The 57,671-nt window shown below is 42.7% G+C and carries 46 protein-coding genes and 1 other annotated feature (1 of these 47 running past the window's edge); of the genes, 13 read left to right on the top strand and 33 right to left on the bottom strand.

All coding sequences use genetic code 11. The features are described 5' to 3' along the window. Positions 1-864, bottom strand: the 5' portion of a protein-coding gene (sppA, locus tag BSG1_RS06410; RefSeq protein ID WP_006836140.1) for a signal peptide peptidase SppA. Its footprint begins 201 nt before the window's first position; only the first 864 of its 1,065 coding nucleotides appear in the window; the start codon lies at positions 862-864; the stop codon falls past the left edge of the window. Between the two features lie 182 nt (positions 865-1,046). Between sppA and BSG1_RS06405 the strand changes: the two genes are divergently transcribed. After that, complete coding sequence (locus tag BSG1_RS06405; protein WP_006836139.1) at positions 1,047-1,847, top strand: NAD kinase; 801 nt, start codon at positions 1,047-1,049, stop codon at positions 1,845-1,847. A gap of 90 nt (positions 1,848-1,937) precedes the next feature. On the opposite strand, the gene BSG1_RS06400 is transcribed toward BSG1_RS06405, so the two are convergent. The 7 genes from BSG1_RS06400 to BSG1_RS06370 all read right to left on the bottom strand — a co-directional run bounded on the left by BSG1_RS06400 (position 1,938) and on the right by BSG1_RS06370 (position 10,968). Further along, entirely contained in the window at positions 1,938-2,375 is a 438-nt protein-coding gene (locus BSG1_RS06400; protein WP_044022512.1) for a DUF4181 domain-containing protein, read from the bottom strand. A gap of 144 nt (positions 2,376-2,519) precedes the next feature. Continuing rightward, positions 2,520-3,455 carry an EamA family transporter RarD gene (gene rarD / locus BSG1_RS06395; protein ID WP_006836137.1) on the bottom strand — a complete coding sequence of 312 codons (936 nt, stop codon included), beginning with the start codon at positions 3,453-3,455 and terminating at the stop codon, positions 2,520-2,522. Between the two features lie 114 nt (positions 3,456-3,569). Next, positions 3,570-5,168 (bottom strand): amidohydrolase, encoded by a 1,599-nt coding sequence (locus tag BSG1_RS06390; RefSeq protein ID WP_006836136.1) that lies wholly within the window; start codon positions 5,166-5,168, stop codon positions 3,570-3,572. Between the two features lie 1,156 nt (positions 5,169-6,324). Continuing rightward, positions 6,325-7,908 (bottom strand): acyl-CoA synthetase MbcS, encoded by a 1,584-nt coding sequence (gene mbcS / locus BSG1_RS06385; protein ID WP_006836135.1) that lies wholly within the window; start codon positions 7,906-7,908, stop codon positions 6,325-6,327. Positions 7,909-8,315: 407 nt separating this feature from the next. Then, complete coding sequence (locus tag BSG1_RS06380) at positions 8,316-8,522, bottom strand: alpha/beta-type small acid-soluble spore protein (RefSeq protein ID WP_006836134.1); 207 nt, start codon at positions 8,520-8,522, stop codon at positions 8,316-8,318. An 86-nt stretch (positions 8,523-8,608) separates the two neighbouring features. Beyond that, a complete protein-coding gene (thiI, locus tag BSG1_RS06375; protein WP_006836133.1) occupies positions 8,609-9,820 on the bottom strand; it encodes a tRNA uracil 4-sulfurtransferase ThiI in 1,212 nt (403 codons plus the stop codon). Then, positions 9,817-10,968 (bottom strand): cysteine desulfurase family protein, encoded by a 1,152-nt coding sequence (locus tag BSG1_RS06370; protein WP_006836132.1) that lies wholly within the window; start codon positions 10,966-10,968, stop codon positions 9,817-9,819. The genes thiI and BSG1_RS06370 overlap by 4 nt, the downstream gene beginning before the upstream one ends. A gap of 1,348 nt (positions 10,969-12,316) precedes the next feature. On the opposite strand from BSG1_RS06370, the gene brnQ reads away from it, so the two are divergent. Then, complete coding sequence (brnQ, locus tag BSG1_RS06360) at positions 12,317-13,639, top strand: branched-chain amino acid transport system II carrier protein (protein WP_006836131.1); 1,323 nt, start codon at positions 12,317-12,319, stop codon at positions 13,637-13,639. Positions 13,640-13,682: 43 nt separating this feature from the next. Here the strand turns inward: brnQ and ezrA are convergent, their stop codons facing one another. Continuing rightward, positions 13,683-15,380, bottom strand: coding sequence for a septation ring formation regulator EzrA (gene ezrA / locus BSG1_RS06355; protein ID WP_006836130.1), 1,698 nt, complete (start codon positions 15,378-15,380; stop codon positions 13,683-13,685). Positions 15,381-15,605: 225 nt separating this feature from the next. Here ezrA and hisJ point away from each other — a divergent pair, with 225 nt between their 5' ends. Beyond that, on the top strand, positions 15,606-16,400 hold the full coding sequence (gene hisJ / locus BSG1_RS06350; protein ID WP_006836129.1) for a histidinol-phosphatase HisJ: 795 nt from the start codon (positions 15,606-15,608) through the stop codon (positions 16,398-16,400). A 1-nt stretch (position 16,401) separates the two neighbouring features. On the opposite strand, the gene refZ is transcribed toward hisJ, so the two are convergent. Then, positions 16,402-17,040 carry a forespore capture DNA-binding protein RefZ gene (gene refZ, locus BSG1_RS06345; protein WP_006836128.1) on the bottom strand — a complete coding sequence of 213 codons (639 nt, stop codon included), beginning with the start codon at positions 17,038-17,040 and terminating at the stop codon, positions 16,402-16,404. Between the two features lie 260 nt (positions 17,041-17,300). Between refZ and BSG1_RS06340 the strand changes: the two genes are divergently transcribed. Then, positions 17,301-17,780, top strand: coding sequence for a GAF domain-containing protein (locus BSG1_RS06340; protein WP_044022510.1), 480 nt, complete (start codon positions 17,301-17,303; stop codon positions 17,778-17,780). 283 nt (positions 17,781-18,063) lie between these two features. Next, the gene (locus BSG1_RS06335; protein ID WP_006836125.1) at positions 18,064-18,573 is read left to right on the top strand and encodes a cupin domain-containing protein; all 510 of its coding nucleotides are present in this window, start codon (positions 18,064-18,066) and stop codon (positions 18,571-18,573) included. A 182-nt stretch (positions 18,574-18,755) separates the two neighbouring features. Here BSG1_RS06335 and BSG1_RS06330 read toward each other — a convergent pair whose 3' ends face one another. From BSG1_RS06330 to BSG1_RS06320, 3 genes are all read right to left on the bottom strand, one after another. Next, positions 18,756-20,291 (bottom strand): FAD-dependent oxidoreductase, encoded by a 1,536-nt coding sequence (locus BSG1_RS06330; protein WP_006836124.1) that lies wholly within the window; start codon positions 20,289-20,291, stop codon positions 18,756-18,758. 408 nt (positions 20,292-20,699) lie between these two features. Further along, entirely contained in the window at positions 20,700-21,887 is a 1,188-nt protein-coding gene (gene megL, locus BSG1_RS06325; RefSeq protein WP_006836123.1) for a methionine gamma-lyase, read from the bottom strand. Between the two features lie 256 nt (positions 21,888-22,143). Next, on the bottom strand, positions 22,144-24,024 hold the full coding sequence (locus tag BSG1_RS06320; protein WP_006836122.1) for a sensor domain-containing diguanylate cyclase: 1,881 nt from the start codon (positions 24,022-24,024) through the stop codon (positions 22,144-22,146). A 479-nt stretch (positions 24,025-24,503) separates the two neighbouring features. Between BSG1_RS06320 and rpsD the strand changes: the two genes are divergently transcribed. Further along, positions 24,504-25,106 (top strand): 30S ribosomal protein S4, encoded by a 603-nt coding sequence (rpsD, locus tag BSG1_RS06315; RefSeq protein WP_006836121.1) that lies wholly within the window; start codon positions 24,504-24,506, stop codon positions 25,104-25,106. Between the two features lie 297 nt (positions 25,107-25,403). Here the strand turns inward: rpsD and tyrS are convergent, their stop codons facing one another. Beyond that, the gene (gene tyrS, locus BSG1_RS06310; protein WP_006836120.1) at positions 25,404-26,666 is read right to left on the bottom strand and encodes a tyrosine--tRNA ligase; all 1,263 of its coding nucleotides are present in this window, start codon (positions 26,664-26,666) and stop codon (positions 25,404-25,406) included. Between the two features lie 63 nt (positions 26,667-26,729). Next, positions 26,730-26,946 (bottom strand) — a binding site (T-box leader). 990 nt (positions 26,947-27,936) lie between these two features. On the opposite strand from tyrS, the gene BSG1_RS06305 reads away from it, so the two are divergent. After that, positions 27,937-30,942 carry a transglycosylase domain-containing protein gene (locus tag BSG1_RS06305; RefSeq protein ID WP_156791421.1) on the top strand — a complete coding sequence of 1,002 codons (3,006 nt, stop codon included), beginning with the start codon at positions 27,937-27,939 and terminating at the stop codon, positions 30,940-30,942. Between the two features lie 250 nt (positions 30,943-31,192). Here BSG1_RS06305 and acsA read toward each other — a convergent pair whose 3' ends face one another. Further along, entirely contained in the window at positions 31,193-32,911 is a 1,719-nt protein-coding gene (gene acsA, locus BSG1_RS06300) for an acetate--CoA ligase (protein WP_006836117.1), read from the bottom strand. 237 nt (positions 32,912-33,148) lie between these two features. Here acsA and BSG1_RS06295 point away from each other — a divergent pair, with 237 nt between their 5' ends. Genes BSG1_RS06295 through BSG1_RS06285 form a run of 3 tightly spaced genes read left to right on the top strand, consistent with a single transcriptional unit; the run spans position 33,149 to position 35,626 of the window. Continuing rightward, complete coding sequence (locus BSG1_RS06295; protein WP_006836116.1) at positions 33,149-33,781, top strand: GNAT family N-acetyltransferase; 633 nt, start codon at positions 33,149-33,151, stop codon at positions 33,779-33,781. 25 nt (positions 33,782-33,806) lie between these two features. Beyond that, complete coding sequence (locus BSG1_RS06290; protein WP_006836115.1) at positions 33,807-34,454, top strand: acetoin utilization AcuB family protein; 648 nt, start codon at positions 33,807-33,809, stop codon at positions 34,452-34,454. Beyond that, positions 34,451-35,626 (top strand): acetoin utilization protein AcuC, encoded by a 1,176-nt coding sequence (locus tag BSG1_RS06285; RefSeq protein ID WP_006836114.1) that lies wholly within the window; start codon positions 34,451-34,453, stop codon positions 35,624-35,626. The genes BSG1_RS06290 and BSG1_RS06285 overlap by 4 nt, the downstream gene beginning before the upstream one ends. Positions 35,627-35,748: 122 nt before the next feature. On the opposite strand, the gene BSG1_RS06280 is transcribed toward BSG1_RS06285, so the two are convergent. Then, positions 35,749-36,309, bottom strand: coding sequence for a cysteine dioxygenase (locus tag BSG1_RS06280; RefSeq protein WP_006836113.1), 561 nt, complete (start codon positions 36,307-36,309; stop codon positions 35,749-35,751). 189 nt (positions 36,310-36,498) lie between these two features. Between BSG1_RS06280 and BSG1_RS06275 the strand changes: the two genes are divergently transcribed. Beyond that, on the top strand, positions 36,499-37,278 hold the full coding sequence (locus tag BSG1_RS06275; protein WP_006836111.1) for a nitroreductase family protein: 780 nt from the start codon (positions 36,499-36,501) through the stop codon (positions 37,276-37,278). A 217-nt stretch (positions 37,279-37,495) separates the two neighbouring features. On the opposite strand, the gene BSG1_RS06270 is transcribed toward BSG1_RS06275, so the two are convergent. The 7 genes from BSG1_RS06270 to BSG1_RS06245 all read right to left on the bottom strand — a co-directional run bounded on the left by BSG1_RS06270 (position 37,496) and on the right by BSG1_RS06245 (position 43,342). Beyond that, a complete protein-coding gene (locus BSG1_RS06270) occupies positions 37,496-38,410 on the bottom strand; it encodes a S66 peptidase family protein (RefSeq protein WP_006836109.1) in 915 nt (304 codons plus the stop codon). A 172-nt stretch (positions 38,411-38,582) separates the two neighbouring features. After that, positions 38,583-38,837: a hypothetical protein gene (locus tag BSG1_RS06265; RefSeq protein WP_006836108.1), complete on the bottom strand. Its 255-nt coding sequence runs from the start codon at positions 38,835-38,837 to the stop codon at positions 38,583-38,585. 435 nt (positions 38,838-39,272) lie between these two features. After that, positions 39,273-39,710: an SDR family oxidoreductase gene (locus BSG1_RS21725; RefSeq protein WP_198008201.1), complete on the bottom strand. Its 438-nt coding sequence runs from the start codon at positions 39,708-39,710 to the stop codon at positions 39,273-39,275. Beyond that, complete coding sequence (locus BSG1_RS21720; protein ID WP_006836106.1) at positions 39,710-40,078, bottom strand: SDR family NAD(P)-dependent oxidoreductase; 369 nt, start codon at positions 40,076-40,078, stop codon at positions 39,710-39,712. Before BSG1_RS21720 ends, BSG1_RS21725 begins: the two co-directional genes overlap by 1 nt. A 145-nt stretch (positions 40,079-40,223) precedes the next feature. Beyond that, the gene (locus BSG1_RS06255) at positions 40,224-40,709 is read right to left on the bottom strand and encodes a hypothetical protein (protein WP_044022509.1); all 486 of its coding nucleotides are present in this window, start codon (positions 40,707-40,709) and stop codon (positions 40,224-40,226) included. A 332-nt stretch (positions 40,710-41,041) separates the two neighbouring features. Further along, a complete protein-coding gene (gene ccpA / locus BSG1_RS06250; protein WP_006836104.1) occupies positions 41,042-42,040 on the bottom strand; it encodes a catabolite control protein A in 999 nt (332 codons plus the stop codon). Positions 42,041-42,277: 237 nt separating this feature from the next. Next, the gene (locus BSG1_RS06245; protein ID WP_006836103.1) at positions 42,278-43,342 is read right to left on the bottom strand and encodes a bifunctional 3-deoxy-7-phosphoheptulonate synthase/chorismate mutase; all 1,065 of its coding nucleotides are present in this window, start codon (positions 43,340-43,342) and stop codon (positions 42,278-42,280) included. 344 nt (positions 43,343-43,686) lie between these two features. Here BSG1_RS06245 and BSG1_RS06240 point away from each other — a divergent pair, with 344 nt between their 5' ends. After that, the gene (locus tag BSG1_RS06240) at positions 43,687-45,834 is read left to right on the top strand and encodes a cell division protein FtsA (protein WP_006836102.1); all 2,148 of its coding nucleotides are present in this window, start codon (positions 43,687-43,689) and stop codon (positions 45,832-45,834) included. A 113-nt stretch (positions 45,835-45,947) separates the two neighbouring features. On the opposite strand, the gene ytxJ is transcribed toward BSG1_RS06240, so the two are convergent. The 3 genes from ytxJ to BSG1_RS06225 all read right to left on the bottom strand — a co-directional run bounded on the left by ytxJ (position 45,948) and on the right by BSG1_RS06225 (position 47,539). Continuing rightward, positions 45,948-46,262 carry a bacillithiol system redox-active protein YtxJ gene (gene ytxJ / locus BSG1_RS06235; protein ID WP_232214202.1) on the bottom strand — a complete coding sequence of 105 codons (315 nt, stop codon included), beginning with the start codon at positions 46,260-46,262 and terminating at the stop codon, positions 45,948-45,950. 239 nt (positions 46,263-46,501) lie between these two features. Continuing rightward, entirely contained in the window at positions 46,502-46,999 is a 498-nt protein-coding gene (locus BSG1_RS06230) for a YtxH domain-containing protein (protein WP_006836100.1), read from the bottom strand. Between the two features lie 27 nt (positions 47,000-47,026). Beyond that, entirely contained in the window at positions 47,027-47,539 is a 513-nt protein-coding gene (locus tag BSG1_RS06225; protein WP_006836099.1) for a DUF948 domain-containing protein, read from the bottom strand. Between the two features lie 459 nt (positions 47,540-47,998). On the opposite strand from BSG1_RS06225, the gene BSG1_RS06220 reads away from it, so the two are divergent. After that, the gene (locus BSG1_RS06220) at positions 47,999-49,114 is read left to right on the top strand and encodes an aminopeptidase (RefSeq protein ID WP_006836098.1); all 1,116 of its coding nucleotides are present in this window, start codon (positions 47,999-48,001) and stop codon (positions 49,112-49,114) included. 261 nt (positions 49,115-49,375) lie between these two features. Here BSG1_RS06220 and BSG1_RS06215 read toward each other — a convergent pair whose 3' ends face one another. The 7 genes from BSG1_RS06215 to BSG1_RS06180 form a co-directional block, all read right to left on the bottom strand. Further along, positions 49,376-50,383, bottom strand: a complete 1,008-nt coding sequence (locus tag BSG1_RS06215; protein ID WP_006836097.1) for a hypothetical protein — start codon at positions 50,381-50,383, stop codon at positions 49,376-49,378. Then, positions 50,380-50,928, bottom strand: coding sequence for a sigma-70 family RNA polymerase sigma factor (locus BSG1_RS06210; RefSeq protein ID WP_006836096.1), 549 nt, complete (start codon positions 50,926-50,928; stop codon positions 50,380-50,382). Before BSG1_RS06210 ends, BSG1_RS06215 begins: the two co-directional genes overlap by 4 nt. Positions 50,929-51,133: 205 nt before the next feature. After that, positions 51,134-52,503 (bottom strand): IS3-like element ISBsp2 family transposase gene (locus BSG1_RS20190; RefSeq protein ID WP_156791420.1). Its coding sequence is split into 2 segments (ribosomal slippage): positions 51,134-52,092 and positions 52,092-52,503, totalling 1,371 coding nucleotides; the frame shifts between segments, so codons are not numbered across the junction. A 90-nt stretch (positions 52,504-52,593) separates the two neighbouring features. Continuing rightward, positions 52,594-53,904 carry a UDP-N-acetylmuramate--L-alanine ligase gene (gene murC, locus BSG1_RS06195; protein WP_044022506.1) on the bottom strand — a complete coding sequence of 437 codons (1,311 nt, stop codon included), beginning with the start codon at positions 53,902-53,904 and terminating at the stop codon, positions 52,594-52,596. 189 nt (positions 53,905-54,093) lie between these two features. Then, positions 54,094-54,759, bottom strand: coding sequence for a hypothetical protein (locus BSG1_RS06190; protein ID WP_006836092.1), 666 nt, complete (start codon positions 54,757-54,759; stop codon positions 54,094-54,096). Positions 54,760-54,771: 12 nt separating this feature from the next. Next, positions 54,772-55,875: a nicotinate phosphoribosyltransferase gene (locus BSG1_RS06185; protein WP_006836091.1), complete on the bottom strand. Its 1,104-nt coding sequence runs from the start codon at positions 55,873-55,875 to the stop codon at positions 54,772-54,774. A gap of 363 nt (positions 55,876-56,238) precedes the next feature. Then, a partial coding sequence (locus BSG1_RS06180) for a DNA translocase FtsK (protein ID WP_006836090.1) occupies positions 56,239-57,671 on the bottom strand: 1,433 nt, incomplete at its 5' end.

The following is a 57,671-nucleotide window of genomic DNA, read 5'->3' as shown; positions in this document are numbered from 1 at the left end:
AATATAGCCAAAATCATCAATTAAATTGATTTCCTTTGCCTGGATACCATCATAGACCCGGCCATCTGCAATCTTCTTTACTTGATCCTCGGACATTCCACGCCCTTGAGCGATGACATCCACAAACCCTTCATAAGAGTTATTGACCATGGATTGAAGGATTTCCCGCTCCTCTTCTGTCATTTCCCTTGTAGGGCTCATGATGTCTTTATGCGGCCCGCTTTTGATGGTGACAAAATCAACACCGTATTTTTCCGCCAGTTCAGAGTAATTGATGCTTTGCATGATGACACCCAGTGAACCCGTGAGTGTTTCTCTGCTGGCGAAGATTTTCTCTGCAGGTGCTGCAATATAATAACCGCCGGAAGCAGCCATTGAGCCCATAGAAACATAGATCGGCTTCTTGGCTTCTTCCTGTATTTCAACAAGCTTTTCGTGGATTTGGGCACTTTCCACTACACCGCCGCCAGGGGAGTTCACTTTTAAGATCACTGCCCGGATGCTGTCATCTTCCTGGACTCTCCTCAATTGTTCCATGAATAGCTCGTGATTGTACCCCGGACTTTCAAAAATCGACGTCGCCGTATTCACATCCTGAATGACGCCTTCAACTTCCAAAACGGCAATTCTTTTCGCAGCAGAGCCCTCTTCTATAACCTCCTCAGTAAAAGGATTTTCCGCCCCTGCAAACATATCTTCAAACGCCTTATCAAAATCACCCGTCATGGCTGAACTCGCAAAATTGGCCACAACCGAAAAAATGAATAGGCCGGCAGCAATTGCGAGTGCTGTCCAACGTTTTCCACTCATATACATTTTCCTCCTCTTCTTCTCTTCATGATTGAATACGTGCTTCACTATCATAAAGTTTCACTATCATGATAAAATAATGATGCATGCAAACTGCATCGCGTCTCACAGAATGTACCTCAAAGAAAATCACCAAGAGCAGCAGCAAATTGCATATAATCATTATTCTAGCAAAATCTAACGTGATTGGAAAAATTCAGGCAAAATTACTGATTAATTTTTGAGGAGGCATAAACATGAATGAAAGACGAAACTTATATTTTTACACACTAAAAGATAAAGAAACACTCCAGCAGGCCGAAGAGCTATCACGCCTTGCCGAGGAGTATGGCTTTAATGTTGTTAAGAACGAAAAAGAGGCAAACATTATTGTAAGTATCGGAGGAGACGGTGCATTTCTGCAGGCTGTCCGTACTACAGGGTTCCGCCAGGATTGCCTGTATGCCGGTATTTCTACAACCGGCAGCTTAAGCATGTATTGTGACTTCCACATTGATGATACCGACAAGATGATAAAGGCAATGACAGAAGAAGAAATCGAAGTCCGCCGTTACCCGACCATTGATGTAACCATTGATGATCAAGCAACCTTCAAGTGCCTGAATGAATTCAGTATCCGTTCTGGAATCATCAAAACATTCGTAATCGAGGTACATATCGATGACCTTCACTTTGAGACATTTAGAGGAGACGGCATGGTCATCGCCACACCAACAGGCAGTACCGCTTACAATAAATCAGTAAACGGAGCGGTCGTGGACCCGATGCTCCCTTGCCTGCAGGTCAGCGAGCTTGCATCGTTGAACAACAACCGTTACCGCACGCTCGGATCTTCCTTTATTTTAAGCGGGGACCGCAAACTGAAACTGGAAGTCGTGCAGGACGGCAATGACTACCCTTCAATGGGAATGGATAACGAGGCCGTCGGTATTCAGCACGTGAAACAAGTCGTCTTTGGACTGAGTGAAGATAAAATCAAAACCGTTAAACTGAAAGACAACTCCTTCTGGGAGAAAGTAAAAAGAACGTTTTTGTAGGAACTATCCATCATTAAGACGAGCAAACAAGCCTTAAAGGGGAAAAGTGAAAAGAAGCCTGACGGACAGGCTTCTTTCTTATGTAACAGATTATTCACTTGAAAGCGCATAATAATTAAAAAAATATATATCCATCACTACTAGTAAAATCAGTATAAATCCAAGTTGAGCAAGGGTGAATTTATAATCATTTTCATTATCAGCATGCTTCTTTTCCATTACCGCCCTGGTCACTTCAAGCGCAATGATAAAAGGGATGAGAAGGATATGTGTTTCTAAATACCAGAGTCTTTCTTCCGCCAAAAAGATATTTATGAAGCTCGTGATGAGCAACAATACAAGAAAGGACCACCTTATTCTCCACTCAATTTTTTTATGTTTCTCATTTACATGATTATAAGAGAAAAACTTTTTCTTTTGTACCCTGAAGTAATTTCTTAGAATGATATTAACTATAAAAAGGATCAGGCTAAAACTTCCTATGATGATAAAAAGATGCCACCAAAATTCCGCCACCAGGCTTTGCATGTTGTCCCCTCCTTTTGCATTCCTATGAAGCTTCTCAATGAGTGAATATTCCGCCACTTAATACTACCATATCATTACCAATTACCCCACAGAAGAAAAAATCAAAAAGCCGACAGCCATCAAGGCTGCCAGCTTCAGTTCCAGCTATGCACATTTTTCCTGGGTTTTCGTTTTTCGCTTCACCCTCTTCATTCTTGAAACAGAGAAAATCGTCAATGCTGACCAAATGAAAGTGAATGCAATCAGATGAGTCTGAGTAAAAGGCTCTCCATAGAGGAATACCCCTAAAATCAATGTAAGGGTCGGAGCGATGTACTGCAGAAACCCTACCATATATAAAGGAATTCGTTGCGCCCCTTTGGCAAAATAGAGAAGCGGTACAGCCGTTACGGCACCTGCGCCAATCAATAGCAAATCAGTTCCTGCTGAAAACTGAAACAAAGAAATATCTCCTTTAGAAGACAAATAGATCAGGTAGATAAGGGCAAATGGCGCTGTGGTCATGGTTTCCAGCGTCAAACCGATATCCGAATCCACTTTGATCAGTTTTTTTGCCAATCCGTACAGACCAAAGGAAACTGCAAGCCCAATGGCAATCCAAGGGAATCTTCCGTAAGAAGCAGTCAGAACAATGACCCCTATAGCTGCCAATATGAAAGAAACCACCTGAGCTTTCGTCATTTTTTCTCTTAAAATGAAAACTCCAAGCAAGACACTCACAAGCGGATTGATATAGTACCCGAGACTTGCTTCAACCATCTGATCGGTGTTGACCGCCCAGATGTAAATAAACCAGTTTGCGCTGACAAGAAGAGAGGCGGTTGCCAATGCAGCAAGCTTCTTCTTTGTGTTCATCATTCCCTTTATCATATCCCAGAAAGCAGGGAACTTTTTGATGACGATTAAAACGACAATCATAAACCAGAATGACCAGAATATCCTGTTTGCTAATATTTCATCTGCCGGTACATGATTCAGCAACTTCCAATAAATCGGCAAGAGTCCCCATAGAAAATAGGAAAATGCCGTATACAGAATACCAGCTTGTTCTTCTGTCTTAATGCCGGCCACCCCTTTCAAAACTATTTCTACTCTCGAAATAATTTCATTATATATCGGTTCCTCCCAAAGGGCAATCTGAAAATTGTGTTTACACCAAAAGAAGGTGCCTGGTTAAACGGCACCTTCACTTTTTCAAGCTTTTTTGTAAACAACGGTTTCGTCCACGACCGTCATCTCCACTTCCATATCAAGCAGTTCGTCGGCATCTACCTGGAAGAGATCTTTAGGAAGGACAGTGAAATCGGCTTTGTATCCTTCTTTGATCATCCCGTGATCATGCTCATGATGGCACGCATAAGCACTGCCTTTTGTGAATAAGGAAACCGCTTCATACATCGATAACCTTTGCTCTTCCATATAGACCGTTTTTTCCGGATCCAATGGATTGGTTCTTGTGACAGCAGCATGAATTCCGAGTAACGGATCTACCGGCTCAATCGGGGCATCAGATCCCCCCGCACAATGGATCCCCTCGTCCAATAAGGTTTTCCAAGCATAATTGTATTCCATATTTTCTTCCCCGACACGCTCGATCACCCATGGAAAATCTGAAGGGACAAACCTTGGCTGAATATCGAGAATAAGGGGAAGGCCCTTTATCCTGTCAATCAATTCTCTGCGCAACAACTGAGCATGAATAAAGCGGTCCCTTCGGCCATTGTAAGTTGGATATTCCTCGACTACATCCAGCACGTTTTCAAATGCCTGGTCACCAATTGTGTGCACGGCAATTGGAAGCTGGTACTCTCTTGCTTTTTTCACCAGTTCCGTCAGTTTTTCCTGTGAATGGATGGCTACACCATTGGTAGAAGGATCGTCACTATACGGATGGCTCAGCAACGCGGTTCTTCCTCCAAGTGCACCATCGGCAAAAATTTTCATAGCTCCAAATTCCACCAGGGGCGTTCCGTCCATAAAAGTAAACCCAGCTTCTTTCCAATCATCGATTACTGCTTGATGGACAAGCAAATGTGATCGGAACTTCTTGCCGCCTTCCTCAATGACATTCAAAAAGGTTTTGTAGGTTTTCTCGAAGTTGCCGTAATAACTCAAATCTTCCGTATGCCCTCCGACAAGTCCAAGTCTCCAGCAGTTCTCAATTGCTTTTGTCAATGCTTCCTCCAAATACTCGCCTGTCGGTGATGGGAGGGCATCAACAAGGATATCCTGTGCAGTATCCTTCAATACCCCATTCAACTCGCCTTTTTCATTTCTTTCTATGACACCGCCTGCAGGATTTTCTGTACTTTCATAAATTCCTGCCAGCTCCAACGCCTTCGAGTTGGCAACCATGGCATGTCGGCAGATCCGTTTAAGCAGGACCGGCTTGTCGGACACAACTTCATCAATTTCCTGTCTAGTGATGACCTCACTGTTTTCCCAGAGATTCTCATTGAATCCTTCTCCGATAACCCAGATGCCTTCCGGCGTATTTTCAGCTTTTTCTTTTACTGACTTCAAAACTTCTGCTTTGGTATTCATTTTCGAAAGGTCCAATCGAATCAATGTTTCACCATGTCCGATAAGATGCATATGACTGTCGACAAATCCAGGGAAAACCGTGTTCCCCTGCATATCGACTCGTTGCGCAACAGCATCTGCAAATCTAGATTCCATTTCTTGTACGGAGCCAACCCCTTTAATAACACCATTCTCTGTAAAAACGGCATCGGCTGCTGCGCCTTCTTCCGTCATTGTATAAAACGTTCCGTTATACCATAAAGTACCCATCTGAAAAACTCCTTGTCCTGATTGTAATCTATACAAAAAAGGACTGGCTCAACGTCCTGATAGAGGTTTTCCCATACAGGGCGGAAACACGTCCCGCCGCTCTATCAAGTCCGGGAGCCACTCCCGTCTTATTTCGGCCTATTTTATTTTACTATATCGCTTTAACACTTTAAAGCATTTCGTTTTCAGAAATATCAGCTAATGAGGGAGTCGGCGTTCATACAGCGCTGATATCATCTCGTGAAAAATTTTAAAGGATGTCCCGCGCCTGCGCGGGACATCCTTTATTTAATGCACCAGTTCTGACTTTATTAGGACATCATTGCGTTGATCATCTTGATTTGATGTATCAATTCTAATTTTATTAGGACATCATTACGTTGATCACCTTGATTTGATGTACCAATTCTGACTTTATTAGGACATCATTGCGTGAACTACCTTGATGTGATGTACCAATTCTGACTTTATTAGGACATCATTACGTTGACCACCTTGATTTGATGTACCAATTCTGACTTTATTAGGACATCATTGCGTGGACCACCTTGATTTGATGTACCAATTCTAATTTTATTAGGATATCATTGCGTGGACCACCTTGATTTGATGTACCAATTCTGACTTTATTAGGACATCATTGCGTGAACCACCTTGATTTGATGTACCAATTCTGACTTTATTAGGACATCATTGCGTGGACCACCTTGATTTGATGTACCAATTCTGACTTTATTAGGACATCATTACGTGGACCACCTTGATTTGATGTACCAATTCTGACTTTATTAGGACATCATTGCGTGGACCACCTTGATTTGATGTACCAATTCTGACTTTATTAGGACATCATTACGTGGACCACCTGGATTTGATGTACCAATTCTAATTTTATTAGGGCATCATTACGTTAACCACCTTGATTTGATGTACCAATTCTAATTTTATTAGGGCATTATTGCGTGGACCACCTTGATTTGATGTACCAAACTATATTAGGATGTACCCCACTCCCCTGACGAGGACTTCATTCCAACAAAATTTCAATATGATTTACCTCGGTCCGTATGCGCGAAGCATCATCCCCCTAAATTAAAAAAACTGTACCCCGCTCCTCCTGCGGGGTACAGCACTCTAAAAAATCTAAGGACTCCGTTTACTTTTGTACAGTCTTTCTTTCGTTCTGTCTCAGCTCTATTCTTCTGATCTTTCCTGAAGTCGTTTTCGGCAGCTCTTCAATGAATTCAATCTTTCTCGGATATTTGTAAGGTGCCGTCAATTCCTTCACATGATCCTGAAGGCTTTTCACCAGGTCGGGATCTTCCGGGCTCACTCCGTCCCTCAACACGACAAAGGCTTTGACGATATTTCCTCTGACTTCATCAGGGCTTGCCACAACAGCACATTCTTTCACCGATGGATGTTTGACAAGTGCGTCTTCCACTTCAAATGGTCCAATGGTATACCCTGAACTGATGATAATGTCATCTCCCCTGCCTTCAAACCAGAAATATCCATCCTCATCCTTTTTCGCTTTATCCCCGGTAATATAATAATCTCCCCTAAACTGCATAGCTGTCCGTTCAGGATCTTTATAATAATTTTTGAACAGTGCCGGTGTATCTACATGAACCGCAATATCCCCAACTTCGCCAGGAGAGCACGGTTTGCCATCTTCATCTATGATTTCTACTCGGTTCCCAGGCGTTGGTTTTCCCATGGAGCCCGGTTTCAATTCCATTCCTTTCATGATTCCGACAAGCAGTGTATTTTCCGTTTGTCCATATCCGTCCCTGACATCTACATTAAAATGCTTTTGAAAAGCATCAATGACTTCCCTGTTCAATGGTTCTCCCGCAGAAACAGCACTATGCAGGTGTTGAAGATGGTATTTGCCCAGGTCATCGACTTTGGCCATCAAACGATACTCAGTAGGCGTACAGCAAAGCACATTGACCTGATAGTCTTCAAGCATTTGCAGGTAGGTATCCGGTTCGAATTTCCCTTGGTAAACAAGTCCTGTTGCCCCGGAACCCAGTACAGAAAGGAAGGGACTCCAGATCCATTTTTGCCAGCCGGGACCTGCCGTTGCCCATACAGTATCTCCCTCTTCGATGCTCAGCCATTTTTTCGCCGCTGTACGCAAGTGAGCATAAGCCCATCCATGTGTATGAACGACTCCCTTGGGGTTGCCTGTTGTTCCTGATGTATAAGAAAGGAATGCCATATCTTCCCGGCCGGTATCAGCAAGTGCGAGCTCGTCAGATGACTCATTCTTTAGTGAATCTAACGAAAGCCACCCTTCTTTTTCTGCCCCTACCACAAATTTCATAAGTCCTGAACTTTCTTCCAACTCATCAAATTGCTCGGTGTACGGCTCATAACAAACGACCGCTTTGACATCTCCATGTTCAATTCTGTATTTCAAGTCTTTGGCTCGCAGCATTTCAGAACTAGGGATAACCACCATTCCTGCTTTCAGCGCAGCGACATACGTCTCGTATGCCTCAATCAACCTTGGAATCATAACCAGGACGACATCGCCTTTTTCGAGTCCGTTATTTATGAATGCGTTTCCAATTTTGTTCGCATTCTTAATTAAATTTTCATATGTAATTTCTTTCTCTTCCCCTTGTTCACTCTTCCATATTATTGCCTTCTTACCTTGTTCACCTGCAAATTTCTCGACTTCGCTGATTAGATTATACCTTTCTGGTGAAAGTAAATCCTCTCTTCTCATATTTTCTCCCCCTTTGATGTTATTCTGTTATATTATACTAAATTTTTATAATATTTAAAATAATTAATTTGAAGTTATTTTGTCTCAATCTATTTAAGAGGGTAAAAATAGAAATAAAACCGTCGATAAAAAACGCAGTTTCCGTTTCAGGAGTCGAGTCTCCACAAGGCATGAGCACACTCTTAAGCTCCTATGGATTTGGATAAGAAAACTTTATTTTAATTTTTGTTTTGTTACATTCCAAGCACCTAAAGCTATCTTCGCAAAAGCTTTTGATTACTTTAATATTATTTTAAATCTGAAGGATTTCCTGCAGTTAACCCGGGACAAGTTCGTGCTCTTGACGCAGAAATAAAATAAAGGAGCGGGGGAAATCCCGCTCCTTGTAGCCATTATATTTAGTTGAATTATTGTTGGTAGCCTCCGCCGATTTGTTGTTCAGCCATTTGAACTAAACGTTTAGTGATTTCACCACCGACAGAACCGTTAGCACGTGCAGTTGTATCTGCACCAAGTTGCACACCGAATTCAGAAGCGATTTCAAATTTCATTTGGTCAATCGCTTGTTGAGCTCCTGGAGCTACTAGTTGGTTTGAACTGTTGTTGTTTGCCATGTGTCTTTCACCTCCTTGTGAGTATAGAATGTGCGAAAACACATGGCTTCATTCGAGTTTCCTATTGGTAATTCTTCCTAATAATATTACAACAATTCATCCAGTTCATCGTTTTCTGTTTGCAGGCTTCCCCCGTCGATGATCAGCAGTTCCGTATCGGCGACAGCTTTATCTATTAGCGGCTCAAAATCAACAAAGCTTTCATAGTATTGGATTTTCTCCTTTTTTGGCTTTGTTTTTGGCGCGGGCGGCGTAAAGATTGTACAGCAGTCTTCATATGGAAGGATGGAAATATCATGTGTTCCGATTTCTTTTGCAATATCAATGATTTCAAGTTTATCCACTGAAATCAGAGGCCTAAGGACAGGAGTGTTCGTAACCTCATTAATGGCCAGCATGCTGTCTAATGTCTGGCTTGCCACTTGTCCGAGGCTTTCGCCGGTGACGATGCCCAGACCTTCATGCTTCTGCCTCAACTTCTCGGTAATCCTCAGCATCATTCTTCGTGTGGATGTCATCGTATAGTTTTCAGGGACTTGATTATGGACAGTCTGCTGGATTTCCGTGAATGGAACAACATGAAGCTTGATTCTTCCGCTAAAAGCAGATAATGACTTTGCCAGGTCTATGACTTTTTGCTTTGCTCTTTCACTTGTAAAAGGGGGACTGTGGAAGTGTACCGCTTCAACTTCAACCCCGCGTTTCATGATTAAATAACCTGCAACAGGGCTGTCCAATCCACCGGAAAGCATCAGCATCGCTTTACCGCTGGCTCCGGCAGGCATCCCTCCGGCTCCCGGATAAACTTCACTGGAAAGATAGGCACCTTCTTTCCTGATTTCCACATTCAGCTTAATATCAGGGTTTTTCACGTCTACCGTTAACCCTTCCGTATTTTTTAACACATGGGACCCCACTGCATAGTTAATTTCATTTGTATCCAGTTCAAAGGTCTTATCAGCCCTTCTTGCAGATACTTTGAATGTCTTTCCTTCTATATGTGTTTTCTTCATAAGGGTTAGGGCTGCTTCTTTTATTTCATCAATATCCTTTGCCGTTTTTACAACAGGGCTGTAGGATTGAATTCCAAATACATTCTCCAGCTTCTTCAGTACTTCTTCCCCATTTTCGCCATTAAGATAGATATGAAGCCTATCACGGGTGGCACTAATCTTTATATTAGGGAAGTCTTTTAACATCATGAGGATGTTTTCTCTCAATTTTTTTGTAAATGCTTTTCGGTTGCGTCCTTTAGTTGAAATCTCTCCATAACGGACTAATATCTGATCATAAATCATTTTCTTCTCCTCGTCGTTTCCTCTAGATTTTTCTTCACTTTTTCAATTGCACTGCAGAATGCATCCACTTCTTCTTTTGTATTTTCAAATGAAAAGCTGACCCTGACAGATGTATCAAGGAGGCTTTCATTCACACCCATCCCCTGCAATGTCCGCGAAGGAATGTTCTTTTTGGATGAACAGGCACTGGTGGTGGATACGTATATATTGAACTCTTCTAACGCGTGTACGAATATTTCACCCCGGATATCCTGTACCGAAAAGTTCACTATATGTGGAGCCGCTCCTGCTGCAGGTGAATGAATCGTAATTCCGTCTATTTGATTTAATTTCCCCCTAAGGTAGGCATTAAGCTTACGGATGTACTCAAGTTCTTTGCCGCTCTTTTCAAAATGTAATCTTAAGGCTTTAGCAAAGGAAACGATTCCCCCGGTATTCTCGGTTCCACTCCTGATTTTTCTTTCCTGTTCACCGCCTGAAAGCAATGGTGAAATTTTTAATCCTTCCTTAATATACAACATGCCTGTGCCTTTCAATCCATGTATTTTATGTCCGGAGATCGAGCATAAATCTATACCTGCTTCATGGAAGGAAAGCGGAACCTTGCCAATTCCCTGGATATGATCGACATGAAAAATGACTTTGGGATAGGACTTCAATGCTTTTCCGATTGCTTCAACCGGCTGAATACTCCCCACTTCATTATTCACATGCATGATGGAGACTAAAATCGTATCATCTCTAAGGGCATCCAGCACATCCTGTACCCGGACACTGCCATGTGAATCGACTGGCAGGTACGTGATGTCAAAACCGAGTTCCTTTAATTGTTCGCATGTTTCAATGATGGATGGATGTTCGATCACAGTTGTGATAATGTGCCTGCCACGATTACGGTAATGTAAAGCGGTCCCTTTTAAGGCAAGATTATTTGATTCCGTCCCCCCCGAAGTGAAAAAGACTTCTGTTTCCTTTATCTCCAGCAGACTGGCAACCTGCTTTCTTGACTTGGTGATCAATGTCTCTACTCTTCCACCAAGTGCATGGATTGAGGAAGGATTGGCAAAATAATCTTCATTCACTTTCAAAAAGGTTTGAAGAACTTCTTTATACGGTTTCGTCGTTGCGCTGTTATCAAAATAAATCATATATTTACACCTTCTGATAAGTTCAGTTTGAAAGTACGTTAAAATCTATTGTTTACAAAAGATTATACTATCACAAATCCATTATTAAAAAAATTCCATCTTTGTTTAGATGATTTATTTTTAGGGGATTTGAATGGTCCTACAGGAAGCCAAAAACAACCTCATTTTGCTCTCAGAAGAATGCAGAGTGGTGAAACATTGGTGCACTAGATAAGTGTTAACCTGATTTCCGCTTCAGGTGCGTGACTCCGCGGGGCGGGCGGTGAATTAAAAAGCGTAAGCGGCCGTTCAGCGCCGTACAGATTTTAGGGCTCTCGCATGAGATATAGGAATCACGAAGAGCAGAGCGATTCGATGATGACTTATCTATATAAAGTGAAAAGGCCCCGTTCAGCGGCGTACGGACTGGACTGTCACCGCATGAGATAAAGGAAACACAACGAACGCAGTGAGTTGATGTTGACTTATCGCAAGGAGGGGGCAGGGAAGTCCGCTAGCCGTTGGGGCCTTGCAGCTGGATTCGCAAGGAGAGAGACAGAAATCTGCTAGGCGCTGGCCGCTAGAGCTAGATTGGCCTCCTCGGCTGCGCCTGTTTAAAAAGAGGAAGCGCCCCGTTCAGCCCCGACAGGCAAATGTTACTCAGCGAAAAAAAGGTGATCTTTCCTTTTATTCGCTGAGGGTTATTTGACCCCGAGGGGCTGGGTTACGTTCCAGTGGGTACGTAACCTCGGGCGCTGCAACTGGATGGGAGTCTCACCTGTCATCAAAAGTGGAAGCGCCTTGGTCAGCCCCGACAGGCAAATGTTCCGGAGAGAATAAAAGGCGACCTTTCCTTTTAATCTCTCTGGGTTATTTGACCCCGAGGGGCTAGGCGCTGGAACTAGACGTCCCGCTGTTCCCGCAGGAGGTCACACACCTTCCGCTTCAATCAAACCTGTGTTGCTTTAATACCATGATACACATAATAATACCCTTTTCCTTTTTTAAGACTGTTTACTAACTCAATTTTGGCTGGTCCGATCAATCTTCAAAGCCTTACGTTCCATACCTCCCGTGCCCACCAAGCGGTCGTGTGCACTCCCAAAATTTTCCGAATGTGGATTCACGGTAATCTCGCTTGGAAAAACGGTTTAAATAGTTTACATGAATAATGCATTCCATTTCCTCAAACCCTTGACTTACATGGATGGCTGCTCTATTTTTGTAAGAGTGTAAATAATAAAGAAAATTTAATATGTTATGTCAATATACTGAATTTTTTAACTTTTAATTATTTCGACAATATTCGCGATTTATGTGTTACTATAAAACGGTTTGATTCACCTTTGTATTTTAGGGGGTTATTTATATGAGAGAGAAAGCGCTGTCATTTAATTTAATTGTTACGGTTGGTCTTATGCTGTTCGCCCTGTTTCTGGGAGCGGGCAATATGATATTTCCGCCTTTTTTGGGACAGCAGGCGGGGGAGAATATCTGGACAGGTATCTTTGGGTTCCTGATAACCGGTGTCGGACTTCCTTTGCTGGGAATCATTGCGATTGCCAGGACAGGCGGTGATCTCCAAACGCTGGCAAGCAGAGTCAGTCCTGCTTACGGGGTCGTGTTTACTGTCATTATGTATCTGGCAATTGGTCCCTTCTTTGGGATTCCACGGACAGGTACGGTTGCGTATGAAATTGGTGTCACCCCTTTCCTGGGCGAAGATATCAGCAAATACGGAATGCCGTTGTTCATTTATACCATCATCTTTTTTGGATTGACCATATGGCTGGCAATGAATCCAGCTAAACTTGTGGACAGGATTGGAAAGGTTCTTACTCCTGCTTTACTTGTAATCCTGACAATATTGGTCATCAGAAGCATCTTTTCACCAATGGGCGATTTTCAGGCGCCTTCAGGATCCTATAATGATGGTCCAGTCTTCAAAGGGTTCCTTGAAGGATACCTGACAATGGACACCATCGCTGCACTCGTCTTTGGCATAGTCGTCATCAATGCCGTCAGAGAAAAAGGAATAACATCAAAAGCTTCGATTACTAAAGCTTGTATCCTTGCCGGTATCATTGCAGCCACCGGCTTGGCACTTGTATACCTTTCGCTCGGATTCATCGGGGCGACAAGCACGGAAGCCATAGGGCTGAAGGACAACGGGGGGGCAATCCTGGCTGGTTCCGCGAATTACCTGTATGGTCAAATCGGAACTATTATTTTGGGGCTGGCCATCACCTTTGCCTGTTTGACGACTTCCATCGGCTTGGTGTCAGCATGTGCACAATACTTTTCAAAACTTTTGCCGGTTTCGTACCGCATTCTGGTCATCATTATCAGTGTATTCAGTATGATTATTGCCAACATTGGGCTGACTCAGCTGATTTCCGTATCCTTGCCGGTCCTGATTGTGATTTATCCATTGGCGATTGTTCTGATTTTGCTTTCATTCATGCATAACTGGTTTAACGGTTACTCCAGTGTGTATATCGGAGCATTAATTCCAACGTTCCTTATCAGTTTGATTGACGGTTTGAAAATAGCGGGGATTGAATTTTCAAAGTTGAATGATATTCTAAGTGTTTTACCGCTTTTCAACGAGGGTATTGGCTGGCTGCTGCCGGCATTAATAGGAGCCATCATCGGCTTCCTCTTGTCTGCAAGTTTGCGTTCAAGAGCATAAGAAAATCCCGGTCTGATGTTAGTCAGTCCGGGATTTTTTCGTATTAATCATTTAATTCTTCATTCACTAAACTTTCAATTCTTTTTATGGCCCCAGGCTCAACTTCCTCAATGGCTGTTGCGGCTTGTTCAAGAGCGTCTCTGTAATCATAGCTTCTAAATGCCGACTCTGCTTTTTCGAGTCTTTGAGAAACATCACCATACCGGCTTCTGTAACGGTTTCCGTATTGAATGACCTTTTCAGCAAGCAGGACCGTCTCAATCAAATCTACCGTCTTTTTATGGAAATGTTCAACAGTGTCTACTGCTTTTTCCAGATATTTTTGAACGACAGGCATATTGAGCGGCTTTTCTTCAAGCGCTCGAACCACGTCGGTGATATTCTTATAAGCTTCCTCGAGAAGCGCGTTATAGTCGGAAGGTAATCCCGGTACATTGCTCTTCGAGATCATTCTGCTTGCTTCACCGATTTTTCTCTTAAGCTCAGAAACTTTTTCTTTCGCTTCAATTTCATCTTTTCTTAAGGTCTGCAGCTGTTCAGAGAAGGTGTTCTGTTCGTTTTTGATCACTTCAAGCTGCTGTTGGATATCCTGCATTTCTTCACTCAGGAAGGTATAAGCCGAATCGTTTTCTACGACTTTTTCTTGAAGCTGCTGGAAACGTTTGAACAGGGTATTGATTTTCTTTTCCAATTGAACAGGAATCTGCAAGTCTTCATCCTGCAGGTGATAGCCCTGCTGAACAAACTCTGTTTCCTGCTTGATTTCTTTGTTGGCAGCTTTGACGGTCTCAAGAAGCTCAGTAGATTTCGCCTCATTTTGCAGAACAAAGTGCTTGGCCAGAACTTCTTTTTCCAGCATGTCATACAAATGGTCAACGCTTTCTTTCAAAGCATTCACTTCTTCTGTCACTTTATCTGTTTGAAGTTTTTCCAACGAATCAACGCAGGCTGCCAGCTCTTCGCGCAGCTTTGCGAGTTCTGTGTTGATGCCAAGGTGTTTCAAGACATACCCTTGAGATTCCATTTCATTGTATCCTGCTTCCACTTCATTCAGTTGATTCGGAAGAGAACTTTGACATTCTGTTAGCAAATCAGGAATGGCTTCCATCTTTTCGACGATACCCTGTGTGTCAGCTGTCAATGCCAGAACTAGCTCCCTGGCCTCAAGGTAATTCCCTTCTTCAGTAAGTTTATTGAAGTCTTCAATTTTCTCTGACATTTCATCCAGCTTGGCTTCAAGCCCATAAGCTGCTTTGCCGTACGCATGGCGGTGGGCAAGCAAAGTCTTTTTGCTTTTTCGGAAGGCTTCTTTCAATTCTTCAATCTCAAGCCTGTTCTTCTCTTCACTTCCGACCAGTTCTTCGACTTCAGAATGGATCCTCTCCATCTTATCTTCAGTCTGATTCAAGATCGCTTCAATTTTAGCCAATACTTCCTTAGCGGTTCCAAACCGGAACTTGTCAATGTATTCTTCAGCGGTAAAAAGCAGTTCTTCCACTTCTGGAAGGTCGACCGTAACAATGTCATCCCACCCTTTACGCCACTTTTCAAAGAGTTCTTCCGTCTGGCCTGTCATGTTAAGCTGCTTGACTTTAGACAGTTCATCAAGAATGGGCCTGTTCAAGATGTCGACCTTCCAGGATTCGAGACGGTCGACATGGTGATAATATTTTCGTCTTATAAAATAACCGATGATAAATAGTATGATTAAAAGTATAATTCCTCCGATGATAAATTCCATCGTAAGCCCCCTGCTTCTATAACTTGGTCTGCTCTATGTAAAAACTGTAAAATCTCACATCATAGCTTTTATTATGATACCATGATAACGACATTTTTTGACGATTTATTTGCAATTTTTCCTCTTCGAATAGAAGTTTTGTTATAAAAGTCTATCTATTCAACAAAATTATTGATATTTTACTATTATAAATGGATATGACAGTAAAAGGAAACGAGGGATTTGATGAAAATTGACGGACATATTCATACTCCATACTGCCCCCATGGGACGAAGGATACATTTCATGAGTATATAAACAGGGCCATCCAGCTCGGGTATGAGGAAATTACTTTCACGGAACACGCACCTCTCCCCGCCGGTTTCAAAGACCCTGTTCCTGATAGTGACAGTGGGATGAAAATGGAATACCTGGAGCAATATATCAAAGATCTTGCCAACCTGAAGATAGAGTTTAAAGGGATAATCACGATTAAGACGGGATTGGAAATAGACTATATAGAAGGATATGAGGAAGAAACAACCCAGTTTCTGAACGCAATAGGACCTCATCTGGATGACAGCCTGCTTTCGGTGCACTTTTTATTGAAAGAAGGAACTTATGACTGCCTGGATTTCAGCAAAGAAAATTTCGGAAGAATGATTGAGCTTTACGGCTCTGTGGACAGGATTCATCAAGCCTATTATGCTGCAGTGTTGAAATCGATTAAAGCTGATCTCGGAAAATATAAACCGAACCGAATCGGACATATTACTCTTGCCGATAAATTCAAAAAAGATTTCCCACCGGCAGGCTCGTTCGTCCAGCAAATAAACGCAATTCTAAACGAGGTCGCAAAGCGCAAAATGGAACTTGATTTTAATGGGGCAGGCTTTTTTAAAACAGGCTGCGGCGTTTCCTATCCGCCGCCTGAAATTGCAAAGCAGGCTCTTGAAATGGGAATCCCACTTGTATACGGCTCAGATGCACATCAAGCGAAGGACCTGAATCAAGGCAGAGACCGCATGATCTTTGAATGAACTATTGACTCGGTATGTTCTGCCTTGCTAATAGGCAATGATCGATCCATTGCTCCAAGGAAGTAAAATACCGGTCAACAAAATATTGCTCCTGCGGGAATACATGCCAGACTTCCCTTAAATATTGGCTGTTGAGGAATGGCATGGAAATCATCGACTTCAGCTGGATGATAAAAATACTCACCGGCATCGAGGTGAATCGGTTTTGTTCATTTACTCCCTCAAAAAACCGCTTCAACAAGTAACGTTCTTTCATTAGATAAGAAGAAATAATTTCACGGACGACTTGCGAGTCGATGGAAACCTCCCTCCAGACAAAGCGGGACAGAAGGTGGTTTTCACTCTGATACTGCAGGATGTTGTAAACAGCCCTCTTTAAGCATTCATCCGCAGGAGTGAAATCCAACTTATCGGCTTCAGCCTCAAGACATTCTAGATAAGCCTCAAAAAAGCGGGTGAAACAGGATTCGAGCAGCCCTTGTTTGCCATGAAAGTGGTAGGAAATGTTTGCAGCGTTAACGGAAGCTTTTTTCGCAATATCCCTGACGGAAGTGCCATTGTATCCTTTGGTATTAAACAGAGAAACAGCAGATAAGAGGATATTTTCTTTCGTCATGCCCTGCGCAGCTGGTTTTGCCATGTTCTCCCTACTTTCGGATTTATTAGTTGATTCACTTTTGGAAATATGCTAAAAATGGTTCATTAGGATTGCCGCTAATCAGAGAATCCGTTTTTCGGACAGCTCTTATTTTAGAAAATAGTGAAACCCGTTAATACATAAAAATTCGGTGCTCCAGCCTATATTCCTTTATGTATTTCTCGACACTTTCCTGCCAATCTTGTAGGAAAACGGTGAATCTATGATTTTGTCATCACATTCTGTAGAAATGAGGGATTTCCATGTTTCAAACTTCTATGTACCAAGGTACCCGCGAAGAAAACTATGACCTGGTCATTAAACAATTGCACGCCCTGTTAGAGGGAGAGAGCAATCGTATCGCCAACTTGAGTAATGCTTCTGCTTTACTTAATCAATTTTTAGACCGTATTAACTGGGTTGGATTTTACCTTATGGAAGATGGTGAGCTTGTCCTCGGACCATTCCAGGGACTTCCTGCCTGTGTACGAATTGCAGTCGGAAGAGGCGTTTGCGGTTCAGCTGTAAAAGATAAGAAAACCTATCTGGTCGATGATGTCCATGCATTTCCAGGGCATATCGCCTGTGATGCAGCATCTCAATCCGAAATTGTCGTTCCAATGATGAAAGACGGCGAAGTGATCGGCGTCCTGGATATCGACAGCCCGGAGAAAAGCAGATTTGATGAGACCGATAAAGCCAAACTTGAAGAGTTTGTTCAAGCATTAATTCAATACATTTGATTTTAAGCCGGGGGGGTTCCCCGGCTTTTTTATTTTTCAAGGATAGGTGGGTGACAGGGAAGGAGAGGTTCCTGGCAATGCTGGAGCTTTTAAGTATTACGAGTGAGAAAAGCTTGAAAAATGAGGGACCGACAGCATCTTCTTCTGGTTTGGGGCAACTTAGAAAGTTATTCAACAACCTAAGATCTTATTCCTATAAATGCGGAATCAATAGGACATATAGTTTACCCGGAGCACCCCTAGGGAATTCCAATTGATAGAATACTGAAAAGGAGGATGGTTCATGCAGACCAAAGATGTAGACACTTTGTATTTTGACGAGAGCGGATCAATTCCGAACAATCCTGATTTGCCAGTTCTGTTTTATAAAGGTGTTTTTAAAGATGATCCTGAAAAAGCTGAGAAGGTATTCAATGATCATAACTGGCGAAACAGCTGGCAGGGCGGGGTTTTTGATTATCACCACTTTCACAGTAATACTCACGAGGTTCTCGGGGTGGTCAGTGGAACTGCGGAATTGATTGTCGGTGGTGAAAGCGGCAAAAAAGTCGAGGTCCAACCAGGGGATGTAGTGGTTCTGCCGGCCGGCACCGGACATAAACGGTTAACGGCCAGTCAAGATTTCACGGTTGCCGGTGCCTACCCTGATGGAAAGGATCATAATTTAAAAACGGATGAGAACAATGAAAGAACACAGCTGTTAATTGAAATTAAGGAAGTAGACCTCCCGTCCCAAGATCCAGTCTATGGGAACAGCGGTCCATTGCTTTCCCTCTGGAAAGAAGAACAGTAATAAAACACCCGAAAAGGGATTCTTTTCGGGTGTTTTATTATGACTCTTTTCCTTAAACCTTGTTGCTATTTATTATGAATTCCAAAGGAAATATCATGGTAAGCAAGAGAGAAAAAAACTTGTAGCCAGGGGGGGATCCAGCACTAGGGATTTTCCCGATATCTATACAAAAACAGCATTTATTATTCATATATTTTTTTCAGAGGCTTGACGGCAGGACCTTCAATGACATCCCCGCATACAGAGAAGCGGCTGCCATGACATGGGCAGTCCCATGATTTTTCTGCATTGTTCCAGCCGAGCTCACATCCCATATGGGTGCAGGTTGTATCGACCACTGTAACTTCTCCATTCTCATTGCGATAGGCCCCTGCTCTTTTGCCGTCAACAGTTACTACCGAACCTTCTCCTTTTTCCAGCTCTTCAAGTTTCTTGTCAGGCTTGCCCAGTTTGCCTTTGACAAATTGCATGGCGACATCTGCATTTTCTTTAACAAAGTTTTTTACAGCTGGGTTTGCATTAAATCGGGAAGGAGTAAATAATTCCTCAAAAAGATTATCTCTCTCTTGAACCAAATCAGCTATTAACAACGCTGCCGCCGTTCCATTGGTCATACCCCATTTGGCGTAACCTGTCGCAACTAGAATATTTGGTTGATGTTCTGTCACAGGACCGATATAAGGAACTTTATCCAAGGTGGTCAAGTCTTGTGCAGACCAGCGATAGGGATAGTCTTTAATAGAGAAATGCTTTTCAGCGAAGTGCTGGAGGTTATGATAATGGTCCGTCGTATCCCCTCCTTCACCTGTTTTGTGACTGTCTCCTCCAAAGAGGATCATCTTCCCGCCGTTTGAATCGGTACTGTACCTGATCGATCTTTTAGGTTGATCGGCACTTAAGTACATACCGTCCGGGATTTCATCATCTGTCTTGGCAGCAAGGGTATATGACCTCTCAATATCGAGTCTTGAAAAATAAAACCCTCTGAAGTCATTGATCGGAAAATGAGTAGAGACAATCACCTTTTGAGATGTAATTTTACCGCCATCTTCCGTTACCACCTCTACCGGATTTTCTCCATTAATCCTTGTCACTCTGGTGTGTTCAAAAATGGTTCCTCCATTTGATGTGATTTCTTCCAACAGCGGCATCAAGAAATTCACAGGGTGAAACTGTGCCTGATTCGGCATCTTAAGAGCCGATGTCACCTGAAAAGGCAGATCAGTCTCTTCGGTAAGTTCCCCCGGGATATTCAATTGCTGATAGGCTTCCGCTTCCATTCGGATTTCTTCTGAACCCTTTTCGGTCTCAGAGTAAACATATGAAGGCAATTTTGTGAATTCACAAGATATATTTAGTTCTTCGATCAATTTTTCTATAAAATTTAGCGCCTCTACGTTCGCCTGATAATATAAGGACGCTTTCTCTTCTCCATGATGCTTTAGCAGCTCGTCATATATTAATCCATGCTGTGCAGAAATTTTGGCAGTTGTATATCCAGTGGTCCCATTCATCACTCTGTCACCTTCCACAAGGACTACCTTTTTGCCCTCACGTGAAAGTAAATAGGCGGCAATGATGCCTGTAATTCCTGCTCCGACAATGGTCACATCTGCATGGTATGTTTGACTTCCCAGTTTTTCAAAACCAAGTCCCTTTTCCTCCGCGGCTTTGCGCCAGTAAGAGTAAGACTCTTTTGGTATCATTTGCTCGTTCATCTATGCGTAACCTCCCACAAATTCTGATACAGGTTACATACCCGGAATTTATCAGAAAATGCCTGTGGGTATGCTTAGGAACTCAATAAGCCAACCCAACGGCGGAAAGGTTTGTATTTGTTTCACTATTTGTACCCTTCGGTTTTACCTTAACCTGGTTCTAACCTCTTTTTTGGCCCTATGAATCTTTCATGAGATACCCTAATCTGTTTTCAAGTTCACTTTTGGTCTTATGAATCTTTCATGAGACACCCTAACCAGTTTTCAACCTCACTTTTGGTCTTATGACCCCTTCATGGGACACCCTGCAACAGTGGCGAGCCCAGGTACAACATCTCTTGGTAACGGAACCCGACGTCCTGTCACCATCCACAAAAAAACAGAACCACAACGGCTCTGTCTTTACTTTTATTTCACTTTACTGAAGGCTTGCAGTAGATCCTCCTGGATATCTTCCCACGCTTCCAGTCCTATCGATAGTCTTAACAGGGTATCGGTTATGCCCATTTTTTCTCTGGACTCTTCCGGAACAACTGCATGTGTCATCGTGGCCGGGTGCTGAATTAATGTTTCAGCATCGCCAAGGCTTACAGCAATCTTAATCAGCTTTAGTTCATTCATGAATTGCTGGGCTGTCTCTTTGGTCCCTTTTATTGTGAAGGCTATCAATCCACCAGGTTTACTCATTTGTTTTTTCATTGTTTCATAGTTAGGGTTGTCGGCATCTCCAGGGAAATACAGCTTTTCCACCTGCGGCTGTTCTTTTAAGAAATCCGCTATTTTCCCAGCGTTTTCGCAATGGCGGTCCATTCTCACCGGCAGCGTCTTTAATCCCCTGAGCAACAGCCAGGCATCAAATGGAGAAATCACTCCACCGATGTCTTTCTGGGTAGTCATTCTAATATGATCCATCAAATCTTTTTTACCTACCACAATCCCAGCGATAACATCCCCGTGACCACAAATATATTTAGTTGCACTGTGAATGATAATATCGCAGCCGAAATCAAGGGGCTTTTGCAGGTATGGTGATGAAAAAGTATTATCCACTATCACTGGGATACCTTTTTCTTTAGCAATACTTGCGACCAGCTCAAGATCAATCAACTTCATCGTCGGGTTGATCGGTGTTTCCACATAGATGCAGACCGTTTCAGGTTTAATGCTTCTTCTTATTTCATCCGCACTGTCCATAGCCGAAAAATCATGGGTAATTCCATATTTTTCTTCCATTAAGTTCAACAATCCGAAGGTGCATCCATACACTCCTTGAGAACAGAGAATGTGATCGTTGGCTTTTGTCATGGACAATAAGACAGCAGAAACCGCAGCCATCCCGGAACCAAATGCAAGTGCAGCTTCTCCATTTTCAAGTGCTGCCATCCGGTCTTCCAGCATGGTAACGGTTGGATTTCCAAGGCGGGAATAAATATAGCCGCCTTCTTCGCCGGCAAATCTTCTTTCACCCTGCTGGGCATCCTTAAATGTAAAGGTAGAGGTTTGATAGAGAGGGGGTGCTAAACTATCATTATATTCAGTTGAATTATATCCTTCATGAATTACTTTCGTTTCGAACCTTTCGAAATCTTTCTTCATTTTCTTTCTCCTCCTGTTAGCTAATCCGAACTCATAGCAGGTTATCTTATCTCTCCCATTAGTACAGGGTCTCTCCGCCACATTATTATTCAGCATGTCGGCCGGCCTATTTATCTCATAAGAATTCATTAATAGCATATGACATTTCACCGAAAAAAGAAAGCGTTTACATTAAACTCACTTTGTGCTTTGCCAAAATAGGATAAACATAAAAAAGACCTTAAAACATATGCGTTTCAAGGTCTTTTAGTGATGATTAAATGTTCGCGACTTGATTTTTCCCATTATTCTTTGCGTAGTACATAGAGGTATCCGCCCTTTTAACCAAATCTTTAACATGATCATTCGGACCACTCCAATATGAGACACCACAGGATACCGTTACGGAAGGGGTTGTCATTTCAGGTATTTTTTCAACTATCCGTTCACCCAACTCAAGACCGGACTTCAAATCCTTGTGAGGGAGGTAAATCGCAAGTTCCTCCCCTCCCCATCTGGCAGCATAACCTATGTCTTCCGATTCATTCATGAGGGTCCTTGCTACCTGTATAAGAACTTCATCTCCCGTTTGATGCCCGTATGTATCGTTGATTACCTTGAAGTCATCGATATCCAGCAAAAGAAGCGTTCCCTGCTCATCATCTTTCATGGCTCGGACCATTTCTTCATCAAGGAAATTCCTTGCGTAAAGCTGGGTTAAATGATCGGTCTCCACAAGCTCCTCTAATTTTTCACGCAGCATGGAATTGGTCAAAGCCAATGTGGAATGGTGAATGAATGACTGCAGCAGTTTATACATGTCAAAAGAAAAAGAATATGGATTTTTATGAAGGACAATACAGAAGCCGATAATGGCATCATTTTGGACCATCGGGACCGCCATCAGAGAAAGATAGGATAATTCTTTGCCGAACTTTCCACTAATATCTCCTATAAAAATGGCATCTTTTTCTTTGATAATGTTTCGTTTCACAAAATTTATGTAGGAAGCCCCTTCAAAACTTTGAAAAAAGGATGAACTTTCCGGGAGAACCTTACATTCTTCATTTTCATCCATGAAAATGAAACCGATTGAAGTAGCCTGGAAAGAACGCTTTATTTGTTTTTTCAAAAATGTAAGGGTTTCGGTCATCCTTAAATTTGAATTAAGTCTGTGCGAGGTCTCATTGATCAGTTGAAGGTCGGAAATCAGCCTTCTGGACTGCTGATAAAGTTTCGCATTTTCAAGGGCGCTGCCAGCTGTATAAGCCAGAAGGCTGATGAATTCCCTGTGATTTTCATGAAATCTGAATTGGCTGGATGTGATGACCTCCAGCACTCCATATACTCCCTGTTTCCCTTTTAACGGCGCATACAGGGTCAGCTTTTGCTCGGAAGCCTGAAATTCCGTTTCAATGGTTCCATTCACAAATGCCTGCATGGCAGCTGTGTTTGCACTGTCATAATCGAAATCCCTGATAGGAAGGTCGCCATGATTTTTATCATTATCATTAGAAAGGAGCAAAAGAAAACCATAGTCAGGAAAAACCCTTTTTAACGTGCTGATGATCTGTCCCAACAAGATATTGACATCCATCGAGGAGTGGAAGGCTTCATTTACCTTGAACAATTCACGATAACGATGCTCCTCTTCGACAACCTGGTTGAAGTACTGTATTTTTCTTAAGTACATAGAACTGTATTCAGCGAAGCTCATGAGAGTGTGACGGGACCATTCCAACTGGGGTGCGGAGATCAGAAGTGCGCCATATGGGAAGCCTTTTTGATCCATTAACCGGAAGGCAAGGTTGAGATTGACAAACACGGTTCCGGTGATGGTTCTAACGGCGATACCATCATCACCCTCAAAGATATCATCCAATGTTTCTGGAAAAACAGTTATAGGATGCATGTTCAAAGACAGGCTTTCAGTAAGCTGATAACTGCTTTCCGAACGCTGGTAGAATAGTACTGTCTCTGCCTGCAGTAAGTCTTGTACAACTTCTAACCATGCGGAAAGACATTCAGTGCAGTGACTCGCGTCTTCACTGAATTTCTCATTCATCAAGTCGAATAACCGAGCTTTATAGTCATTCAGGAATATTTTTTCTTCTCTCTCCAACCCGATCACCTGCGTATCCATACGATCATTCGTCATAGCATGTCCCTCTTATCTTTGCTTTCCTGATTAATCTCTTGAACCGAATATCTATATGTAAGTACCCGAGTTTCATCATTATCCGTGCCTCCAACTAAATTGGCTTCACGGATAATGATGAAAATACAAATTTGACAATTTTTCTATTAAGTCTAATTATATCATAAAGATTGGAGTGAATCCCAAGTAATATTCTAAATTCACTACTTTTAATCAGTACTTTATAATCACTAGTATTTTCATGATATTTCAATTAGCCCTTGACTTAGTCCAATGAAAAACATATAATATTCTTTGTGTAAAATAAAGCAGCCTATGTGAAGTCCTTTATGCTGTATTTTGTTCCTCGGTTTAGGAGGTGTATCTTGTAACTCTCTGCTGCTGGAGCGAAGGTACATGAAAACATAATACCCATAATTGTTAATTCACACACGGTTTTTATTTTACAACAAAATAAAAACACGAAGGAGGAGTCTTCAATGGCTCGATATACTGGCCCTAGCTGGAAATTATCTCGTCGTCTTGGAATCTCTCTAAGCGGTACGGGTAAAGAATTAGAAAAGCGTCCTTACGCTCCTGGACAACATGGTCCTAACCAACGCAAAAAAATCTCTGAATATGGTTTACAATTACAAGAGAAGCAAAAGCTTCGTCATATGTATGGAGTGACTGAGCGTCAATTCCGTAACCTATTCGACAGAGCAGGCAAAATGCAAGGTAAACACGGTGAAAACTTCATGGCACTTCTTGAATCTCGCCTTGATAACGTTGTTTATCGTCTTGGTTTGGCTCGTACTCGCCGTCAAGCACGCCAACTTGTTAACCACGGTCACGTAACTGTTGATGGATCTCGCGTAGATATCCCATCTTACCGTCTGCAAGCTGGTCAAACGATCGGTGTTCGCGAAAAATCCCGCAACCTTAACATCGTTAAAGAAGCTCTTGAAGTGAACAGCTTTGTTCCTGACTTCTTGACTTTCGATGCTGACAAGCTTGAAGGATCTTTCACTCGCTTACCAGAGCGTTCTGAACTTCCAGCTGAAATTAACGAAGCACTTATCGTTGAGTTCTACTCTCGTTAATCTTCCTAAAAAAACCTTTCCCATTCGGGAAAGGTTTTTTTTCTCTTTGACAATTTGCTGTATGTGCAGTAAAACTCAAAAAAGCCGATTAGAGAATGTCTCTCTCTTCTTCTGAACACTTATTTTTCTTCCAGGGTGAAGCCAAGGATCCCAGAGCCGAGATAGGCAATCCAGCGCTTACACTCTCTGTGCTGCTTGCAGGGTATTTAGTTAGTAAAAAAGTGCCCATCAGCAGGTACAGGCTCATTAATAGAAAAAAGGTGCTCACTATCGAGCACCTTTTTCTATTCTTACTTATTAAGAGTATTGAATCATAAAGTACTTTTTCTTCCCTCTTCGGATAATCGTGAACTGTCCATCGATCCGGTCCGCTTCAGACATAACATGCTGAAGGTCTGTTGTGCGGTCGCCATTGATGTAAATAGCACCGTTGCCGATATCTTCTCTCGCCTGTCTTTTAGAAGGAGAGATTTTTGTATTTACAAGAAGATCCACCAGATTGATTTCTTCCTCTGTAGACTGTGTAAATGATGGGACATCCTTGAAGCCCTGCTTGATCTCTGCAGAAGACAATTCCTTGATGTTACCGCTGAAAAGAGCTTCCGTGATTTTGATTGCCTGGGCAAGAGCCTCTTCTCCATGAATCAGCTTCGTCATTTCCTCTGCCAACGCTTTCTGTGCTTTGCGCAGGTGCGGTTCCGTTTCCACTGTTTCCGCTAATGCTTCAATTTCTTCGTGTGATAGGAACGTAAAGTATTTTAGATATTTGACAACATCAGCATCCGCTGTGTTGATCCAGAACTGATAGAACTCGTAAGGAGATGTTTTTTCAGGATCAAGCCAGATAGCGCCGCTTTCTGTTTTTCCGAACTTCGAACCGTCTGCTTTTGTAACGAGTGGAATTGTGAATCCAAATGCTTTTGATTCCTCTTCCCTCGTACGCCTGATTAGTTCAAGCCCTGTGGTAATGTTACCCCATTGATCGCTTCCCCCGATTTGAAGCTTACAGTTGTAATTTTCATACAAATGATTAAAGTCCATCGCCTGTAAAATTGTGTAAGTGAATTCCGTATAAGAAATTCCTGTTTCCAGACGGGATGCAATAGTATCCTTTGCAAGCATGTAATTGACACCGATATGCTTACCGAAGTCACGAAGGAATGTCACCATATCCATCGGACCGATCCAGTCAAAATTATTAACCATTACCGCGCCGGTTTCACCTTCAAAATCAAAGATGCTTTTCAGCTGGCTTTTGATACACTCTACATTATGTTGAATAGACTCTACGGTCTGAAGCTTTCTTTCCTCACTCTTACCACTTGGATCCCCGATCAGTCCAGTTGCTCCTCCGACAAGTACCAGCGGGCGATGGCCTTGATTTTGAAAGCGTCTTAATGTCAGGAATGGCAGCAAATGCCCGATATGCATGCTGTCTGCAGTAGGATCAATTCCACAATAAATCGAAATCTTCTCTTTATCTAAAAGGTTTTTTAACCCTTCTTCATCAGTCTGCTGATACGTAATGCCACGCCACTCTAAATCCTTTAATAAGTCCATTTTATCTTCCTCCTGATTTTTTGATAGTGGACAAATTTCTCCACAAAAAAACGCCCCTGCCAATGCAGGGACGTCTAACACGCGGTACCACCCAACTTAAGGACACAAGTATCCTTCACTTGATAAAATAACGGTTTTCCCGTTTGCTGCTACTGAACCGAGTCGTTCACAGCAAAAGCTCAAGGAGGTAATTCATCACGTTATGTATGTCAGTTTCCACCAGCCACTGACTCTCTGCAATAGGGATAACGGGACTACTTGTTCCTGTCAAAGCCATTTCGTTATAAAAATTTCTCAGATACCTTTTTTTATCATAGTTCAAACCCTTTTGTCAATTTGAGGCGGGATAATCCTCTAAGATTTGCTTTAAAGGACTAATGGTTTTCGGATTTCCGCTTCAGGCGTGCGACTCCGCGGGGCGGACGGTGAATTAAAAAGCGGAAGCGGCCGTTCAGCGACGTACAGATTTTAGGGCTCACGCATGAGATAAAGGAATCACGAAGAGCGTTAGCGATTCGATGATGATTTATCTATATAAAGTGGAAAGGCCCCGTTCAGCGGCGTACAGACTGGACTGTCTCCGCATGAGATAAAGGAAACACAACGAACGCAGTGAGTTGATGTTGACTTATCGCAAGGAGGGGGCAGGGAAGTCTGCTAGCCGTTGGGGCCTTGCAGCTGGATTCGCAAGGAGAAAGACCGAAATCTGCTAGTCGCTGGCCGCTAAAGCTGGATTGGCCTCCTCGGCTTTGCCTGTGGGGTTACGTTCCAGTGGGTACGTAACCCCGGGCGCTGGAACTAGACGTCCCGCTAGTCCCGCAGGAGGTCGCCCACCTTCCGCTCCAATCGACATTGATAAACCTCTGAAGCTATATTCGCTTGTCTTGTAGACTTAAATAAAAGCACTTTCCCCGTAGTCTTATAGAAAATCTCTAGCAACTGTTTAAAAGTTACTAATTCCGCTTTTAAGTTTAAAGTCTTATAGAAACCCTTTAAAGGACTTTAATTCTACTTTTTCATTTTTAAAGTACTATAGAGACTCTTAAAAGGACCTTGATTCCTCTTTATAGATTTTATAGGCCTCTAAATCCCTTCAGTGCAACTCTGGTTGTCTGCCATAATCACTCTTAATCTTAAGGTAAAAAATACCTCGCCCTTTTATCCAGCGGTTCTTCAAGCCTCTCAGGCTCTCCCTTGGTAAATTCCTTATTGTGGTCTTTACACGGTCGAAATATGCTATAATATAGATGATTTTAGGATGAGTGTATATATGAGGGAAAAATTTCAATCTTTACTGCAGCGATCTCAGCCTGTCATCAAGTTTTTTGCTAACAATAGATTTTTAAAACGTGCCAGAATCACCTATGGGGTTCTATGGAATTTATTATTGATTTTTATTGTGGTGGCTGTTCTGGGCACAGCATTCGCTGGCGGTGTCGGGGCCGGGTATTTTGCCTCCTTGGTAAAAGAAGAACCAATTCGGCCATACGACAATATGAAACAGGATATCTACAACTACGAAGAAACTTCACAGCTCTATTTTGCCAATGATGTCTATCTCGGAAAAATGAGAACAGATTTAGAGCGGGAAGAAGTTAGCATTGAGGAAGTATCAGAGAACTTGGTCAACGCGGTCATTGCAACCGAGGATGAATATTTTAAGGAACACAACGGGGTTGTTCCGAAAGCGATCCTGCGTGCAATCGTGCAGGAATTCACCAACTCGGCCACTCAATCCGGGGGAAGCACGCTTACTCAGCAGCTAATCAAGAACCAGATTCTCACAAACGAAGTATCCTTTGACCGGAAAGCCAAGGAAATCCTCTTGGCCTTGCGATTGGAGCGCTTCTTTGAAAAAGAGGAAATTCTTGAAGCATACCTGAATGTAGCAACACTTGGACGTAACTCTTCAGGAAGAAATATTGCCGGGGTCAAGTCTGCAGCGAAAGGAATTTTCGGGGTTGAACCGAAAGATCTCACTCTGCCTCAGGCAGCGTTTATCGCCGGACTTCCGCAAGCACCGTTTGCCTATACTCCTTTTACAAATGGAGGAGAAGTGAAAGAAAATCTTGAGCCAGGACTTACGAGAATGCAGACTGTGCTATACCGCATGTTTGAAGAAGGCTATATTACGGAAGAGGAATATCAAACTGCGTCCAGTTATGATATATCAAAAGATTTCATTGATCCAAAGCCTTCAGTCAATGATAATTACCCTTGGCTGACAGCGGAAATCGAAAGCCGCGCAATGGAAGTCATCTCGAAGATCCTCGCTGAAAAAGATGGATATTCGGAAGATGACCTTGAAAATAATGATGAACTTTATGAAAAATATATAACACTCGCTGATCGTGAAATGAGACAGCGAGGATATCACATTCATTCTACGATCAATAAAGAAATTTACGACAGTATGCAAAAGACAAAAGATGCATATGAAATGTACGGACAAGAACTTACAAGAACGAAAATCGACCCTGAAACAGGAGAAGAAATAGAAGTTCCTAATCCTGTCCAGGTCGGCGCCATCATGATTGAAAACAAATCAGGAAAAATCATCAGCTTTGTCGGTGGCCGGGATTTCAAACTGGAACAGCTTAACCACGCGACTCAATCCATCCGTCAGAACGGATCGACAATGAAGCCGCTTCTTGTATATGCTCCTGCATTGGAATTCGGAGAAATCGGACCAGGTTCTCCATTGCCAGATGTTGAAATGTCTATCATGGCCGGTAATGGAGTAATGTGGACACCGCAGAACTATTCGTTTGACTACAACGGCCTGATTCCTGCCAGATATGCGCTGGCAGAGTCCTTGAATATCCCTGCAGCTCGTTTGTATACAAGGATTTTCAATAAGCAGCCGATCCAGTTCATCGAAAAAATGGGCTTCTCTACGTTGACAAGCCGGGAAAAAGAGAACCTCTCCCTTTCCCTTGGTGGTATGGAACGCGGAGTTACCCTTGAAGAGAATACAAACGCTTATACAACTTTCGCTAACGGCGGAAAGTTCGTCGATGCGTACATGATTGATAAAATTGTGGACAAGAACGGAAACACTATTTATCAGCATGAGGTTGAATCTGTGGATGTATTCAGTCCGCAAACAGCTTATCTGACAATTGATATGATGAGAGATACTCTGGACCACTATGCCGGAACAGGGCGCTATGCTAAGAAATTCCTTAATTTCTCATCCGACTGGGCTGGTAAATCAGGGACAACCCAGGATTATAAAGATCACTGGTTTATCGCTTCAAACCCAAGTATTACATTCGGTACGTGGCTTGGTTATGACGATCCTCAATCCATGTACAGGGCCATTCCAACCTACGGGCACTATGGTTTGAGAAACATTCGCCTATGGTCTTACTTGCTGAATGATGCTCGTGATCTTGCACCGGATTTGATTGATCCTGAAGCGTCGTTCACAGCTCCAAAGGGTGTTGTTACACGATCATTCTGCGGCATATCCGGTCTTCTTCCATCTGAGGCCTGCAGTCAGGCTGGTCTGGTGAAGAGTGACTTGTTCAATGCACAATATGTGCCAAGCAAAACGGACGACAGCCTGCTGAAAAGCCGTTATGTAATGATTAACGGCAAGAAGTTTCTTGCTCTCGACTCTACTCCTGAAGAGTTCTCTCAGCCGGGAGTCATTCTGAATCCTGATTTCGTCGAAAACATTTTGAATGGAATCAATGCAGATCCTCGCCAGCTGATCCCAGCTGACGAAGAACGATACAAAAATATTCTGGTTGCTGAAAACAAGATAGAAGATGACGGCGCGGCACCAGGCACTGTTAAGGCCACAGCTTCTGGTAACAAAGTGACTTGGACCGCATCGGCCAGCAGCGATGTCGTAGGTTACAGAGTCTTCACAGTAAGCGGACAAAAAGTAGCCAGCATCAAATCTGATGAAAATCTCGTTTCCACTCTCGGTGACGGTGAGTATTATGTCGTGGCGGTGGATGTAGCCGGAAAACAATCTGGTAAATCCAATACTGTACGAATCGGTAAAGAAAAAGAAGAACCGAAACCTCCTAAAAAAGAGGACAAACCAAACCCTGAGAAGCCTGAAGAACCTAAACCGGATCCTGGTGATTCGGACGATGATTCAGGGCAGGGAGACGGCGGCTCGGATTCCGGAAATGATGGAGGAAATGATAGCGGGGGCAGCGATGACTCCGGATCAGATTCTGGATCAAACTCAGGACCAAGCTCCGGCTCTGGGAACAACTCAGGCTCTGGAGGAAACAACAGCAACAACCAAGGATAACCAACAACAACCAAGGATAACCAACAACAACCAAGGATAACCAACAACAAAAGAGGTGAATCCGCTCAGGCGGATCCACCTCTTTTTGTTTCATCGAACACTTTAGCACGTTAAACCACGAAAAGGGACAGTCCCTCTTTACGCTTTAAAGTGTTAAAGAATCTTTGTATCCGTTGAGATTCACATTTAGAATACCACCACAAATCAAATCAAAAAAACCGCCCAGATCACTGAGCGGTTTTCCTGTTAATCAATCTTCCATTGTCGATAAGTCCCCTGTCGGAAGGTCTAGTTCCCATGCTTTCAACACACGTCTCATGATTTTACCGCTGCGTGTTTTCGGCAGCTTCTCTTTGAATTCGATTTCTCTCGGAGCCGCATGAGCAGCCAATCCTTTTTTCACAAACTGGCGGATTTCCTCTTTCAGCTCATCCGTTACTTCGTATCCTTCACGCAATGCAACGAAAGCCTTGATGATTTCCCCGCGAACCGGATCCGGCTTACCGATTACCCCAGCTTCTGCCACTGCCGGATGTTCAACCAGTTTACTTTCAACTTCGAACGGCCCTACTCTTTCGCCTGAAGTCATGATGACATCATCGATTCGTCCTTGGAACCAGAAATATCCGTCTTCATCCATGTAAGCAGAATCCCCGGATACATACCAGTCACCCGGCATGAAATAGGAATCGTATTTTTGTTCATTTTTCCAGATGGCATTCATCATGGACGGCCAGCCTCGCTTAATCGCAAGATTCCCCATTCGATATGGAGGAAGCTCGTTCCCCTGGTCATCGACGATAGCAGCCTTGATTCCCGGAATTGGTTTCCCCATAGAACCGGGCTTGATCTCCATACTAGGGTAGTTACAAATCACTTGTCCTCCTGTTTCCGTCATCCACCATGTATCATGGATGCGAAGGTTAAATACCTTCATTCCCCAGCGGATGACTTCGGGGTTCAAAGGCTCCCCTACACTCAGGATGTGTCTCAAGCTGCTTAGATCAAATTTCTTTACAACCTCATCGCCTGCTCCCATCAGCATCCTGAAGGCAGTAGGTGCACTATACCAAACGGTTACTCCGTATTTCTGGATTGTGTTATACCACTTTTCAGGCTTGAAACGTCCACCCGCAATGATATTGGATGCCCCTGTAAGCCATGGTCCGAAGATTCCGTATGAAGTTCCCGTTACCCAGCCAGGATCAGCAGTGCACCAATATACATCCTCTTCCTTCAGGTCTAAGACCCACTTGGCAGTCTGGTAGTGCTGCAGCATGGCGTTATGGACATGAAGAACTCCCTTCGGCTTCCCGGTAGAACCGGAAGTATAATGAAGGATCATTCCGTCTTTCAAGTCAACCCATTCAATATCCAGTTTATCGCTGGCTTCTTCAAATCGTGTGAGGAAATCAACATACTTGCCTTTCTCCTCTACATCATTCCCGACGAGGATTACGTGCTCGAGGGCAGGCAGTTCATCAACAGGAACCCTTTCAAGCAATTCCGGCGTCGTAACAAGAACTTTGGCTTCACTGTCTTCCAGACGGTCCCTGACAGCACCTTCCATGAAGGCTTCAAACAACGGTCCGACAATGGCGCCCAACTTCAGTGCCCCAAGGACAGTAAAGTATAACTCCGGAGACCTTGGCATAAAGATGAACACTCTATCACCTTTTTCCACATCACCATGCGTCTTCAGGACATTCCCTGCTTTGTTCGTCAGGTTCTTCATTTCCCTGAATGTATACTTTTCATCTCTGTTGTCGTCCGTGTAGTAAAGTGCCACTTTGTTTTTCCTGAACGACTCTGCATGCCGATCGATCGCTTCATATGCAATATTCACACGGCCTGTTTCGTTCCAGGAAAAATTCTTTTTGGTCTCATTCCAATCGAAATCCTTGTACGTGTCTTCATAACTAGAAAGATTGTAGTTTCCTTGAGTTACTGGCAGCGCTTCCAACTTCATTCGAACGATTCCTCCTTATGTAAGAAATTACTATATTATTATATTACAAAAATCTATTTTTCTCAATTTTAAAAATTGTTCGATTTTTAATTTTTGTTATAATATTGGTATGTGACGTTTTTCCCCCATATTTAAAATTATATAAAAAAGCTTTAACAGAGGGCTTTTACGTCCTACTATGACTGCTGAATTTATGTCATAATGACTAAAGTATTATTATTTTGAGGCGGTGACAAAATGAACCACCAAAAAACCTATAACGCCATGGAATTAAAAACTCCGAAAGGAAATCTTATCATTGAAGGACCTGTGCCAGTAAGTGAAATGATAGATTTAGAGTTTCATGAAGACCTGACAGCCTTCCGTATACCGGAAAAACAGCATAAGGCACTTGTCGAAATTGCCGGCCTGCCGGAAGGAAGAATCATCATTGCCCGGGAAGATAATATGATAGTGGGCTATGTTACATATCTGTATCCCGACCCTCTTGAACGATGGTCACAAGGGAAAATGGAAGAACTGATTGAGCTAGGGGCAATTGAGGTCATTCCGAAATATAGAGGAGCTTCGGTCGGAAAAAATCTGCTGAAGGTTTCCATGATGGATGATGCAATGGAAGACTATATCATCATCACAACTGAATATTATTGGCATTGGGATTTAAAGGGTACCGGCCTTAATGTTTGGGAGTATCGAAAAATCATGGAAAAAATGATGAATGCAGGCGGGCTGGAATATTATGCGACGGATGATCCTGAAATCAGCTCACACCCGGCCAACTGCCTGATGGCCAGAATCGGGAAAAGAATCAACAGTGATTCTGTCCAGCAATTTGACAGATTGAGATTCATGAACCGCTATATGTATTAATGACTCTCTCAAAGGGGATGGGAACATGATAGTAGAAGAAATCATGAAAACAGAAGTAGAGACACTAAGAGCAGACGATACGATAGAACAGGCAATCAAAACATTAAGGGACAAGAAAATCAGGCACATTCCCATTGTCGATGACCACATGGCCGTGATCGGCATCGTCAGTGATAGGGATGTCAAAGACGGTACTCCATCTATTTTTCAAAAAGATAAGGCCGCGGAAGAACTACAAAACCCTTTGAAGCTGATCATGAAGACAAATGTCATCACAGGCCACCCACTCGATTTTGTCGAAGAAGCGGCTGCCCTGTTTTACGAACATCATATTGGGTGCCTGCCGATCGTCAAGGAAAATAAACTTGTTGGAATCATTACAGAGACGGATCTTCTTTATACCTTGATCCAATTGACAGGGGCACATCAGCCTGGTTCGCAAATTGAAGTGAAGGTGGAAAACCGCTCGGGTGTATTATATGAAGTGGCCGGCATCATTCGCAAACACAACGCCAACATACATAGTGTGCTGGTGTACCCTGACCGTAATGATGAAAAGTATAAAATCCTCGTCTTCAGAGTAAGAACTATCAATCCGATGGCCGTCATTGAAGATTTAAAGAAAGAAGGGTATGAGGTTCCCTGGCCAAACATGCCCGGTATGTCATCATGACAAAGGAAGCTGTATTTGTCTATTCTGACAAGCTGTTAGACTATCGTTTTTCCGACAACCATCCATTCAATCAATTCAGGCTCAAGCTGACCATTGATTTGCTTGAAGAAGCCGGCGCATTGAATAAAGATGATATTGTAGAACCCAGACTGGCCACTGATGAGGAGCTTCATTTGATTCATGATCCTGCTTTCGTAAGCGCTGTCAAGTCTGCGGGCAGCGGCACCCTCCCACAGGACAAGGCCGAAAGTTATGGGATCGGCACAGAGGATACCCCTATTTTCAAAGGAATGCATGAAGCCAGTGCCCTCATGGTAGGTGGAACGCTGACAGCTGTGGATTGTGTAATGGGAGGAGCCTCAAAGCACGCTGCCCATTTTGGAGGCGGTCTGCATCACGGATTTAAAGGGAAAGCCTCTGGATTCTGCATTTATAATGACAGCTCGGTTGCCATTAAGTATATGCAGGAGAAGTATGGTGCCAGGGTATTGTATGTAGATACGGATGCCCATCACGGGGACGGTGTCCAATGGTCTTTCTATGATGATCCGGATGTCTGTACCCTTTCCATTCATGAAACCGGCCGCTACCTGTTTCCTGGGACAGGCAACATTAATGAGCGGGGCCATGGTAAAGGCTATGGTTATTCCTTCAATATTCCGTTGGATGCCTTCACAGAAGATGAATCGTGGCTGCACGCTTACGAAACTTCAATCAGAGAAGTCATCGAGTTTTTCAAACCTGATGTGATCCTTTCCCAAAACGGGACGGATGCGCACTATTATGATCCGCTCACTCACCTGTCATCTACCATGAAAATTTATCAGGAGATTCCAAGGATCACCCATGAACTTGCCCATCAGTATTGTGATGGAAGGTGGATTGCTGTCGGTGGGGGCGGTTATGATATCTGGCGTGTAGTGCCCCGTGCATGGAGCCTTCTGTGGATGGAAATGTCTGGCCTGCATAAGAAGCTCCCTCCTTTTCCGAAACCCTGGACTGAACGGTGGGAGAAAAAAGCTCCCGTTGCTCTTCCTGTAAGTTGGGATGATCCTTCTGGAATCTATCCGGAAATTCCGCGAAAACGGGAAATCACAGAGAAAAACTCCCAGACTGTCGAAAAAGCCCTTTATCAACTAAGACAGCAGCAGGGGGATAATAAAGCTCAGTAGTACCCTAACAGACAGTGCACTGTCCCCTCGGATCCTTTCGAGGTCCTTGAAGCAGTAACCACTGCATAATTTCCAGAGCATGAAGACGACTCATCGATTTAGAGGGGTCGTCTTCATTGTATTCACTTAATCCTTTTTTCTAACTGAATTTCCTTCACTTTCTGCCTCTGCTCCTCCGGCCACCAGGCCCCGCAGTCATCGGATACGATACAAGCCGCACACTTCTCCAGGTCATATACCTTCATCCCGCTGATGGGAGGCGAATAAAGATGAAGAGTGACCAAGTCCTTTCCTCCGCCCGCACTCATTTTATGGACCCCTCTTTTAGGTGCATAGAAACATTTGCCTTGTTGATGCTGCTCTTCAAACAATTCTGATGGCCAGCCCTTTTCATCAATTTCAAACACGGCATTAACGGAAGTTCCGGCCAGTACTTGTATCCACCCCTGTGACTCCCCGTGATCATGAGGGGCACATTCAAGCTGTGACCAGTTCATGACCAGTAATTCGACTTCTTCGGTTTGATATAGAAGCTTCCTGTAATAGGGCTTCCCACCTGCGCTCTCCAGGGAACCTTCTACTTCTTGCTTCGTAATCTCCAAGTTTAATAGGACATCTTTAAGATCAGACTTCGAAGGTTTATCTAGTGAATCTAATAGCTCCCTCGTCTTGCGTTTCAGCATAAGATTTCCCCCAGTCAAATTTTTATCAGCTGACAGTTAACTCCTTTATAGTTATGATGCACTGAATGACCCTTATGAAAGAAAGTTCCATTGCAAAGGAAATGAAGAAAAAAGAGGGAGGCACACATCGTTAGTCGAATAAGAATAAAGAACCTACATAGTCCAGCAGATAGCAGAAGGAGTGTTACTATGGAATTAAATGACGTTATTCACGGACACAGATCCATAAGAGAATATGAGGACAGGGAAGTAAGCCAAGAACTGCTCGATCAAATATTAAATGCAGGAATTCGAGCTTCTTCAAGCGGCAATATGCAATCTTATTCGATCATTGTCACAAGAGACAAAGAAATTAAGGGAAAATTATATGACGCACATATGGAACAGTCAATGGTGGTGGATGCACCGGTTCTCTTAACATTTTGTGCCGACTTCAATCGAATGAGAAAATGGCTTGACCTCAAGGAAGCACCTGTCCATTTCGATAACTTTATGAGTTTTATGATAGGTGCCATCGATGCGACTTTGGCATCCCAAAACTGTGCCTTAGCAGCAGAAAATGCCGGCCTTGGCATATGTTATATGGGCTCAACTCTTGCCAATTGCGATAGAATTGGCGAACTGTTGAACTTACCGCCAAATGTCGTCCCGGTTGTCGGTTATTCTTTGGGATATCCTGCTGAGAACCCTGCACCGCGTGACCGGCTGCCCAAACAAGGACTTGTACACTACGAGCAGTATCATGACTACTCGGATGAAGATATACTGGACATATACAGGGATAGAGATAAAAATGGCTGGAACCGATACATGGAAAACCCTAAACTAAAGGAAATGACAGAACAGTTAGGGTTAAAGAATCTTGCTCAAATCTATACCATTGCCAAGTATACTAAGGAGTCTCATCATGAATTCTCACAGACCGTTTTGAATTATTTAGATAAACAGAATTTTATGAATAATGGTTGAAGGGGATAGAAAGGATGGTCAGTGGCTGGTGCTGCTGATCTTTTTTTATATTTGGAAGAATTTCATTGTTTCTATAGCTGTTGAACTCACTATAAAAAATTTGATGACGAATATGTTATAAGGTAAATGCTGCCTTATCAATAGCCAAGGGCTATATGCTAATTTAACTATAGCCCATACCTTAAAAAATACCGACGTTCAAAACTGAACCTAATACTCACTTAAGGCTCACACCTGAATCAATCATCAATCGAGCCGGCGACGTTGTGAGTTTGGCGTTTACGCCCAGCGGCACTCCATAATTAGGTTGGCAATGACCGATGTGAAAATTCTCAACAACAGGGAACGACGCACCAGCGAAGAAAACCCTAAACATTTTTTTTATTCTTTCATATTCATCTGGTTCCGCTTGAAAATTACCAATGACGACACCTTGAAGAGCATCGAAGACCCCTGCTTGTTGGAGGTGAGTTAACATCAAGTTAATTTTAAACGCAGGTTCTTCAACTTCCTCGATTAGTAGGATCGCCTCGTCCGTTTTCACTTGATAAGGCGTGCCCAATCCATTGGTGAGCAAAGTTAGATTCCCTCCCACCAAACGTCCTTCTCCTGTGCCGGAAACCAGAGTCTCGAGGGGCGAAACACTAGAATCATAAGTCAAAGATTCTCCAGTGAATAAAGATTTAAATGAGGATTCTGTCTCTGTTGTTCTATCTTCGTCATTCAAATCGGATGCCACCATCGGTCCATGGAAAGTAACCAAGCTGCTAAAATTATGAATTGCATTTAGCAGGTACGTAATATCGCTGTAACCCCAGAATATCTTAGGGTTTCCCTGAATCATTACGTAATCGATCAATGGTGCGATTCTAGCTGTCCCGAACCCTCCATTAGCACAAAAAATCCCGTCGATAGAAGGATCGAAAAAGGCCTCATGCAAATCAGCAACCCGCTTTTGATCCAAAGCAACAAGATTCTCCTCCAAATCGAACACGTGATTTCCAAGGACGACATCAAGCCCCATTCCTTCAAGTACACGTTTTCCCTGCATCAGCTGCTCTTTGTCTGGTGGTCCTGCCGGTGCAATAATGGCTACCCGATCACCCTTTTGTAAGGCACGTGGTTTAATCATTAACTTAACGTCCTTTCTTGAATTCTGATATTTTTGTATCGTTAACGGTTCTGCCCTCTCATTTTCTGATAAGGAAAAGTTTAATAGGTATTCAAGGATGTCCTATGTTAAGTAAAAGTAATTGTTCAATAACCTTCTCTCTTTATCCATACTGTTTTTCAGTAAAAGCACTCTAATTGAATAAGTTATATAAAGCCATCGGTACGCCAATCACAATCCACAAGGTTAGCACTAACCATAATAAAACATTTAATGGTTTATCTAGACCCATCACTTCCTGCCATTTTGCTTTATAGGAACTATCATTCATTTGGTATCGTTTCAACTGAAAATATTGATACATATTAACCAATACAGAGATAATAAGACCGATTATTAACAAAGCATCTATTGATTCAAAAAGTTGCAAGCAAGCTCCAATATCCAATATGTCTCCCCCCTATTAATATATTGAACTTACAAAAATAACAAAAACTCCACAAACTTCCTCAACAATCCTGTGAGTTAAAGAAAAAGCTGATGATTGACCTGGTCAATAACCCTATTACTTCTCCTTTCTACCCATCTCCCCGAATGTACTTAATATCAGATGAGTACTAATTAACGACAATAAGTACGCAATGACAGGTTCAGATGTACTCCAAATTGAAACTAACGAAATAAACAATAATATTGAAACACCCAAAAGAACTACTAAATATAGAATGATACTTATGATTGCACTAATAATAAACAACTCCTTATTAAACTAAACTGTTCCTTTATGAAGTATCGATTAAGCCTTAGACCAGTACCAGATAAAGACCAAGCAGGGAGATTAAACTGTAGCCCTTAATCAACCTCCCTGATGACCTGAAGCCGGTTATCCCTCAAACGGCAAAGGTTTAGTTCCATCAACATCTGTAAAGGCATATTTTCTTGCTAGCTCAGCCACCAGAATTGCTTCACCAGAAATTTTAGATACCTGGGAATCTGATGCCAATGACACAACAGCACGACCTACATATGCAGTTGTTTCCGTTGTTCCATCCTCTGGTCTAAAACCGGAATCTGTAACTCTTTCTGTTCGCATCCAACCTGGGCAAACAGCAACCGCTGAAACGTTAAACTCCTTCAATTCCTTTGCCATTCCGAGTGTCATTCGATTGATAGCATTCATGGCTAAATCGTAATATAAATTACCTGCTATTCTCTCCTTTATAAAAAAAGTGAGATTTACAATCAAACCTTTACGGTGCTTAATCATCAGGGGTGCAGCATAGCGAGTAGTCAGCAAGTAAGCCTGCGGTCCAGCAACCATCATAGCATCCCAATGCTCCAGTGGCCGCTGCCAAAAAAGCCGTCCTTCTCCCTTTCAGAACCTCCAAATACACTATTGACTAGAATATCAATCCGACCGTATTCCCTTTCTATTTGATCAAACAGTTCTCTCACATCGTTGTTGTTTGTATGATTACATCGAATTGCTATTCCTTTCCCACCGCGTGAAGTAACACCAGTAGCCGTTTCCTCAATAGTTTCTGGTCGATTATCGGTTGTTGCTCCCTTTACACTCCGACCTGTCACATACACCGTTGCTCCTGCACTGCCTAGTTCGAAAGCAATTCCCCTGCCTGCTCCTCGAGATGCACCTGTAACAACAGCAATCTTTCCTTGTAATGGTTTCATTTATTCTCCTCCACATCCAACCCCAAAGGTCATCTCACTAAAATACATTCAACATACCATTTAGGATTTTTGGCTCCTAGTCAAGTTAACTTCCCTATAACTTATTTTAATCAAATAGCCTACTCATAAATAACTAAGAAAAACCCTACTGCACTTGATTAGCTAAATCTAATAAATCTTCCACTTCCAACTTATTATCGCCAAATTCACTTGTATTGTCGTTTGCAAAATACACATAACGAGCCAGAAACCCATCTGCATTTTCCCACCATAATGACTGCTTTCCTGGCCTTTCGTCATAATAAGCTGGTAACCCGTTTTCAAGTGTATATTCGGTTCCGAGATCTTTGGTTGCTTTATTGTCCTCTGGCTCTTCTAATACTTTACTTACAATATATTTAAGTTGTTGTGATGTATCTTCATTTGAATAGTAAAAGATAAACTGGTGTAAGTGGTTTGGAACTTCCAAGTCAATCTCAGTAGATACCTCTGTTATTTCAAATGGAAAATCATTAGGTTCCTTAAACTCGTATATTGCCGGTACATTATCCACTTCTGATTTATCACCACAAGCACTCAGTAAAAGAACAGAAATTAACATTGCAACATAACTACAAATTTTGTTTTTCATTTGTCCCTCCAAAATAATGACTAATTATTGAGCAATTCCGCCCGTCAACGTAATACCAATTATTTCAAAACACATTAACTTACTCAAGGATAATTTTAACAAAAAAATGCCTATCCTCATTCTATAAGCATCACTTTTATTTGGACAGAGCCCCTTTAACCCAATTCCATTTTAAAAGGTGAGTTTTTAAGAGTGTTTACTCATATAATTATCGTGGTTTTTCTCTCAAGTTAACATAGGAAAAAACAAATAACGCCCTGTGTTCTAAAATCTTTTAGACTCGGTTATATAGAAAAAAGGATCCGAGGACCGGACCCTTTTTCAAATCAATTTTATTTTGTAGAATCTCTCTCTTCAATTCTATGCGGAAGAACTACAATTTGCTCGTCTACTTGTTCTTTGTTCATGAATTTCGTCAGCAGGCGCATCGCTACAGCACCGATATCATATAAAGGCTGCACGATTGAAGTCAATTGCGGACGAACCATAAGCGCCAGTCTTGTGTTATCAAAACTGATGACTTCTGCTTCTTCCGGGATGTTCACACCTGCATCCTGAGCGCCATGAACGACTCCCAAAGCCATCTCGTCGTTTCCGACAAATACGGCAGTCGGCTTATCATTCAATTCTTGCAGTCTCTGCCAAGCTTCAAGGCCGGAATCATACGTGTAATCTCCTTCGATTACAAGTTCTTCACTGAACTCGATTCCCGCTTCCTCCAATGCTTGTTTATAGCCGGGAAGTTTGGCTTCATTGTTGACTTTATCATGGAAAGGTCCGCTCACATAGGCAATTCTTTTATGGCCTTTGCCAATCAGTTCTTTCACTGCGTCATAAGCAGCTGCTTGATAATCAATATTGACGGAAGGTACTTTTTTAGAGTCTTCCACCGTACCTGCCAATACGATCGGTACCGGTGACAGTTCGAATTCCCGCACATGTTCTTCAGTAATGTTTCCGCCCATGAAGACGATTCCATCTACCTGTTTGCCAAGCATAGTGTTCAGAAGATGCAGTTCTTTTTCTGTGTTCTGGTCGGAGTTGCTGAGAATGATGTTATATTTATACATCGTCGCGATATCTTCAATTCCTCTGGCCAGTTCTGCAAAGAAGATATTGGAGATATCCGGGATGATAACCCCTACAGTCGTCGTTTTTTTACTAGCAAGACCCCTTGCTACTGCATTTGGTCGATAACCAAGTCTGTCGATGACTTCGACTACCTTTTTCCTTGTTGCTGGTTTGACATTCGGATTTCCGTTCACAACCCGGGAAACCGTCGCCATGGAAACATTCGCTTCCCTGGCTACATCATATATCGTTACATTCATGGAATCCACTCCTTCAATTTCGTATTGCTGATTGTCCTTATTTTACACTAATGTACCATCTTTAAAAAATATAATGAAAATCTTTTCATGTCCATTGTATGAAATATAGATATATCATACTCGAGTGGGGTCTCGACTGCAATGAATCTACATTTATACCCTACCCACAATAAAGCTTTGTGAAAATAACATTTCAATAAAAAATGGCCATCGAATAGATGACCAGTAAGGATTAACTTATTTGCCTCCAGTTAATTCGGAAAAGAAGTGATCAAACTGTTCCAGATCCATTTGCTGAGCAGCGTCAGACAAGGCCACAGCTGGATCAGGATGAACCTCTGCCATCACTCCGTCAGCGCCGATTGCCAGTGCTGCTTTTGCTGCAGGAAGCAGTAGATCGCGTCTGCCAGTAGAGTGCGTCACGTCGACAAATACAGGAAGATGGGTTTCTTTTTTCAAAATCGGCACTGCAGAAATATCGAGAGTATTCCTTGTAGCACGTTCATACGTGCGGATACCTCTTTCACAAAGGATAATATCACCATTTCCTTGCGAAATGATATATTCAGCGGCATTCATGAATTCTTCAAGAGTTGCAGAAAGCCCCCGCTTCAGAAGTACAGGTTTTCTTGCTGACCCTGCAGCTTTCAATAATTCGAAGTTTTGCATGTTCCGGGCGCCGATTTGAATCACATCAACATACTCAGATGCCGGCTCAATGTCTGCCGGATTCACTATTTCACTGACGACTGCAAGATTGTATTCATCTGCAGCTTTTCTCAATATTTTTAACCCTTCAAGGCCTAATCCCTGAAAATCATATGGAGATGTACGGGGCTTGAATGCTCCACCGCGGATAAGGTTCAGCCCTTTCCCTCTGATTGCACGGGCAACTTCAGAAACCTGCTCATAGGATTCCACTGCACAAGGACCGAAGATAAAATGTGGATTACCGTCACCGATTGCTTCATCGTTTACTTTTACAATCGTATCAGTCGGTTTTTTCTTTCTTGAAACCAGCAGTTCTTTTCGATGGCTGTCATGAAGCAGATCAAGTCCTGCTTTGAAGATCTCTTTAAAGATATGTTCAATCGTGGTGTTGTCAAAAGGACCGTCATTATTGTCAATAATATTGTTAAGCATGTCTCTTTCCCTTACAGGATCAAAGCGGTTCGAGCCTTGCTTTTCTTTCACTCTGCCGATTTCCTGAACTAGGCGGGCACGCTCATTGATACTTTCCAACAGTTTCAGATTCACCTCGTCAACTTGACTTCTCAGCTGTTCAAGTTCCTTATTGCTCATAACCAACCATCCTCTCTCGTTGCATCCTTTTCTATCGAAAAACCAACACTGCTAACTTTTTTCTATAAAAGTATGATACATTTTTTATAATAGGATTTATTATAATAGAATGTACAATAAAAGTCACGGAAAACACTTTATCCTTTCAACGCATTCACGTATTAAAGTGTCTGGAGTGGTTTCCGAATAGTTATTAAGCGCTATTATCGTTAAAATCGTTGTATTTATAGAAGATTTTAAGCTAAGTAATTTTGCATTTTTTATCAGTACCGAGGGAACGGAGCAACAAGCTACACGAAGAAAGCTTTGATTAGTGAAATAGATAAAAGTGGGTGTGTAAAGTGATGGAGAAAACGAAGATTTTTGCCCTGGATATTGGTACTAGATCTGTGGTGGGGATTATCCTGATAGAAAATGAAGAGAAACAATATGAGGTCATAGATATTCTCTCACTGGAGCATAAAGAACGGGCAATGCTCGATGGTCAGATCCATGATGTTCCAGCAGTAGCAGCGGTCATTACCTCTATAAAAGCTGAAATGGAAAAAAAGCATGGGCCGCTCCAAAAGGTATGTGTTGCTGCAGCAGGAAGAGCTTTGAAAACAGAATTCGCTAGTGCCTCTATCCCCATTTCGGGTAAGCCTCTCCTGACCAAGGAAGACGTCCTTCATCTCGAACTCAGTGCTGTTCAGCAGGCTCAAGCACTCGCTGCACAAAATGCAGATCAAACCTATCATTATTATTGTGTGGGATATTCTGTTCTTTACTATAAACTGGATGGAGAAGAGATCGGCAGCCTTGTCGATCAACAAGGAGATGAAGCAACGGTAGAAATCATCTCCACATTCCTGCCCAAAGTTGTCGTAGAGTCTCTTCTTGCAGCATTGAACAGGGCCGGATTGGAAATGGAAGCATTGACGCTCGAGCCGATTGCAGCTATAAATGTCTTGATTCCCGCTTCCATGCGGAGGCTGAATGTGGCATTGGTTGATATAGGCGCCGGTACTTCCGACATAGCTTTAACGGACATGGGAACCATCATTGCTTTTGGAATGGTCCCGACGGCAGGAGACGAAATAACAGAGGCCATCAGCGATGCACTACTCCTTGATTTTCCGCTTGCAGAAAAAGCAAAAAGGGAACTTATCCATCATGATACCATTACGGTGTCTGATATTCTCGGTTTCGAAACTGAGATTTCCCGGGAAGAGACCGTTGAGAAAATCTCTCCAGCCATCGATCATCTGGCTGAGGAAATAAAGACTGAAATTCTGCGGCTCAATAATGGTAAGTCCCCTAAAGCAGTGATGCTGGTCGGCGGCGGTAGCCTGACACCTGAATTGCCTGAAAGACTATCCTCTGCACTGCAATTGCCGGTTAACCGGGTAGCCGTTCGCGGCATTGATGCCATTCAGGATTTAAAGATCATCCACCAAGTATCAAAGGGACCTGAGCTCGTGACCCCTATCGGCATTGCCATTGCAGCAAAGAAAGCGCCTGTCCAATATGTTACAGCCTACGTAAATGAACAACCTGTCCGCTTATTTGAAGTGAAAGAGCTGACCATAGGAGATTGCCTGCTTGCAGCCGGTCTGAAAATGAACAAACTATACGGCAAACCGGGGATGGCCATGATTGTTTCTGTAAACGGCCAGTCCATCACCCTTCCTGGAAAGCATGGCAAGGCCCCGACCATTTTAAAAAATGGACAAAAGAGCGGGATAGACCAGCCGATTCAAAATGGAGATAAAATAACCGTTATGAGAGGCGAAAATGGAGAAGACCCGAGCATTATGATCTCTGATCTAATTGAATCCCAGCCTGAAGTGGCCCTCACCATAAATGGAAAAAACTATTCATTCGTAATGAATGTAATGGTGAACGGCAAGACATCACTAATGGAAACCATTGTTCAGGACAGAGACATGATTGAGGTTGAACCGCTGCCTTCCTTGGAGTCCGCCTTGAGACGTACCGGGCATGAAAACTTGCTTCAATATTTACGGACATTCCACGTGACCATCAATGAGAAAGAGACATTCATTCCTGCCTTCTCCGGCCGGGTCACGGTCAATGGAAGAGAGACAAAGCTCTCTACTGTTATTAAGAATGGAGACGTAATCGATATAAAAAAAACAGAGGCCCCCACTCTCAAGATGATTATGGATAAGAAACAAATGAAATTGAGTGATAAAATTCAAATATTTTTTAATGATGAAGAACTTGAACTTTCAAAACAAGTTACAGAGGTATTTCGTAACGGAGAAAAGCTGGATGAAAACAGCCCCGTTCATTCGGGTGATAAACTGACTGCGATTTCCAAAGAAGCAGGATCATTTATTTTCCAAGACCTATTCAGGCATGTCGAAATTAATATGCCTTCCAATGCACAAGGAAAGTTCCTTCTTTTGAAAAATGGAGAAGAGACTACATTTTATGAAACCATCCAGACCGGAGATAAACTCGAAATCCGCTGGCCGCTATCTGTATAAACAAAACAGATAGGCTCACTTTGCTGAAGAAGCATACTCTCACTTAAAGAAAAAGAGCAGGAGAATTTTATAATTATAAAAGCCTGGAATAGTTGTATTCCAGGCTTTTCAGGTTATATGCTTTTCAATTCTTTGCTGGTGATTCTCCAATGCGATTCATTCCAAACCGGCTTTCCTTCTTTGAACAAGAAGGCTTGCGGCGATTCATGTTTAATCCCGAATGTTTCCGCAATATGATTGGATAAATCCCTTGATTCCTGGACCGCTAAATAATAGGCGTCCTTCTCTTCCGTTTCTTGTGCAAACTTTTGGTACTCCTCAAAAGCACTGCCGCTAATTGGACAGGTTAAACTGTGTTTCAGAAAAAAGAATCTATCTTTTCCCTCCACAAGCTGGTTGAATTCTTCAATAGTTTGTATTTTCTCCAACGCTCTTGCTCCTTTCAGCATGCTGTTGTTGAATAAATTGTTGCTTTCGGAAAAAAACCCCAAGTGCCGGATTTTTCCCCTGATAAAAGGTTTCTTCTCTCTAAACAAGAAGAGTAGCTCTTTTCTTTCTTGCTTACCAGGATATTTCTTTTTTAAAATTCACATTAGATTTAACAAAGTTTAATAAAAGAGCCTTTCAGCAAAAACGGTGCGGCGGTTTCCCGCTACACCGTCATTCCTTATTGATGGATGGACTGCTCTGTCTCATCAAAAGCTTTCTTTGTTTCTTCAAGTCTTTGATTTAACTCCTGAGCATCATTTTGCTCCGTTTCAACAGGAAGCTGCTCTTCGCCATTAACTTCACTGTTCTCATTATTATTTCTTGTTTTCACTTTATTAACCAAGTTATTGGACTGTTCCTGAACGGTCTGAGTAATGCCGGAAGTTCTTTCTTTTGCGGCCGCAGCAAGTTCATTACCGCGTTCCATCGCAATTTCTCTCCACTGGCCGCTTTTCTCTTTCAGTGTACCTGCATGTGTGTTCAATTCATCACGCAGTTCTTTACCGGACTTCGGAGCCAGGAATAAAGCTGTTGCAGCTCCTACGATGCCGCCAATCAAAGAACCAATCAAGAAATCCTTTGCATTGATGCTTCCTTCATGAGTAGTGTTGCTGCCGCCATTTGGGTGGCCATGGCTTACCTGGTTTTTGTTTACTTCATTTTGTTCTTGTGTCATCGTAACATCCTCCCCTAGAATATTAAATTAGTTTTGTCTTGCCCTGCGAATCATTTTCTCTCGTCTGTCTATCTCTGCAGAAGCTTTCGCCTCTTCGGCTGCATAAGCATTTCGTGTTCCGTGATAAGGCTTTTCTTTGGTCTTCCACTTATCACGCAGCTCCATTGCTGCTTTTCCCCACTGAACAAATTGCGAAATCTTGTCCTGGTTCTTTTCAAGATTCGTTGAAATGGATGTTGTCACCTTTTTCACAGAAGAATTCAGGCCCTGAATGGAACTGCCCACATCTTTCACTGCATAGACAACCGTGTTCAACTCCTCTGACTTCTGCTGGATATCCTCTGCAAGCCTGTTCGTCTTATGTAGGAGATCCGCAGATTCTTTTGTCACTCCCTGTAATTGTGTTTCCAAACCGTCTAAAGTATGGGAAACACTATCTAAAGTCGTTTGAACCGACTTAAGGGTTTTTGTCAGGCTGATAACCAAAACCAAAAACGCAATGGCGATCACTGCCACACTCAAATATAAAATGATTTCCATCTTTTCAGCACCTCCTGTTTATAACATTTCTATACCCGGCACTAAATGTCCTTAAACACTAGTTTCTCCATCCGCGCCTGAATATCCTGCATGATTTTCCAGTTTATTATTTCCCTCTTTTGTTTTTTCTAGTGAATGGCCGTGCCAGTTATTTTGAGCCTGGCTCAGATTACTCCTTTTGAGACTGGCTCAGATCTACCCTTTTGAGCCTGGCTCAGATTCCCCTTTTTGAGCCTGGCTCAGATCCACTCTTTTGAGCCTGGCTCAGACCCACCCTTTTGAGCCTGGCTCAGATCCACCCTTTTGAGCCTGGCTCAGTTTACGCAACTTTTCCCTAACCTGATTAGAACTGACAATCTTTCTATATAAAAAGAATTGCACTTTCGGTTACAATATGGTTAGGTTTAAAATTCAACTTTGCTATTAGGCAAAGGATTATACTCTAGGAGGAATACATATATGAAAGACCCGCGTATTGAAAAACTGGCCAGGAATTTAATTCGTTATTCTGTTCAGCTTCAAAAAGGTGAAAAAGTTTTAATCGAGAACTTCGGCTTGCAGCGTGAGCTTGTAACGGCTTTGGTAAAAGAAGCATATGAGGCTGGGGGCTATCCTTTTGTATCGTTGAAAGATCATTCAGTGGACCGCTCTTTGTTGATGGGCGCTCAAGAAGAACAATATGAAATGATGGCTGAGTTTGAAGCTAGCGTGATGGACAAGATGGATGCCTATATCGGCCTTCGATCCGGAGACAACATCAATGAGCATGCCGATGTGCCGGATGAGAAAATGAAGATTCAAGGAAATACGATCGGCAAAAAAGTTCACCGGGAAATTCGCGTCCCTAAGAAAAAGTGGGTTGTTTTGAGATACCCGAATGCCTCCATGGCGCAGCTTGCCAAAATGAGTACAGAAGGATTTGAAGATTTTTATTTCAATGTATGCAACCTTGATTACGCGAAAATGGACAAAGCCATGGACAGCCTGGTTGATCTGATGAATAAGACCGATAAGGTGCGCATCACGGGCGAAGGAACAGATTTAACGTTCTCCATTAAAGATATTCCTGCCGTTAAGTGTGCAGGCCGATTGAATATACCAGATGGTGAAGTGTATACAGCTCCTGTAAAAGATTCTGTAAACGGAACTATTACCTATAACACGCCTTCACCTTACCATGGTTTTACATTTGAAAACGTCAAGCTTACTTTTGAGAATGGTAAAATCGTTGACGCTGAAGCCAACGATACAAAAAGAATCAATAAGATATTTGATACCGATGAAGGAGCTCGTTATATCGGCGAATTCGCAATCGGGGTGAATCCTTATATCCTTCACCCAATGCAGGATATCCTGTTTGATGAAAAAATCGATGGCAGCTTCCACTTCACTCCTGGTGAATGCTATGAACAGGCTTACAATGGAAATCACTCCAATATCCACTGGGATATGGTGTCGATTCAAAGGCCGGAGTACGGCGGAGGAGAAATTTACTTTGATGACGTACTCATCCGCAAAGACGGCCGTTTCACTCTTCCTGAACTGGAACAGCTTAATCCTGAGAACTTGAAGTAAGCAATTTTAAAAAGCACCCTGCCTTTTTATGAGGCTGGGTGCTTTCTTGCATTATGAGCCGGTGGGGGGAATTGGCGTTCAGCTTATTGTTATTACATGTCTCTTTTTGCCGGGTTTACCAACTGAAAAAATCTCTTACTCTAGTACAAGTTCCCATGTAATTAATGCACGCTTGATACATATCCCTTCACTTCTCTTGCAACTCATGTACTTAGTCCACGCTATTGGATAAAAAACTCCTCTCTTATTTGCAGCTATTACCTATTCCTTAATATCAAACACCAGCACATCAAACAACACGTCTCCATCATAAAGGAGCATAGCCCACTGCCCTGGTTCAGGGAGGGTAACCGAGGTTGGTACATGTGCATCCGCTCCATTAACCGGTCCGCCTAATTCCACGGTCCACTTCCAGCCGTTGTCCAGGATAGGATGTACCGTGTTTGATACCTTATGAAATGCGACAACCGTTAAATTCGCTGACTGATTTCCCCAAAGATGCCACATCCATTTTTGGGGTGTCAGACTCGGCATATCCGCCCCTATAACACCTGATTTATTTTCATTCCCGAAGATTCCCCCGCTGAAATTCACAGCATTTCGTTCCCAGTCAATGGCTTCAAAGTCTTGTTGCTCGACGAATGAGGGAATATCCACAGGTAACATAATCCCCTCCTCATCACCGACTGTTAGGACCACATCTCCATAGGATTGCCCATCCAGCAAAACCTCGTATCTCCACACGCCAGCATATGGTATTTCAAACCTCGCCGTAAATCGCTGAAGGGATGAGTAACCGGGTGATGGGTCTGTTATTTTTTCAGGAGGAACGACATTAATCCGTTCTCCCGTTTTTCTGTTATAAGCATCTATCGATAATTCTTTCCCTTTATAGGTATCGAACGGCTCCCTGAAGCTGAACAGATACCCGGAGTTCTGTCCTGCAGTCAGTTGCGGTTCGGGAAAAACGCCGAATTTCTCAACTCCATCTTCTACAAATTCGTCACGAACTTCCCATTCCAGTGATAGAGGGTAGGAACCTGAATTATTTTCAGGCATCGGCAATAACTGAGTTGAAAATAAAATAATCATGATTGTGATGGCCGCAGCTGATAAAGAAAAAATCATGAACCGGTTTGGCCTTTGGTTTTCCTTTTTTTCTAAATGAATGGCTGCTTGGATATTTCGTTTTTGAATTCCTGTAAAGTGGGGGCCCTTATGCGTTGTGGCATCCATCGCTTTCTTCAAGTTTTCAAGCTTGCTGTTCATTCAGAATCCCTCCTTTCCATTGAGTTTTTCAGTTTTGCCCTTCCTCTGTTCAGTCTGGTTTTGACAGTATTAGGGTTCATGTTCAAAATTTCGCAGATTTTTTCAACCGATAACTCTTCATAGTAATAAAGAATAATTATTTCACGATATTTTACTGGCAGATCAAGGACACTAAGGGACAGTCTCTCTTCTTCGCTTCGTTTGATCATCCTCATTTCAGGGGATGGCTCGCTTGCTTTAAAAAGACTGAAGAAGCTAGATCCGACAATTGTTTTCCGGTAAGCAGAGCTTCTCAAAACATCCTTTGATTTATTGATGGAAATTCTATAGATACACGACTTGATAGAGTTGATCTCTTCTATCTTTTCGAAATGATGATAGCAGGTAACGAAAACATCCTGGACGATATCTTCAGCAAGTTTCCAGTCCTTCACATAGTTATAGGCCAGCTTTGTCAGGTTTTCACCGTACATATTCATGAGGCCCTCAAGCCATTCTTCTTTGCAGGCAGGGTATTCAGGTTCAACATCTGCTCCATTATTCAAATGGTGTTCACCTCGTTCCTTTTACTGCTAAGACGAATTAAACAGCGGAAGGTTTCACTTTTATTAAAATATATTTCTTCAGCCCTTTAAAGCACTAAGAGGGACTGTCCCTCTTAGTGCTTTAAAGGGCTAAAGTAACACTAAAATAAAAAAGCTGACAACCCGTTCTAAAGTGTACCCTTTGTAAAGGACATTTTAAAAAAGCCTAAGCTACTTTTAAAAGATGATCTCTGTATTGTACAGGGGTCATCTTTTTTCGATTCCATTGGTATCTATGGTGGTTATAGTAATTCATGTATTGCTTGATTTCCTTTTGTACATCCTCTAATGTCAGACAGGTTTTAATAGAGGTTTCATCTTTCAGGTGGCCAAAGAACGATTCAATGGGAGCGTTGTCCCAACAGTTTCCCCTTCGGGACATTGATTGGCGGATTCCAAGTTTTTTAACCATTTTCTGAAATTGGGGATGGGTATAGTGAACCCCTTGATCTGAATGGATGAGTGAGTCTTTATGTTTTTTAAACCTTTTGTTTTTCTTTAGTTTTTTGATGGTATCTGTGGCTAATTCCATAGTCATTCTGTCAGACACATGGTAAGCAAGAGCTTCACCACTGGAACCATCCAATATCATAGATAAATAAGCTCTTGAACTTTTTCCATAGCTCAAGTAGGTGATGTCTGTTAATAGCACTTTCCCGGGTTTACCCTGATTGAATTGGCGCTCCAGTAGGTTAGGGACCACTGAATGTTCCTGGGTGGCCTTCATTAGACGCCTATATGGATTCGCCCTCCGGAAGGGACAAACGATGTTATACTTCTTCATGATTCTTCGAATTCTTTTCAAGTTAAAGACAATCTTAAATTGACCCGCCAAAGTCATTTTGATTTGACGCGCCCCTTTCTTGCGATTCTTATGACGGAATGCTTTTAAGATGATTTCTTTCAGTTCCTCATCCCTTGCTTCCCGTTGTTTTCTACGCTCTTGGGACTCGGGAGAGTAGTATTTATAATAAGCACTTCTGGAAACTCCTGCGACCCCACAAAGGAATCTCACCATTTTTTTGAGCTTATATTTCTCTATTACGGAACGGATGAGAATGAACTTTTGACTTGGGGAGAGGACTACTTCTTTAGCCCCCTTTCCGCGAATCGAATCTTTTTTAGAAGTTCATTTTCCGCCTTAAGGAGGTTAATTTGAGCTTCTAGTCGAGCATTCTTATCCTCAAGGGATAACTCCCGTTCTCTAGGTCTCCCGGAATTGCCTTTCCTTGTGTCATTGAGCCCTAAAACTCCGTTTCTTTTATAAGCAGCACTCCATCTCTTACTAGCGGCATGAATACGTGCCATACCAATTATATCTGTATCAAATCCAGCCTCTTCAAAGATCTGTCTAGAGAATTTGCCTTTCTCTTTCTCAGCGATAAATTGGCGTTTAAATTCATCTGTGTAGGTAATTCCCTTAGCACTTACAGCTTTCACAAAAGGATTAATGGATAATTGTTTGATTTCTTTCTCTGTGAATGTTTTTTTACTCATGGTGTTTTCCCCGATTTCTACTAGTTGTCTATTTGTCATTATACAAAAAAATACCCTATAGGTAGACTTTTTTAAGTGTCTACTCTATAGGGTACATTTTATTCAGGCTGTCAGCTTTTTTATTTGTTATTATTCTACATGATTTCTGAGGGTCTCTTCGTAGGCGTCCTGGAATTTCTGGACGTCGCCCGCCCCCATGAAGATCAGGACACCTTTTTCATGAGCCATCAATGGCTTCGTGTCGTGTTCGTCGATGATTTTTGCATTTTCAATTTTGCCTTTTAGGTCATCTATTGAAAGCTTCCCATGGTTTTCGCGTGCAGAACCAAAAATTTCACACAGATAGACCTGATCAGCTTCGGATAAGCTGTCTGCAAATTCATTCAAGAATGTTTGAGTTCTGGTGAATGTATGCGGCTGGAATACAGCGATGATTTCCCGGTCAGGAAACTTTTGCCTTGCTGCTTCAATCGTCACCTTGATTTCAGTAGGGTGATGAGCATAATCATCAATCAGGATCTGCTCCCCGATTTTCTTCTCAGAGAATCTTCTCTTAACCCCTTGGAATGAAGTCAATCTTTCCTTGACGATTTCCGTGTCAATATCTTCATAATGACATAGAGCAATGACAGACAGGGCATTCATGATACTGTGATCTCCATAACCCGGGATAGAGAAAGTTGCGAAAAATTCATTTCTCACAAACACATCAAACGTTGTTCCTTCAGGTGTTTTGTTCACGTTTCTCGCCTGGAAATCATTTTCTTCGGCAAAACCGTAGAAAAGAACAGGAACTTTTGCCTGGATTTTTTGCAAGTGTTCATCATCACCGCAGGCAATGATTCCCTTCTTGACTTGCATCGCCATCTCTTGGAAAGCCTGAAAAACATCATCCACATTGGCGAAATAATCAGGGTGATCGAAATCGATATTTGTCATAATGGCATAGTCAGGATGATAGGACAAAAAGTGCCTTCTGTACTCGCAAGCTTCGAAAACAAAGTACTCCGCATCTTTTTCGCCTTTTCCCGTGCCATCCCCAATCAGATAGGATGTAGGCTTTGCCCCTCTGATGACATGTGAAAGAAGTCCTGTGGTAGAAGTCTTACCGTGCGCTCCAGTGACCGCAACAGAGGTGAATTCCTGCATGAAGTCACCTAGGAAGCTATGGTACCTGGTGACCGGCAGCCCCTGACTTCTCGCTTCTTCGATTTCTTCATGTGTATCCGGAAAGGCATTCCCGGCAATTACACTCATATCCCCGCCGATATTTTCTTTTTGAAAAGGCAGGATTTTTATGTGAGAATCTTCAAGAGCTTTCTGTGTAAAAAAGTACTTCTCTACATCCGAGCCCTGTACTTCATACTCCATATCGTGAAGCACCTGGGCCAGCGCGCTCATTCCAGATCCCTTTATTCCAACGAAATGGTATATTGTCATATTAGAACCTCCAACAATCATCTATCTGTAAGCAGTATATGACATTAATCCATTTTTGCCAGCCCCCGTATGCGGCCTGCCAAAAACGGAACCCTTAATGAACAACAACCAGCTTCAGTATTGACCGTATAATAATGAAAAGATTATATCATCTTTTTCTGCCAGTGGCTATGAACGACAAGTATGACTTTATAGTGACTGAGAAATGAACCGTGCAGCATTTTCCTTTAAATAACTTCGCCAGGTAATGCCATGGTCCCTGCTCATGTTTTCATAATCGTCCATTAGGCCGCCGAATATTTCTCCATCCTTTACCCTGAAAGGAGGCCCGATTAACATCCCTTTTGTAACTAAAGGGATTTTTCTAATAAACGCTAAATCCCCGGGCCCCCAGTGGTTTTCTTGAAGATATGGACACATAACCATCTCTTTATGCTTATGTAATATATTCTGTACAATTAATGAATTTTCATCGCAATCAATTCCCAGCACTTCCACCGGCTCCCAAGCGGCAGTCAGAAACAGGGCTCCGAGCATCCGGTCGGTTTCCGCCATATGTTCCGCTTTGACGTTGAGAAATTGATGGAAAACCGTTTTATTTGCAGCCGTTTTATAATCAAATAAAAGCCATTGCCTGAAAAGGATATCCAATTCAGATCCTGGATCGGCATCTTCAAGCGGAAGGGAGAATTTCTGAGAGAACACGAACTTTGCCCTCACCTTCTCCCGGATGTTCGTCTCCCTTTCCAAAAACAGCAGACTTTGCTCATACAGGTCCTCAGTATGCTTTTCAGCCTGCTGCTGTTTTTTCCGCTTATAAGATGCTAAATTGATCAGCGGTTCTTGTTTCTTCACCTATATTCACACCTATTGCCATTCGACTTTTTCCAGACGTTCATTCCATCTGAATTTTCTACCGGCTTTGGCCTGAGGCTTCCCGTCCAGGGTGACATTATCCCCTGTGAAGCCGATATTGACTTTCAAGAGGCTTCCTCCGACTCCATAAACATCCACAGGTACTTTATTTTCTTCAAAAGTGCTGATGCGTTCTTCTGTAAATCCGCCTGATACTACAATTTTCACATGATTGAAGCCCTCTGCATCCAGTTCATCACGGAGCGCACGAATCAGTTCCGCATTGACGCCCCTGGGATCAAATGTTCCAAGGACATGCTGGTTCCTCACAAAATACTTGTCAATCATGGTACGTGAAGTATCAACTCGAACCCCTTTCAACTCGGCACCGAACTCCCTTGCCACTTTCAAGGCATCAGAGATCACATCATTATTGTAATCAACCAGAGCTATCAGCTCATCTTCAGGAAATGTTTCCTTGTATGCGCGGGTCGCTTCTACAATGTCACCATTGAATAGCTGGATAAGAGCATGCGGCATCGTCCCCATTCCCTGTTTGCCCCACCATTCATTCATTGCATGTGTCGCTTGTGCGGTAGAGCCGCCAATGAAAGCTGCATAGCCGTCCCCAGCCTGCTGGGTGTAATGATCATCGCGGTCTCCCATAAAAATGACCGGCTTTTGCTTACCTGAAAGCGAAGCCGCCTTCATCAATTTATAAACGTTAGTGGCGACAGAGGTCCTTCTGGCAAGTATTCCATCGATGATCCCTTCAAGATAGCCGAAATCCTGGTATCTCCCCTTGACCGTCAGTACTGTCTCAAAAGGAGAGATTTTGTCCCCGTCTTTTAAAGAATGAATCTCGAGTTCCTCGGGGTTATCAGCGAATGTATGAAGAAGTGCAATGACCTCATCCGTCCCGCAAAGAACGGCATGCTCCTTTTGGAAAAACTGCATCGTGATGATTGCATCCCGCTTATATTTTTTTGCAATTTCTCTCGTTTTCAAAAAGTATACGGCAGAGAACCATCCCTCTTTGACCCTCTCATCGAACTTGAATGTCTCGTTTGTTAACCTTTTCAATTTACCCTGAAGTTTCAATTGAATTTCTTTCATCCTAAAAGCTCCTTACCATCAACTGTACACGTTTATTTGATTGTCGTTAATTAAGTAATACAAGACTGTCTTTCCAAAGCGAGTGTTCTGAGTAATAGTAGGTTCTGCTGCCATTAAGGAATAAGTGGAAGAGTGTATGACTCCTTGCCTGATTAGCAGGACAGGTGAGGCCCCCAGCCCCGGGGTCATGCCTCCCTGCAGCGGAAATCAGCCTATACCTTTTGGAAGAGCAGATATTGAAAAACAGCATTATATAAGACGAAACAAAAAAGTGAAGAACGATTCACGAACATCCTTCACTTTTTTGCTATATAGTTACTTGTATTGTTTTTGTGATTTAGTCCGTCTTAAGAATACCACTTATTAATTGATTGTACTAGTGTCTTGCAGCTCTTCAAGCTCCCTAGAAGAAATTAACACGTCTCTAGGTTTGCTTCCTTTTGCTTCTGAGACTATCCCGTGGCTTTCCATCATGTCAATCAGTCTGGCCGCACGGTTGTATCCGACCCTGAAATGCCTCTGGATAAGGGAAGTGGATGCTCCACCTTGATCGACCACAAACTCGCAGGCTTCAACGAACAGATCATCTTCTTGTTCATTGACCTCTGCCTTTTTCAGCAATTCATCCTGCTGGAAAAGATAATTCGGCTCTCCCTGCTCTCTGACGTGATTGACAATCTCATCAATTTCATCGTCCGACACAAAGGTTCCTTGCAGTCTGACAGGCTTGGACGAGCCATTTTCAAGGAACAGCATATCTCCTTTCCCAAGGAGTTTCTCTGCCCCGCTTGAATCGATTATGGTTCTTGAATCCACTCCTGACGATACAGAGAATGCAACCCTTGTTGGCACATTTGCCTTAATCAAGCCAGTGATGACATCCACCGATGGACGCTGAGTCGCAATAATCAAGTGAATTCCGCACGCTCTTGCCTTCTGGGCGATACGGCAGATGGCTTCTTCAACATCTGCAGGAGACATCATCATCAGATCTGCCAGCTCATCAATAACAATGACAAGATACGGCAGCTTCTGGCTTTTCTCTCCATTCCGCTCAGCTTTCAGGTTGTACCTTCCAATGTCACGGACACCAGTATGGGCAAACAACTCATATCTTCTTTCCATTTCCTCTACCGCCCATTTCAATGCTGCTGTCGCAGCTTTCACATCTGTGATGACCGGACTGACGAGGTGAGGCATACGATTATATGGAGCCAGCTCCACCATTTTTGGATCAATTAGCAGGAGCTTCAAATCCTGCGGAGAAGCTTTGTATAAGAGACTGATCAAGATTGAATTGATGCAGACACTTTTCCCTGATCCCGTCGCACCGGCAATCAGTCCGTGAGGCATTTTGTTCAAATCTGTTACAATCGGTTCACCTGAAATATCAAGGCCCAGTGCGGCAGTTAACGGCGATGAGCTTTCTTGGAACGAACTGCTTGAGATAATCTCACTGAGTGCTACCGGCCGGCTTTGCTTATTCGGAACCTCGATACCAATCGTGTGTTTTCCAGGTATCGGTGCCTCAATCCGGATATCTCTTGCTGCAAGACTCAATTTAATATCATCAGCCAGGTTCGTGATTTTGTTCACTTTCACCCCTGGCTCCGGCTGGACTTCGAATCTGGTTACGGACGGTCCTTCCGTTACATTCACAACACTTGCTCTTACATTGAAGTTTGCCAACGTATCATTCAGGAGATTCCTTTGAGACTCTAGCCACTCACCACTTGATTCCTTCAAAACTGGAGGAGCCAGGAAGTTTAACTGTGGAAAACAGTATCCTTCATCCT

This window comes from Bacillus sp. SG-1 (assembly GCF_000181495.1).
Lineage (GTDB): Bacteria > Bacillota > Bacilli > Bacillales > Bacillaceae_B > Rossellomorea.
This window is presented reverse-complemented; position numbering and strand designations above follow the sequence as displayed.

Excerpts from the sequence above, each read along its gene's own strand:
- BSG1_RS06245 (WP_006836103.1), bottom strand. The coding sequence starts at position 43,342 with ATGAGCAATAAGGAACTTGAACAGCTGAGAAGTCAAGTTGACGAGGTG.
- BSG1_RS06185 (WP_006836091.1), bottom strand. The coding sequence starts at position 55,875 with ATGAAAGAAATTCAATTGAAACTTCAGGGTAAATTGAAAAGGTTAACA.
- BSG1_RS06405 (WP_006836139.1), top strand. The coding sequence starts at position 1,047 with ATGAATGAAAGACGAAACTTATATTTTTACACACTAAAAGATAAAGAA.
- BSG1_RS06290 (WP_006836115.1), top strand. The coding sequence starts at position 33,807 with ATGATAGTAGAAGAAATCATGAAAACAGAAGTAGAGACACTAAGAGCA.
- BSG1_RS06305 (WP_156791421.1), top strand. The coding sequence starts at position 27,937 with ATGAGGGAAAAATTTCAATCTTTACTGCAGCGATCTCAGCCTGTCATC.
- BSG1_RS06340 (WP_044022510.1), top strand. The coding sequence starts at position 17,301 with ATGTTTCAAACTTCTATGTACCAAGGTACCCGCGAAGAAAACTATGAC.
- BSG1_RS06400 (WP_044022512.1), bottom strand. The coding sequence starts at position 2,375 with ATGCAAAGCCTGGTGGCGGAATTTTGGTGGCATCTTTTTATCATCATA.
- tyrS (WP_006836120.1), bottom strand. The coding sequence starts at position 26,666 with ATGGACTTATTAAAGGATTTAGAGTGGCGTGGCATTACGTATCAGCAG.
- BSG1_RS06280 (WP_006836113.1), bottom strand. The coding sequence starts at position 36,309 with ATGCTGAAACGCAAGACGAGGGAGCTATTAGATTCACTAGATAAACCT.
- BSG1_RS06240 (WP_006836102.1), top strand. The coding sequence starts at position 43,687 with ATGGAGAAAACGAAGATTTTTGCCCTGGATATTGGTACTAGATCTGTG.
- thiI (WP_006836133.1), bottom strand. The coding sequence starts at position 9,820 with ATGATTTATGATCAGATATTAGTCCGTTATGGAGAGATTTCAACTAAA.
- murC (WP_044022506.1), bottom strand. The coding sequence starts at position 53,904 with ATGACAATATACCATTTCGTTGGAATAAAGGGATCTGGAATGAGCGCG.
- BSG1_RS06275 (WP_006836111.1), top strand. The coding sequence starts at position 36,499 with ATGGAATTAAATGACGTTATTCACGGACACAGATCCATAAGAGAATAT.
- BSG1_RS21720 (WP_006836106.1), bottom strand. The coding sequence starts at position 40,078 with ATGAAACCATTACAAGGAAAGATTGCTGTTGTTACAGGTGCATCTCGA.
- rpsD (WP_006836121.1), top strand. The coding sequence starts at position 24,504 with ATGGCTCGATATACTGGCCCTAGCTGGAAATTATCTCGTCGTCTTGGA.
- BSG1_RS06295 (WP_006836116.1), top strand. The coding sequence starts at position 33,149 with ATGAACCACCAAAAAACCTATAACGCCATGGAATTAAAAACTCCGAAA.
- refZ (WP_006836128.1), bottom strand. The coding sequence starts at position 17,040 with ATGGCAAAACCAGCTGCGCAGGGCATGACGAAAGAAAATATCCTCTTA.
- BSG1_RS06370 (WP_006836132.1), bottom strand. The coding sequence starts at position 10,968 with ATGATTTATTTTGATAACAGCGCAACGACGAAACCGTATAAAGAAGTT.
- BSG1_RS06330 (WP_006836124.1), bottom strand. The coding sequence starts at position 20,291 with ATGAACGAGCAAATGATACCAAAAGAGTCTTACTCTTACTGGCGCAAA.
- BSG1_RS06390 (WP_006836136.1), bottom strand. The coding sequence starts at position 5,168 with ATGGGTACTTTATGGTATAACGGAACGTTTTATACAATGACGGAAGAA.
- BSG1_RS06320 (WP_006836122.1), bottom strand. The coding sequence starts at position 24,024 with ATGACGAATGATCGTATGGATACGCAGGTGATCGGGTTGGAGAGAGAA.
- brnQ (WP_006836131.1), top strand. The coding sequence starts at position 12,317 with ATGAGAGAGAAAGCGCTGTCATTTAATTTAATTGTTACGGTTGGTCTT.
- BSG1_RS06285 (WP_006836114.1), top strand. The coding sequence starts at position 34,451 with ATGACAAAGGAAGCTGTATTTGTCTATTCTGACAAGCTGTTAGACTAT.
- BSG1_RS06220 (WP_006836098.1), top strand. The coding sequence starts at position 47,999 with ATGAAAGACCCGCGTATTGAAAAACTGGCCAGGAATTTAATTCGTTAT.
- BSG1_RS06270 (WP_006836109.1), bottom strand. The coding sequence starts at position 38,410 with ATGATTAAACCACGTGCCTTACAAAAGGGTGATCGGGTAGCCATTATT.
- BSG1_RS06230 (WP_006836100.1), bottom strand. The coding sequence starts at position 46,999 with ATGACACAAGAACAAAATGAAGTAAACAAAAACCAGGTAAGCCATGGC.
- BSG1_RS06225 (WP_006836099.1), bottom strand. The coding sequence starts at position 47,539 with ATGGAAATCATTTTATATTTGAGTGTGGCAGTGATCGCCATTGCGTTT.
- BSG1_RS21725 (WP_198008201.1), bottom strand. The coding sequence starts at position 39,710 with ATGGTTGCTGGACCGCAGGCTTACTTGCTGACTACTCGCTATGCTGCA.
- ccpA (WP_006836104.1), bottom strand. The coding sequence starts at position 42,040 with ATGAATGTAACGATATATGATGTAGCCAGGGAAGCGAATGTTTCCATG.
- megL (WP_006836123.1), bottom strand. The coding sequence starts at position 21,887 with ATGAAGAAAGATTTCGAAAGGTTCGAAACGAAAGTAATTCATGAAGGA.
- BSG1_RS06335 (WP_006836125.1), top strand. The coding sequence starts at position 18,064 with ATGCAGACCAAAGATGTAGACACTTTGTATTTTGACGAGAGCGGATCA.
- BSG1_RS06215 (WP_006836097.1), bottom strand. The coding sequence starts at position 50,383 with ATGAACAGCAAGCTTGAAAACTTGAAGAAAGCGATGGATGCCACAACG.
- hisJ (WP_006836129.1), top strand. The coding sequence starts at position 15,606 with ATGAAAATTGACGGACATATTCATACTCCATACTGCCCCCATGGGACG.
- mbcS (WP_006836135.1), bottom strand. The coding sequence starts at position 7,908 with ATGAGAAGAGAGGATTTACTTTCACCAGAAAGGTATAATCTAATCAGC.
- ezrA (WP_006836130.1), bottom strand. The coding sequence starts at position 15,380 with ATGGAATTTATCATCGGAGGAATTATACTTTTAATCATACTATTTATC.
- BSG1_RS06255 (WP_044022509.1), bottom strand. The coding sequence starts at position 40,709 with ATGAAAAACAAAATTTGTAGTTATGTTGCAATGTTAATTTCTGTTCTT.
- BSG1_RS06380 (WP_006836134.1), bottom strand. The coding sequence starts at position 8,522 with ATGGCAAACAACAACAGTTCAAACCAACTAGTAGCTCCAGGAGCTCAA.
- acsA (WP_006836117.1), bottom strand. The coding sequence starts at position 32,911 with ATGAAGTTGGAAGCGCTGCCAGTAACTCAAGGAAACTACAATCTTTCT.